This window comes from Haloferax sp. DFSO60, assembly GCF_046557615.1.
Classification (GTDB): domain Archaea; phylum Halobacteriota; class Halobacteria; order Halobacteriales; family Haloferacaceae; genus Haloferax.
Genome location: NZ_JBKIII010000002.1, coordinates 723,470 through 778,809, shown reverse-complemented (window position 1 = coordinate 778,809; position 55,340 = coordinate 723,470). Strand labels below are relative to the sequence as shown.

Here is a 55,340-nt window from a genome sequence, read left to right as displayed (position 1 = left end):
TTGGGTGCGGCGCGCATCCGAATCTCGTCGTACTCGTCGGCGTTCGGCAGGTCGGGAAGCAGTTGGTCGTCTTCTTCGTCCTCGGCTTCCATCTCGGCGAGTTCCTCGGGTGCGAGTTCGCCGATTCGCTCGCGCTTTTCGGCTGCTGAGAGTTGGTTAACCTTCGCGGCGATGGGTCCGATGAGACCCGGAATCTCGCCGCCGTGCTGTCGAAACTCGGGATTCTCGCCCATGAGCGGGCCCATAATCGCGCCCACGTCGGCGTCGCTGTCGTGTTTGACCGCGTTGAGAAGGGCGTGTTTCTCCGCCTCTCGCTCGACGCGCTCTCGAAGGTCGTCGTCCATTATCCTCCGATTCCGCGTCACGCCTAAAAACAGGCCCGGATTGCGGGAAGGGCGTTCCTCGCGCGGGCAGGGGTACGAGGCATGTTACCACGCCTAGGCAGATATTCGTTGTGGCACACGAACGTGTCCAGAGTGTCTGAGAAAACGGCGCAGCCCAAACTGTGGGCGTGCCGCGATTAGTAACCGCGGGTGATGAGGTAGTCCGCGATATCGCACAGCAGGTCGCGGGCCTCGTTGTCGGGAAGCACGTCGAGGCGTGCTTTCGCTTGTTCGGTGAGGTCTTCGGCCATCTCACGGGCGTAGTCGATGCTGCCCGCGTCGTCGAGTTCGTTGACCGCCGCTTGGACTTCTTCTTCAGTAAGTTCGTCTGCGGTCTCGGCTTCGACCAACTCCTCGACATCGACACCCTGTTGCCGGGCGTGCAGGAGGATGATGGTCTCCTTGTTCTCGACGAGGTCGGAGCCTCGTTGCTTGCCGAGTTTCTCGGAGGGAACCGTCAGGTCGAGTACGTCGTCTTGAATCTGGAATGCGCTTCCAGACTCGATGCCGTACTGGTAGAGCGCCTCGACGACGTCGTCGTCTGCGCCCATGAGGACCGCCGGAATCGCCGCGGCCGTCCCGTACAGGACGGCCGTCTTGAGTTCGACCATGTTGAGGTACTCGTCGGGGAGTACACTGCTTCGGTGTTCGAACTCGATGTCCAATGCTTGGCCCTCACAGATTTGGATGCAGGTGGTCGCGAGTCGCTGGACGGCTTCCAGCCCGTTTGCCGGGTCTGCTCCGGTCTGGGTCAGGAGTTCGAACGCCTTCGCGTACAGGGTGTCACCCGCCAAGATGGCGGTCTCGGTGTCGTACTCCTTGTGGACTGCCGGGACGCCGCGCCGAAGGTCGTCGTCGTCCATGATGTCGTCGTGGATGAGCGTGAACGACTGGATGACCTCGATGCTCGCGGCGGCCGACATCACGTCGATAGCGCCGTCTGCGAGCGTCGGGAACGCGCGGTAATCTTCCGACATCGGCTCAACGTCGGCGAGTGCTTCCGCCGTGAGCAGGGACACCGTTGGCCGCAGGCGCTTGCCGCCCGCTTTGAGCAAGTACCGTGAGGCCTCGTAGAGACGCTCCGGTTCGGCCATCGGGACGTCCGATTCGAGTGCTTCGTTGACGAGTTCGCGCCGCTCGCGAATCGCTTCGAGCACTCGCTGTTCCGTCGCGTCAGGAGTCATCAGTCCACCAGCTGGATCATGTTGCCGTTACGCGTGACGTGCACGTCTCGGCCCAGGGCGTAGCCCTGACTCTCTGCGAGGTCGACGTACGGTGCGAAGCCCTTGAGGTTCTGGTGGGCCGGGATGACGTGCTGGGGCTGGAGTGCCTGCAGCATCTCGTAGTGGCCTTCCTCACGAAGGTGGCCAGAGACGTGGATGTCGTCGAAGATGCGTGCGCCCTGCATGCGCAGGAGACGCTCGGACTGGTAACGCTGTCCTTCGTTCGTCGGCTCCGGAATGACGCGAGCCGAGAAGATGACTTTGTCACCGTCGTCAATCTCGTACGGCGTCTCGCCGCGGCCCATGCGCGTCAGCATCGCACGAGGCTCGCCCTGGTGGCCCGTGACGATAGGCAGGTAGTTCTCCTTGCCTTCCTTCATGATGCGCTTGAAGGTGCGGTCCACGGACTTGCGGTGGCCGTACATGCCGAGGTCGTCGGGGAGGTCGACGAAGCCGAGGCGTTCGGCGGTACCGGAGTACTTCTCCATCGAGCGACCGAGCAGCACTGGTTGGCGGCCGATGTCGTTTGCGAACTCCACGAGCGACGAGACACGCGAGATGTGCGAGGAGAACGTCGTTGCGACGATACCGCCGTCGTAGTCCTCGACGGAGGTCATGACGTCCTTGAGGTGGCGACGAGCGACGGATTCGGAGGGCGTTCGGCCCTTGCGTCCGGCGTTCGTACAGTCCTCGATGTAGGCGAGGACGCCGTTTCCTTCACGACCGATTTCGCGGAAACGCTTCATGTCGATTGGGTCTTCGAGGACCGGCGAGTGGTCCATACGCTTGTCGAGACCGTAGACGACTGCACCTTCCGGCGTGTGGAGGACCGGGTTGATGGCGTCGATGATGGAGTGAGTGACGTGAACGAATTCGAGTTCGACCTGTCCGGAGTCGCCGATGGACATGGTCTCACCGGCGCTCATCTTGATGAGGTCGTTGTTCACGTTGAACTTGTTCTCGCCCTCGATTTGCTGTTTGACCAGCTCGATAGTGAAGGGCGTCGCGACGACGGGTGCGTCGTAGCGGTGTGCCAGTTTGGAGATGGCACCGATGTGGTCGAGGTGACCGTGGGTAGGGACGATAGCCTGCACGTCACCTTCCAGTTCGCTCATGACACGGTCGTCCGGGATGGCGCCCATGTCGATGAGGTCGAGGCTATGCATTTTCTCGGTTTCAACGTTGTCGTGGATGAGAACCTGCGACAGGTTCAGACCCATGTCGAAGACAACAACGTCGTCACCGGCGCGAACGGCCGTCATCTGACGGCCAACTTCTTCGTAGCCGCCAATGGTTGCGATTTCGATTTCCATGGTTGGTAATCTCGATATTCCGAGCATCGAAAGCCACAATGAGTGGCGAGGGTGCTCACGGAAAGACGGGTGTCTGGGGGCCACCGGCCCCGGCGTCTTGCAGCTCGTCGGTCGAATGACCCCGCGTGCGAGACAGCCCGACACGTATGAATTCGGGACGTCCGCACTTACCCGCGGGTTTCTGGTAGTTGACCGTACTCACTGGGGTATTAAAAACTACGTGGGTTGACCCCGCCCGCGTGGACGCGAGCTTCGGCGACCCCGTGAAAACACTCATATGATTTCGATTCTGAAAGTATGTTTAGTTGAGATATGGGCGAGTCTGAGGGTATCACTGTCGAACTCGAATCGGTCCCAGCGATGTGTGCGCTCGTCCGAATCGACGACTCACCGCGACTCGAAGCCTGCAACTCGGCGTTCGAGGAGGCAATCGGTGTCGAATCAGAGTCGCTCACTGGGGAAGAGATTCGTGAGCGGGTCCACAGTGATGACGAACAGGCCGTCATCGAGAGTCTCCTTCGGGCGGCGAACGGAACCGAGACCACCTTCGTGTATCGGGCGCGACACGCAACGAATGGGTGGGCGACGTTCGAGGCCCGCGCTCGGAGCCATCCGGACGGCGTGTTCGTCCTCGCCCGCGACGTCACCGACCAATCGCGGCAGCGCGAACACCTCGATGTCCTCAATCGCGTCCTCCGGCACAACGTCAGAAACGACTTCAACGTCATCGACGGGCACCTCCAACTCATCGCCGAATCGACCGCACAAACGCGACTCGAACGCTCGGCCGATGCCGTCCGCAACGCTGTCGACCGGTGGTTACGACTGACCGAACACGCCACCCGTATCGAGCAACTGTTCAACGAAACCGCAGAGCAGCAACTTTCGATAGAGCAACTCGTTCGCGGGGTGACGACGGCGAGCGAACTCTCCTATCCGAGGGCGGTGTTCACCGTCTCGATAGACGAGGGCGTCTCGGGAACGGCATCGTCACTGCTCGAAGAGGCGGTTCACGAACTGTGTGAAAATGCGGCGAAGCACACCACCGAATCGCCCGCTGTATCGGTCACGGTTCGCCCGGGGTCACATCGACACACCGCCGAAATCACCGTCGAAGACGACGGCGATGGCCTCCCACTGCACGAAGTTTCGGTTCTCCAAACGGGAGAAGAGACGCCACTCGTTCACGGAACGGGCATCGGCCTGCAACTCGTTCGGATGATTGTCGAACACGTCGGTGGGACAGTCGATGTCGATACAAAGGCCTCCGGAGGACGTGTGAGGCTGGTCGTTCCGACAGTTCCCGCCGCATAGCGCCGAATATGGGTAAAATCAGGTCTGTTCGTGTGGTTCGGCACATTTAAGATACTAACGGGACGGTTTTCAAGCATGAGCGGTCGACCCCTCGACGTTCTTGAGGCATCTTTGAACGAACCGGTGACGGTTCACCTTAAGGACGGCGACGCATACTACGGCGTTCTCTCTGGTTACGACCAGCACATGAACGTCGTGCTCGAAGAAGCGCTTGATGACGACGCTGTGCCTGGAGACATCGAACTCCGGCAAGTCGAAGACACAACCATTATACGCGGCGATAACGTCGTCACCATCAAAGCATGACGGGTGCAGGAACCCCTAGCCAAGGAAAGAAGAACAAGACGACGCACGTCAAGTGCCGACGCTGTGGTGAGAAATCTTACCACGTGAAGAAGAAAGTCTGTTCGTCCTGTGGCTTCGGTAAGTCGAAGAAGCGCCGCAGCTACGCCTGGCAGTCGAAGTCCGGCGACAACTAAGCAAACACTGACGGTCGGTTGACCGTCACCCTGTCTTCTGTCTCGTCTCTCTCGGGCGAGCATCGACAGCAACTCTCCTGACTCCCGTTCTGATACTGCAACCGTGCGATTCGTTCGCAGTTCGCTTGGTTTTCAGAGAGCGACAGCGTTGTTCTCACGTCGATGCCACCATGCGAGCGTGCAGTCCGCCGGTCACGACACAAGAATTATCTTTATTCCTACATATTCTATGCAAATGTGTGTATATCCAAGGCAATGAATACCGGCATGTACTGCATAAGGACGGGTTTTTTACCCCCTGCGTCCCCTACCGGTGAATATGACTCACGGGCGGGACGACTCCCACCATCTCGGCGGACCAACAGAGAAGTGCGGCGTTGTCGGCGTCGCACTCGGAAGCCGAAGCGCCGCGCGACCCCTGTACTACTCGCTGTACGCCCTCCAGCACCGGGGCCAAGAGTCGGCAGGTATCGTCACCCACGACGGATTCCAACAACACAGCCACGTCCAGATGGGACTGGTCGGCGACGCCTTCAGCGCCGACGATTTAGACGGACTCAACGGCTCTGCTGGAATCGGCCACGTTCGCTACCCCACCGCAGGCGACGTGTCGAAGTCCTGCGCCCAGCCCTTCGCCGTCTCGTTCAAATCCGGGTCGCTCGGTCTCGCCCACAACGGGAACCTCGTGAACGCTGATGAAATCCGCGACGAGTTAGAGAACTACGGCCACGCATTCACCTCCACGGGCGACACCGAGGTCATCGCCCACGACCTCGCCCGCAACCTCCTCGAAGAAGACCTCGTACGCGCGGTCAAGCGAACGATGGAGCGCATCCACGGCTCGTACGCGCTCACTATCATGCACGACGAGACCGTCCTCGGCGTGCGCGACCCCGAGGGCAATCGTCCACTCTGTATCGGCAAACTCGACGATGGCTACGTTCTTGCCTCCGAGTCAGCCGCCATCGACACCCTCGACGGCGAACTCGTCCGCGACGTGAACCCCGGCGAACTCATCGTTCTCGACCCCGACGGAACCGGCTTCGACTCCTATCAACTCGTCGAGCAGGAGAATACGGCCCACTGCTTCTTCGAACACATCTACTTCGCCCGTCCCGACTCCGTGATGAACGACTCGCTCGTCTACGAGGTCCGCCGCGGACTCGGCCGCAAACTCTGGGAAGAAAACGGCGTAGACACCGATGTCGTCATGCCCGTTCCCGACTCCGGTCGTGCGTTCGCCTCCGGATACGCCGAAGCCGCCCAAGAGGACGACGCGACGGTCGAGTTTGCCGAAGGCCTGATGAAGAACCGCTACGTCGGCCGGACATTCATCATGCCCACGCAGGACGAACGCGAGCGCGCCGTCCGCCTGAAGCTCAACCCAATCAAGAGTACCGTCGAAGGGAGGTCCGTGACCATCATCGACGACAGCATCGTTCGCGGCACGACGTCGAACCAACTCGTCGAGTTGCTCCGTGAAGCGGGCGCAGAAGAAGTCCACATGCGCATCGGCGCGCCACCGATTATCGCCCCGTGTTACATGGGTATCAACATGGCCACCCGCGAGGAACTCATCGCCTCCGACAAATCGGTCGAAGAAGTCCGTGAGACCATCGCGGCCGACAGTCTGGCCTACCTCTCTATCGACGCCGTCTCGGACGTACTCGAAAAATCGCGCGCCGACCTCTGTCTTGGCTGTGTCACCGGCGAGTACCCCTACGACATCGACGGCGAAGCCACCGACCGCGACGTGAGTCGCCCGGTCGTTGGGAGCAACGCACCGACCCAGTAAGCAGCGAGCTTCGAAAAATTCGTTCCGTCCGTTTTCAGTACACGACGTAGAGCAGCCCGTAGACGACGTTGCCGAGGAGAAACGAGATGAGCCACAGCGACGCCGCAATTCGTCCGACGCGGGCGTGTTTCGTCCCGAAGACCTCCGAGATGGGTCGGGTCAACGCGAGCAACAGCACGTAGTACAGAAGCGGGATACACGCGATGGCGAGCAGCATGTGAATCGCCAGCGTCGGCAAGTAGACGAACTGGTAGACCACCTGCGGGCCGCCGAAGTCGCTCGTTCCAGCCACCGCGACTTTGTAGAGATAGAGGACGAGAAACGCCGCGAAGAGGCCGAACGACGTGAGCATCATGCGTTGGTGCTTCTCAGGCTCGCCCTGTCGAATGAATCGAATCCCGGCGACGATAGTCACGATTGCGACGGTACTGATGGCGGCGTTCACGTGCGGAATCGCATCGAGGACGGTCGTCGGTGCCTGTGGGATAACTGTCCGAGGAATCGCCCCGAGTACCGCCCCGAAGACGAGGGCGAGCGAGACGAGCGTGAGGATGGCCGTCAGACCGTGAATGTGGTTGCGGGCGCGGAACTCCATGGACGTAGAGGGGAACTGATGGGCCAAAACCGTTCGGTCGATTTTCCCGGTACGGTGCCTGCAAACGCCCGACATTGTCGAGCCGAAAGGAAAGTCATTTAAATTACCGCGGGATAACTGAGAGTGCACACAAGACACAGCGGGCGTGGGTAGCCAAGCCAGGCCAACGGCGCAGCGTTGAGGGCGCTGTCCTGTAGAGGTCCGCCGGTTCAAATCCGGTCCCACGCATCGCATGTGCGGACTCAAAGTCCGCAATGAGGCGACAACGTCGCCGAATGATGCAGGTGATTTCCTACAAGGACATCACCCACGCACAATCCTTCAGCAAACTACAACCCACGAGAGGTTACTCTCCCCGTGGGTTTGCTGTATTTTACCAGAGAGCAACGGCGCTCTGCTGAGTGACGAATCGTCGATGTGAACCGACCGAAGCGACTCGGCACGGCCAGCCTCGGCTGTCAATTAGTCGCCAGATTAATCGCCGACTGCTGTGAGTTGCTTCGTGCGAAACCAAAGAATGCCCAACCCTGCCGAATCTCTCAGTTTTCTCGTCGTACTCGAATTCGTCGTCGTGGCGTCGATAGTGTTGCTGTTGGTTCCGTTCGACGTAGCAGCGCCGTTCGTCCCCCTGTTGCTCTTCTTCCTTCTCGTCCTCCATCTGTACCGTTCGTGAGTAACCATCGCGGTCGGCGTCGCTAAAACCGCGTCCCAGAGAACTGTTCGTCCGCGCAGTGCCGCGAGTTTAAAAGGGTCGAACGTGTAACACGCCACATGGCCAAATACTCCACAAACCGAGGGGGCGGCGGCTCCGACGGTGAGAGTTGCGAACTCTGTGGTCGAGCGACGAATAAACTCCGTCGCGCGAACGTCGCCGGTGCCGACCTATTGGTCTGTCCTGACTGCGCACCACACGGTGACAACCGTAACCGCGACAAGAAGCACGCCGACACCCAGAACACGCGTGACAACTCCGAACGCAACCGTCGCAAGCGCGCTGCACAGCGAACGGCGAAGATGTACGACCAGGCGAAAGGGAACGCGAAACACTGGGAAGAAAAGGGAACGAACTACGAGAAGGACCGGCTTCCCTACCTCGTCTCTGGATACGGCGGCGTCGTCGAGTCCGCCCGGCAGGATGCCGGACTCCAATTGGGTGACCTCGCCGAAGAACTCGAAATCGAAGAGAACCAACTGCTCGCAATCGAACAGGGTCGCGCGACCAGTGCGAACATCGGTGGGTCGGTCATCCGCACGCTCGAAGACCGACTCGACGTGCGCCTCGTAGACGAGTAGCACGATTTTTCTCCTCGGGGCGTCTCGACGCCCTCATGTCAAACTCTCTCGCGCCAGCACACCCCACAATGCGAGCGTTCGACGCGACGGTCGCCCACGTCGATGGCCGCGAAGTCACCCTCGAAGAGACGTACTTCTACCCAGAGGGCGGTGGCCAACCCGCAGATAGAGGCGTCATCGGCGGCGTCGATATCGAACACGTCCGGTCGGTCGAGGGCGAGGTCGTCCACGAACTCGCGGCGGAACCCGAGTTCGCCGTCGGCGACGAGGTGACCGGCGTCATCGACGACGACTTCCGAACCTACTGTATGCGCGCGCACACCGCCAGTCACGCGCTCTACGGAGCCGCACGCCACATCTTCGACGACCTCGGTTACGGCGGATTCGACATCTCAAACGAGAAGGTTCGGGTCGATTTCGAGACGAGTACGACCGTAGACGACGACGCCCTCGCAGAACTCGGACGACTCGTCAACCGCGCCGTGTGGGACTCGCGCGAGGTTTCGTGGGAAGAGATTCCCGTCTCCGAAGCACGCGAGCGCGAAGAAGTCGCGTTCAACGTCAAGACCGAAGAGGGTGTCTTCGCCGACGAGGACGAAGTTCGAATCGTCACTATCGACGGCTGGGATTGGGGTGCCTGCGGCGGGACGCACGTCGCCAACACCATCGAAATCGGCCCCGTCGAAATCTACGGGCGGTCGAACCCCGGCGAAGGACTGACGCGCGTCGAATTTGCGGTCGGCCCGTCGGCTATCGACCACCGAGCGACGGTCGAAGCACAAGCCCGCAACGCGGCGGCGACACTCGATTCGAGTCTCGAATCACTCGGCGAAGCGGCCACAGATGCCCGTTCGACACGCACCGACCTCGAAGCCGAACTCGCATCGCTCAAATCAGACGTGCTGAAAACGCGGCTCGCTGGATTCGAGACTGTCGAACGCGATGGCCTCGCGTGGAAAATCGGGTCAGTGTCTGGGTTCGAGGCGAACGACGTTGGTGAGGCCGCGAAAGCCGTCCGCGACGACGTGGACGTTCTCGTCGCCGTCGGCGAATCGAGTGCGCCATTCATCGTCGTCGCGAGCGCGGGCGACGTTTCTGCGGGAGATGTCGTTGCGGACGTGACCGACGAGTTCGGCGGTGGGGGCGGCGGCAGTCCGACCTTCGCGCAGGGTGGTGGACTCGGTACCGACGCAGCCGAAATCGTGACGTATCTACGCCCCTGAAGTGGGGAAGTCGTCGCTCCGCTGACGTTCGGTCGGCAATTCAATCATCTTTTTCAATTATCGTTCGAACAAGTGAGCATGGAAAGCGCAGGGTTTGCTTCTGGTCTGACCGACGAGCAGCGGGCGATTCGCGACGTCGTCCACGAATTCGCAGTCGAAGAAGTTCGACCGACGGCCCACGAAGCAGACGAGACGGAAACCTTCCCCGAGGACGTGTGGGACGGCCTCGCCGAACTCGACTTGACCGGTCTGACGGTCCCCGAGGAGTACGGCGGGTTCGGTGCCGACCGAACGACCTACGCTCTGGTGAACGAAGAAATCGCCTACGGTCAACTCGCCGTCGCGACGGCGCTCTCGGTCCACTGTCTCGCAACCGAGTGCATCGCCGAGTTCGGGTCGGACGAGCAGAAAGAAGAGTGGCTTCCGAAGATGGCGAAGGGTCGCCCAGTCGGGATGTTCGCGCTCTCGGAACCCGAAGCAGGGTCGAACCCCGCCGAGATGTCCACGGTCGCCGAGAAGGATGGCGACGAGTACGTCATCAACGGCAAGAAACAGTGGATTACGAACGGCCAGCGCGGCGGCGTCTGTATCCTCTTCGCCAAGACCGACCGCGACGACCCCCGTTCTGTCACGCAGTTCCTCGTCCCCAAAGAGGCAGGCTACGAAGTCGGCAAAAAGGAAGAGAAGATGGGCCTGCGCGCATCCGACACCACGTCGCTCATCTTCGACGACGTTCGCATCCCCGCCGAGAACCGCCTGACTGAGGTCGGGAAAGGTCTCTCTGCGGCCTTCCACATCCTCACCGGCGGCCGCATCGGTATCGCGTCGCAGGCGACTGGCCTCGCACAGGCCGCCCTCGACGACGCCGTCGAATACGCCAACGAGCGCGAACAGTTCGACAAGCCCATCGCGAAGATTCAGGCCGTGCGCCACAAAATCGCCGACATGGGCACGCAAGTTCACACCGCTCGAACGTTAGTTCGTGAGGCCGCTCGCGTCGCCGACGCTGGCGAAGACCCACGAATCCCCGCGTCGATGGCAAAGTACTACGCCAGCGAGGCGGCAGTGGACGTGACGAACGAAGCAGTGCAGGTCCACGGTGGGTACGGCTACACCACCGACTTCGACGTCGAACGCTACTACCGCGACGCGAAGATTACGACCATCTACGAAGGAACGAGCGAGATTCAGAAGGAAATCATCGCCCGGTCGCTGCTCGACTGAGGACACACACGGCCTCGCTCGCTGGCAGGCCGCGCTATTCGCTTTTTATTGAACCTTCGAAGGCCGCGCCGCGCCCGAAACGACTTCACCGTACGGTTCCCTGCTTTCAGGTATGACACGCTCACAGTTCGCTGACTTCGAGGCCATCGTCTACGACCTCGATGGCACGCTCGTGGACCTCCGAGTCGATTGGAACGAGACGGCGAACGACGCCGTGGCAGTCCTCCGAGACCACGGTATCGACGCGAGTTCGATGGACCTGTGGCAAATGCTCGACGTTGCCGACGAAGAAGGCGTCCGCGACGAAATCGAAGCCGTGCTGGCGAGACACGAACGCGCTGGCGCACGCGACTCTGCACGGCTTCCACTCGCAGATTACCTTCCGGACGACGACGTGCCATCGGGCGTTTGCTCGCTCAACTGCGAAGCCTCGTGTCTCGTCGCGCTCGATGTTCACGACCTCGACGACCACGTGGATGCAGTCGTCGGCCGGGATTCTGTCCCGACTCGCAAACCCGACCCCGAACCGCTCTTGACGACACTCACGCGAATGGATGTCGCTCCCGAATCTGCCGTGTTCGTCGGCGATTCACACCGCGACAAGGTGACCGCCGACCGCGCAGGCATCGCATTCCGCTACGTCGAATGAGAGTCCCTCCGGTCACTACGGCAAGCAGGCGACACTGAATCTCCGTGGGGCGGTGTGTCGCACACCCGCAGTTCGCTCCACGGCCGTTTTCAACGCATAGCGAGCGTGGCCGCGGCTTTGGATTTAAACGTCAGCCTCGACTCGGCGAGAGGGTTAAACCAGCCGAGTTCTACGCTCTCGACATGGGATATCCGGTCTCGTACTACTGCCCTCACTGCGGTGCAGTCGTCGAACTCGAACGCGATGGCTATCTTGCTGATAAGTCGGTGACGCCGTATCCACTCGAAGGATGGGAGTACGCCGACCCGGACGAGTCGTTCGAGGACGCAGAGGGCGTCCACTTCGTCTGTGGCGAGAGCGAGGCGTCTGGTGTGACGTGGACTGACGACGTGAGCGACGCCGACGACGTTGAGAATCCGATGCTCGACTCGCCCTGTGGTCGTCAGTTCTACCTCTCCTTTGTGAAGTACGAAGACGGCCGCGAGGTCGAAGCAGTCCCCGAGAGCGATTACGTTACTATCGGTGGACAGGGTCCGGCGACGACGCGGGGGCCGTCTGGGCCACGCGGACCCGGTGGACGGTAGGCGAACTATCCCTTGATGTTGCAGACGGGGAACGTCCGAGCGACCTTGTCGCCGATGCCGAGTTCGTCGGAGACGCGGACGACTTCGTCCACGTCCTTGTAGACGCCGGGTGCCTCTTCGGCGACAGTCGCGCCGGACTGTGCTTTCACGTAGATTTTCTCTTGCTCGCGGAGTTCTTCTTGGACGGTCTCGCCCCAGTACTCCTGTTTTGCTTTGGTTCGACTCATGAGACGGCCTGCGCCGTGCGCGGTCGAACCGAAGGTGAGGTCCAGCGAGTTCTCGCCGCCGCGGAGGACGTAGCTTCCCGACCCCATGCTGCCGGGGATGATGACGGGCTGACCGACCTCGGCGTAGGCGGGCGGGAGTTCGGGTCTGCCTGCGGGGAAGGCGCGTGTGGCACCTTTCCGGTGGACGTAGAGTTCGCGCTCCTCGCGCGCGACGGCGTCTTCGCTCGCCACGGGAGTCCCGTCGGCATCGACGCCGACATCGTGAACTTCTTTCTTGGCGATGTTGTGCGCCACGTCGTAGAGGAGGTTCATCTCCATGTCTTCCCAATCGCGCTCGAAGACGTTCTCGAACACCTGCCGGGTGCGGAACATGATGAGTTGGCGGTTCACCCAGGCGAAGTTGATGGCCGCGCACATCGCACCGTAGTACTCTTCGGCGAGTTTCGACCCGGCGGGTGCGGCGGCGAGTTCGCGGTCCGGAAGCGATTCGAGCAGGTCGCTGTGTTCTTTTTCGATGCGGCGGAGGTAGTCGGTACAGGTCTGGTGACCGAGTCCGCGCGACCCACAGTGGATGAGGACGACGATTTGGTCTTCTTCGAGGCCGAACTTTTCGGCCACGTCGTCGCGGTAGATGTCGGTGACACGCTGGACTTCGAGGAAGTGGTTGCCAGAGCCGAGACTGCCGATTTGGTTGCGACCGCGGTCTTTGGCTTTCTTCGAGACGTACTCGGGCTTAGCGTCGTCGCGGAAGCCCTCGTCTTCACAGTGTGCGAGGTCGTCTTCGGTCGCCCAGCCTTCGTCCAGTGCCCACTGCATCCCGCGTTCGAGGATGTCGTTGATGGTGTCCATGTCGCCTTTGACGACACCGCCACCGCCGAGGCCGGATGGAATCGCTCGGAAGAGCGCATCTACGAGTTCTTCTTCCTTCCCCTGAAGGTCGTCGTAGGTGAGGTTCGTCTTCATCATCCGGACGCCGCAGTTGATGTCGTAGCCGACTGCGCCGGGTGAGATACAACCGTCTTCGCAGTCGGTCGCGCCGACGCCGCCGACGGGGAAGCCATAGCCTTGGTGGCCGTCGGGCATGCAGATGGCGTACTTGCTGATTCCGGGCAGGTGCGTCGCGTTCTGCAATTGTTCGAGCGTCTTGTCGCCGCCAATCTGTTCGAGTAGGGCTTCGGAGGCAAGCACTCGTGCAGGCGTTCGCATGTCGCCCTCGCGTGAAATTTCCCAGACGTTCTCACGAACCTTCCGCAGTTCGACGTCACCGAACTCGCGCGTAGTCATAGCTCAAAGTTCGAGACGGCGACTGAATAGGATTCCGTCCTGTGTCGGTCGGAGGGTTCGTAGCTCCCATCGATGGAGTCCGCCCTTACTCTACGGTGTCACGAGGCCGCGACGGGCGCACTGTGTCCTCGTCGCTGTGCAGTACCGAATCCACGGAGAACGGTCCACCGCCCGTAATCAACAGCGCAGAGACGAGCCCGAACAGCGAGATGTGTGCGAGGACGGGGTCGTCTGGAAGGCCGAACAGCGTGGTGGTAAAGAGCAGAATCGCCACCGCGGAGGCGGCGCGAGTGAACGCTCCAACGATGAGGAGGACACCGACGAGGGCTTCTGTCAGTCCCGCGCCGACGACCCACAACTCGGGTGCGACGGGGACGACTGCCGTGAGGTTGTATTTCGAAACGACGGCGAGCGCATCGCCGGGGGCCATGATTTTCTGCGTGATTCCGAGGTAGATGAACGCAATACCGAGACCGATTCGGACGATAGTCGGAACGAACGCGGTGAGGTGACTCGTTCGCTCGACGAAGGGTTCGGCAACGCGGCGATAGAACGGGTCGATTCGAGAGTAGGCGGTTCGGTCGTCTGCCGCCATCGACGCGACCAGGTGGTCAGCACTCGGTTTGCCACCGCCGAGGAGCGCGATAGCGAGGAATCCGGGGACGTACTCGAAGGCGAGCAACAGCGCGGGTTCGATGGCGAGACCGACGAGATACACGACGAGACCGACGCCCGCGACGAGGCGCGTGCCAAAGCCGAAGAGGATGAGAAAGCCGACGGTGATACCGAAGAGTCGCGTGAACGTCGGCGACCCGGTCTGGACGATAGGCGAGAAGAAGTAGCCCGCAAACCCAGCACCCACCAGCGGCAGGCCAATCGAGAGACGGAGAAGCCACGGAAGGAGGTTCTCGTACGAACGCATCGTCTCGCGGAAGGTTCGAACGTCGTTCGAGAAGGGCCTAAGTTGGAGGTAGATTGCCCCGAGGCCGACGACTGCTACTGCCCCGCCGAGAAGCACCGTGACGGCGAAGGGGTCGGTCAGTACCGATTGGATGAACTCGGCGACGGCAACCGGGTCGCTGCCGGGGGTGACGTACTTGACGTGTGCACGCACTCGTCCCGTTGCGACGAGCAGGAGTGCGACTGCGACGACGCTTGAAAGCGCAGACGCTCCGCGCGAACGAATTTCCATACCCGAATCTTCGGCTGAGTAGTCATAATGTCAACGGGTAGATTCACTCGACTTCGGGTGAGAGAAGAGACGAATCGACTGAATCGGTGTTAAACGTCGAAGACGACGTAGGCTTCCCACTCGCCGTCGCTCTCTTCGATTCGCATCTCGGAGTACGTGACCGCTTTCACGTCGCGGGCGACCACGTCGGCCAGTGGAACGCCGCGATAGGTCGCTTCGACGACCCACTCGTCGCCTTCTTGTCGCGTAGTTGCGGTGTGGTCTGTCGGGAGAACTCCGCGCACATCGCGCTCGTAGATGAGTTCGTCGAGGTAGTCGAAGAGGACAGCTTCGCGGTTTTCGGCGCGAACCGAGATGGTGAACTCGTCGCCCGTTTTCGGGATCTCTTCACACATCGCGGCGGTCAGCCCAGAAGCGACGGCGGCAAACGCGTCGCCGAGCGTGTCACCGCTGGCTTCGACCGCGACGTCGGCGGTGTGTTCGCGGAGCGCAAATTCCATACCTGACAGAGGGCGGTGAGGAACCCTCGTCCTTTCGGTCTCGGTGTCGAAACGGACGGTGGAGTTATATTCTCGCTCCGGTTACCTCCGAATGTGAGCGTCAACGTGGAGATGCGGGTTGACGGTCCCGGCGATGCCGAGTACGGGGAAGCAGCGTGGGACCTCAAAGAACGCATCCGAATCAACGAGGGGCTGTTAAAACAGCGTCGCGGATTCTTCATGGACGCCTACCGCCGTTCGACGACGTATCTCCTCTTCGAGAACGAGACGCTCGTCGCCTTCGCATCCACACGGCGCGACGGCTACATCCTCTTTTTAGCCGTCGCACCGGATGCACGCGGTCAAGGCTACGGGAAGCGACTCATCGCCGAAGTCGCAGACAAACATCCCGTCGTGACCTGTCACGCACGAACGACCAACACCAACGCAATCGACTTCTACGAACGAGTTGGATTCACTATCCGCCGCCGCATCGACAACTACTACGAAGACGGCGGTGCCTCGTACTACCTCCGACTCGGTGAGGAAGCCGGGTTGCGAGAGCGTCTCTCTGAGTTCTTACGACGGTAACACCGGTTCGAGGAGCGCAATTCCCCTCGCTTGCAGATATCCTTAATTTTTATTCGCTTCGTAGTTGTAGCTCTGCGTATGTACATCGGAGTGCTCACTGTCCCACTCGGGAACGAATCGCTCGACGACGCGCTCGACTATCTGTCGGGTATCGGCGTCGAGGGCGTCGAACTCGGCGTCGGTGGTTGGCCGGGCGAAGACCACGTCGACCGCTCGGCAGTCCTCGCGGACGAGGAGGCCCAGGCCGACTTGCTCGAAGCCGTCGAATCGCGCGACATGCAAATCAGCGCGCTGGCGACCCACAACAACCCGCTTCATCCCGACGAGGAGACCGCGGCCGAAGCGGACGAAGAACTCCGTGAGGCAATCGAACTCGCCGCCGCCCTCGACGTGAACACCGTCACCTGTTTCTCCGGACTTCCCGCTGGTGGCCCGAACGACGAGGTTCCGAACTGGATTACCGCTCCGTGGCCGACCGAACACGCCGATGCCCACGAATACCAGTGGGACGTCGCTATCGACTACTGGTCTGACCTCGCCGAGTTCGCCGACGAACACGGCGTCGATATGGCAATCGAGATGCACCCGAACATGCTCGTCTACGAGCCAACTGGGATGCTCAAACTCCGCGAAGCGACGAACGAGCGCGTCGGCGCGAACTTCGACCCATCGCACCTCTACTGGCAGGACATCTCGATTACCGACGCCATTCGCTTCCTCGGCGAAGAAGATGCAATCCACCACTTCCACGCCAAGGACACCAAAGTCTACGACGCGCACGCCCGCGTGAAGGGCGTCCTCGACACCACCTCCTACGCCGACACCGCCGACCGCTCGTGGCTCTTCCGGTCTATCGGTTACGGCCACGGTGAAGAACACTGGAAAGACGTGGTCTCCACGCTTCGGATGGTCGGCTACGAGGGCGCGCTCTCTATCGAACACGAAGACGCGCTCACTTCCTCGAACGAAGGTCTCGAAAAGGCCGTTGACGTCCTCGGTCGCGCCGTCTTCGAAACGCAACCCGGCGAAGCCTACTGGGCCTAATACCAATGTCTGACTCAGCATCCGAACCCCTCAAAGTCGGCGTCCTCGGCTACCGATTCATGGGCAAGGCGCACTCCAATGCACTGGCACGCCTGCCGATGTTCTTCCCCGAAGCGCCCGAAATCGAGCGCACCGTCATCGTCGGCCGCGACGAGGAAGCCCTCGCAGACGCCGCCGAGCGATTCGGCTTCGAATCGACGGCGACCGACTGGGAAGACATCATCGACGACGTGGACGTGTTCTACAACCTCGGCCCGAACCACCTCCACGTCGAGCCCTCTGTGGCCGCGCTCGAATCGGGCGTTCACGTCTTCTGTGAGAAACCGCTCGCACCGACGCTCGACGGCGCGAAGACGATGCGCGATGCCGCCCGCGACGCCGATGTCGTCGCCGGGTGTGCGTTCAACTACCGCTTCGTCCCAGCGATTCAGTACGCGAAGGGCCTCATCGAAGACGGCGAACTCGGCGAGATTCACCACGTCCGCGGTCGCTACCTGCAAGACTGGCTCGTTGACCCCGAAGCCCCGTGGGCCTGGCGCATGGAGAAGGAGTACGCAGGCTCGGGTGCCCTCGGCGACCTCGGCGCACACACTGTGGACCTCGCTCGGTTCCTCGTCGGCAACGTCGCGGGCGACATCGAACGTATCTCGGGTCACCTCCAGACGTTCGTGGACGAGCGCCCCGTCCCCGGCACGGACGAGTACAAACCCGTCACCGTGGACGACGCCTACACCGCGCAAGCCGAATTCGAGAACGGTGCCGTCGGTTCGTTCGAAGCCTCTCGCTTCGCCAACGGCCACAAGAACGACCACACCATCGAGATTCACGGGTCCGAAGGGAGCCTGAAGTTCTCGCTCGAACGCCTCAACGAGTTAGCGGTGAAGACGGGTGACAACCGCGGCTACGAAACCGTACTCGTCACCGACGAATCCGACCCCTACATGGAACACTGGTGGCCACCGGGTCACGTCATCGGTTGGGAACACACCTTCGTCCACGAGAACTACGAGTTCCTAAAAGCGGCCGCAGAAGGCGGCGAGTTCCACCCGTCGTTCGAAGACGCCTACGAAGTCCAAGAGATTCTCGACGCCATCGAGCGCTCCGACGACGAGGGCGTCTGGGTCGACATCGAGTAGCCGACGCTCGTTACCAAATTCTTTTTCAGCAAAAACCGAGCGGCCGCGTTAGAACTCCACGACGCCCGTGTCTGTAATCACTTGGTCGATGAGTTCGACGGGAGTCGCGTCGTAGGCCGGATTCTCCAACTCGATGCCTTCGACGGGTTCGAGCATCACTTCGCTCGGCGAGCGAATCTCGTTCTCGAAGCGGAAGCCGCCATCGACGATTTTGGCACTGGAGCCAACGACGGTGACGGGTACGCCCACCTGATTCGCGGTGGCGACGAGTGGGAACGTCCCGACGCGGTTGTAGAGCGTCCCGTCCACGATGCAGTCCATGCCGATGACGACGTGGTCGCACTCGGGGAGGAAAAAGCCGGACGCGCCGTCGACGATGAGGTGTGGTTCGACACCGTCGAGGGCCGCGAGTTCGCGGGCGAATTTCCGGCCGAGGAAGCGCGGGCGTGCCTCGGTGACGTAGGCGCGCATCGACGCACCGCCTTCGACAGCGAGTTCGACGGCTTCCTTCACCGTCGAAGAGTAGTCGTGCGTGAGGAACGCCTGGCCGTCTTCGAAGAGTTCGGCGGCGTTCGTCGCGGCTCTGCGCTTGCCCATCTCGACGTCTTCGACGACGCGCTCGATGGTGTCGAGCGTGAGGCTCCGGGCGTCTTCGAGGCCGTTTGCTTCGCCTTGGACGCTCGACAGCACTTCTTGGAGCGCGTTGTAGAGTGACGCGTGAGAGGGGCTTGCGCGCTTGAGCGCCCCAACGTTCCGTTCGAGGTCACGCTCAAACTCCTCGACAGTGGTGTAATCGCGTTCGGTTAACTCCGCGAGTGACCGCGTCGCCTTGACTGCGACGACCGAGGAGCTGTGCGTCTGCATCTCACGAATCTCCTCGATGGTCTCGTCTATCATACGCGAACGTCGCCGTATCGGCTGAAAGAGTTTCCGGCACCGAGTCAGTCACGCGTCAGACAGTTCGCGGGTGTCGATTTTCGTGGGTGTCGGTTACGCGTCGGACTGGCTCTCGGAATCGGCCACAGCCTCCTCCGGTTTCGACCCGCCGTCGCCCGCGTTCGTTCGCTTGGCGTAGAAGTAGAGGACGACAGCAGTGATGAACCAGATGACTGCGCCGACACGGATGGCAAATTCAGCCCGCGCTCCCCACGTCGTCAACCCGGCGTTCAACGAGAGCAACGCGACAATCGGCGACCCGACGAGGATGGTCGTCACGAAGGTCATCTGCATGACCCAACCGTAATCGACGCCTTCGGGGTTCGACTTCTCGACTGGTTCCACAGGTAGTGCTTCGATTCGGGTGGCTAATGCGTGCCGGTTCCGGTCGGATGTGGCCGTTGAAGCCCGCCCGTTAGCGAAAAGGAGAGTCTCTTAACCCAGTCGTGCGAACTGCCGTCATGGTCACGGTACGGGCGCTGCGAGCGAAGAAAGGCACGACGCCGATTACGATGCTCACCGCGTACGACGCACCCACAGCACGGCTTATCGACGAGGCAGAAATCGACATCATCCTCGTCGGCGACAGCATGGGAAACACCTCACTGGGCTACGAATCGACACTCCCGGTGACGATAGACGAGATGCAGAGTCGAACGTCCGCGGTTGCGCGCGCGACGACGGACGCGCTCGTCGTCGCCGACATGCCGTTTCTCTCCTTTGGGGTGGACGAAGCCGCCAGCATCGAACACTGCGGGCGCATGCTGAAAGAAGCAGACGCCGATGCGGTCAAGCTCGAAAGCGGCCCGCACACGGTCGAACTGACCGAGCGACTGGTCCAACTCGGAATCCCCGTGATGGCGCACCTCGGTCTGACGCCACAGCGTGTGAAAGAAGTCGGCTACAGCAGACAGGGAACCGACCGAGAGGAGGCCAGCAAGATTCTGGAACTTGCCAAGGCCCACGCCGAGGCGGGTGCGTTCTCGCTCGTCCTCGAACACATCCCGGCGAACCTCGCGACGCAGGTCACAGACGCCATCGACATCCCGACGATTGGCATCGGAGCAGGAGCAGAGTGCGATGGACAGGTTCTCGTCATCGACGACGTTATCGGACTGAGCGACCGCACACCACCGTTCGCGAAGCAGTTCGGCGACGTGAAATCTGAGATGGAAAAGGCAATCGAAGGCTATCGAAATGCGGTGACCGAGGGTGAGTTCCCAGCCGAAGAACACAGCCACGTCGAATCCGACTTAGACAAACTGTACTGATACTCGGGACAGTTCACCTCTCGTTTGCGTTTTGACGACTCGTTTTTCGACTCAGAGACGGTTCGCGAGAAAATCAGAAACTGCGGCGTTGAACGCGACGGGTTGTTCGAGCATCGCCAGATGCGCGGCGTCTTCGATAGTCGCCCGTTCGCAGTCCGGCATCTCCTCGGCGAAGTAGTCGTGATAACTCGGCGGTGTCAGTCGGTCGTACTCGCCGACGAGCGCGAGCGTCGGCACGTCGAGGTCGCCGATTTTCGAACGAACGTCGAACGTGTGGCACGAGTGGAAGTCCCGACTCGTGACGGCCTGTCCGGCGTCGTACATCGCCTCTTTCGAGGCTTCGATAAGGCGTTCGTCGTCACTGTGAAACAGTCGGTCGTCGCCGTGGAGGAAGGTGACGGCGCGGTCGAAATCGTTCTCTAACCAGTTCAACAGGTCGTCGAGGACGGCGAGTTTCGCGCCCGTCCCGGCGAGGACGAGTGCGTCGAGGTCGAGGTCGCGCTGTAAGGCGAGTGTCATGGCGACGGCCCCACCGAGCGAGTTGCCGACGACAACGTTCGCATCGGTCGCTTCAGCGACTGCAACCACGTCGTCCACGTATGCAGAGAGTGTTTCGTAGCCAACGTCGGCATCGACGTCGTCGCTCTCGCCGTGGCCACTCAGGTCGAGTGCGGCGACCGAGTAGTCACTCGCGAGACGGAACTGGCCACGCCACACATCGCTCGACCCGCCGCTCCCGTGTACGAACAAGATGGTCGGTGTGTCGGAGTCGTCGCGCGCCTCACGGAGGCGATATGCCGTCGTTCGCCCGTGGTGTTCGGTCGTCAGAACGTCCATTGGTGTATGGTGGACGCCACGTCCGGATAAAGCCGACTCTGTTGGGCACGGTGCTACAGATGCTCTGGGACAGCCCCAATCGGCAATTTATTGTTACTTTGAAATGTCGAATTGGCTATGGTCTCCCTCGCAAAGTTGCGTCAGTTTTGGTCTCGTGATTCGGCAGACTACACACAGACGAAGACGTTTGCGCTCGGGATTGTACACTTAGGACTCGTCGTCGTCGAGTTTGGGTTGCTATTCGCGTTGGCAAAGTCACTACGGATTATGACACTTGCAACGCTCGATGCACAACCGGAGTCAACTATCTTCGCAATACTACTCGGCATCGTTCCCGGAGTCGTCTTTGGGGCAGTCCTTCCGTTTCTGTTCCAGTATTTCGAATATTTCAGTCAGCTAAGCAGCAAACCAACAGTCAGAGTGCTGGCCCCGACGCTGACGATTGGGACGTACTTCGCCCTCTTCTTCTACCACCCAGTGACGAGCGTATTGTACGCCGCCACGTACGCTTCAACTCGGGCTCTTACCCTCACGGGAATCTACGGCGGCCATCGAATCAAAGCGACTCTCACCTAGCACTCTGCTATTCGCCTCGAATCAACATCCTCGCCAAACCAGCGTCGAATTTCCGAGGCCACTACTTTGACATTGATTGCCAACGAAATAGGATACGCCGTCGCATGGATGTGAACCGCAATTCAACCGTATTGCGACAAACACCGTGCCGTACACCGATTAACCGCAGAAAGATTTAAATATTGAGAACACTAACTTTGTGTTAGACTTACCATGAGCATGCAACAGTTCGCCGGTGGGAACGAGCGGTTTATTCGCCGGTACGAATACGATGACAGTTGGGTCATCGCAGCAGATATCGGCCTCTCAGAGGACGATGTCGATGTCGATATCGTCGGCTCGACGGCCATCATCGTGGCCGACACCGGCGAGCGCGTGACCGAGACGGAGTTCGAACTCCCAATGGGCGGTGACGCGAGCGTAGACATTCACAACGGCGTGCTCACCATCACCATTCAAAAATAAATGAAACTCATCGTCAAACCTCTCAAACAGAAGGACGCTGGCCGCGGACTCGCCGCAATCGACCGAGCGGCGGCCGCCGAACTGGGTCTCGAAGGTGGAGACTTCATCCGCATCGAAGGCCCGAACGACGGCACCGCCATCGCTCGCGTCTGGCCGGGCTACCCCGAAGACCAGAACACGGGCGTCATCCGCATCGACGGCCGTCTTCGCCAACAGGCAGGCGTCGGTATCGACGACCGCGTCGAGGTCGAGAAAGCCGACGTGAAGCCCGCACGGCAGGTCACGATTGCGCTCCCGCAGAACCTCCGCATCGGCGGCAACATCGGGACGTACATCCGCGACAAACTCTCTGGACAACCAGTCACGAAAGGCCAGAGCGTCCAGCTCCCGCTGGGATTCGGCTTCATGACGGCCTCCAGCCAGTCGGTCCCGATTAAAATCGCGGCGACCAATCCCGACGGCACCGTCGTCGTCACCGACAGCACCGAATTCCAAGTCAGCAAGAAACCTGCCGAGCAGATTCGAGAGTCTGCTCCCGGCGAGAGTACCGGCCCATCCGTGGCCTACGAAGACATCGGTGGGCTCGACAAGGAACTCGAACAGGTTCGTGAGATGATCGAACTGCCGATGCGCCACCCCGAACTGTTCAAGCGCCTCGGTATCGAGCCGCCGAAAGGCGTCCTCCTCCACGGCCCGCCGGGCACGGGGAAGACCCTGATTGCCAAGGCAGTCGCCAACGAAATCGACGCCTCGTTCCACACCATCTCGGGGCCGGAGATCATGTCGAAGTACTACGGCGAGTCCGAAGAGCAACTCCGTGAAATCTTCGAGGAGGCGACCGAGCAATCGCCCGCTATCGTCTTCATCGACGAAATCGACTCCATCGCACCCAAGCGCAGTGAGGCCGGTGGTGACGTCGAACGCCGCGTCGTCGCCCAACTGCTCTCGCTGATGGACGGCCTCGACGAACGCGGCGAAGTCGTCGTCATCGGCGCGACCAACCGCGTCGATGCAATCGACACCGCACTCCGCCGCGGTGGGCGCTTCGACCGCGAAATCGAAATCGGCGTCCCCGACCGCGACGGCCGCAAGGAAATCTTGCAGGTCCACACGCGCAACATGCCGCTGATGGACGACGTGGACCTCGACTCGTACGCGGACAACACCCACGGGTTCGTCGGTGCCGACCTCGAATCCCTCGCCAAAGAGTCGGCGATGCACGCTCTGCGTCGCATCCGCCCGGAACTCGACCTCGAAGCCGAGGAAATCGACGCCGAAGTACTCGAAAACCTTCGAGTCACCGAGGACGACTTCAAGCAGGCACTCAAGAGCATCGAGCCATCCGCCCTGCGCGAGGTGTTCGTCGAAGTCCCCGACGTGACCTGGGAAGACGTCGGCGGCCTCGAAGGCACTAAAGAACGCCTTCGTGAGACCATTCAGTGGCCGCTCGAATACCCCGAAGTGTTCAGGCAGATGGACATGGAGGCCGCCAAGGGCGTGTTGATGTACGGCCCACCGGGGACGGGGAAGACCCTCCTCGCAAAGGCCGTCGCCAACGAGGCCGAGTCGAACTTCATCTCCATCAAGGGGCCCGAACTCCTGAACAAGTTCGTCGGCGAGTCCGAAAAGGGCGTCCGCGAAGTGTTCAAGAAGGCCCGCGAGAACGCCCCGACGGTGGTGTTCTTCGACGAAATCGACTCCATCGCAACCGAGCGCGGCCGTGATTCGACTAGCTCTGGGGTTACCGAGCGCGTCGTCTCGCAACTCCTGACTGAACTCGACGGACTCGAAGCCCTCGAAGACGTGGTCGTCATCGCCACGACCAACCGCCCGGACCTCATCGACTCGGCGCTCCTCCGGCCCGGACGCCTCGACCGCCACGTCCACGTTCCCGTCCCTGACGAGGACGCACGCCGTGCCATCCTCGAAGTCCACACCCGCAGCAAACCGCTCGCTGAGGATGTTGACCTCGATTCGATCGCCGCCAAGACGGACGGATACGTCGGTGCTGACCTCGAAGCACTCTGCCGCGAGGCCTCGATGAACGCCTCCCGCGAGTTCATCAAGAGTGTGAAGAAAGAGGACATCGACGAAAGCGTCGGCAACGTTCGCGTCACGATGCAACACTTCGAAGACGCCCTCGACGAAGTTGGTGCAAGTGTGACCGACGACGTGCGCCGCCGCTACGAAGAAATCGAAGAACGCTTCCAGAAGAGCGAGGTCGAACGCGACCGCGAGTCCGAAATCGGCCGCACGTTCCAGTAACTCACAGATTCCACGCGGAATCTCGTCTGTTTCGTTCCACTCCGCTGGTTCCTTCGACTCTCTTTCCCACCTTTCCGTTCTCGTTCCTACCGTCTTCGTTCCCGCCGTTCGCTCTCGTCTCCTGTCCGTTCGCCACGCTCACCTTCGCAAATTTCTGCGACAATTCACGCATTCCGATATGTTCATATGCACCTTGTCCACTATGTAGCGGTACGCAGGATTTCGAACACGGAATTCGAAACTCGTTTGCTGTTTATTTCATCGGAAATGTGGTGTGCTACTCGTCGTTTGTCAAAAAGCTACTCGGGCCGTAGTAAGTGAGCTATTCGGAAGCGAGTGCGTCGAGCAGTTCGCCAGCGTGGCCGTCGGGAGAGACGCCTTCGTAGACGTGTTCGATAGTGCCGTCCGGGCCGACGATGTACGTGTTGCGGAAGACGCCATCGAACGTCTTGCCGAACATGTTCTTCTCGCCGTACGAGTGGTACTTTGCCGAGGCCTCGCCGTCTTCGTCTGAGAGGAGTCTGAAGGGGAGGTCGTACTTTTCTGCGAATTTGTCGAGGTCCGAAACGGGGTCGTCGCTGATTCCGAGAACGGGAACGTCGCGTTCTTCGAACTCGTCCCACGAATCGCGGAAGCCACAGGCTTCGGTGGTGCATCCCGGCGTGTCCGCTCGGGGGTAGAAGTAGACGACGACGTAGTGGCCGCGGTAGTCCGAGAGGGAGACCGACTCTCCGTGCTGGTCGAGAAGTTCGAAGTCGGGGGCAGTATCGCCAACAGCGAGCATACGCTGTTCGTTGGAAGGCCCCTACAAAGGCTCTTTCTTACTCTAATTCTTCTGCCGCGCCGCGTTCGACGAGTGGCCCGGCGTTCGCACTGGGGAGCGTCACGACGTCCTCCTGTGCTAAGTCGTACTCGCGCTCGTCGATGCCGAAGATGGTTCCCACGTCGGCGGTGATTCGAACCGTCGTCCGCTCCGAGTCGAGGTCGACGAGCGGGTCGTCGTCACCCGCTTCTGCTGTCTCACTGGATGCTGCCGGTTCGTCCCCGATAACCACCGTCGCTTCGTCGTTCGGGCGGTCGGCTTCGGGAGTCGAGGACGTCTCGGGGGACGCGGATGCGGGGTCGGTCGTGGATGCAGTGTCGGTAGTAGATGCGGCGTCGGTGTCGTCCGACCCAGTTCCCATCGCATCCGCGAGGATGTCGCCTGCCGCGTCGGATGCTTCTGTACTCTCTCCTGACTCTGGGTCTGGGGCGTCTGGCGGGATTGGCGGCACATCGTCGGGTTTTGCCGCGGGAGAAGGTTCGGTCTCGGTCGTCGTTGGTTCGGGGCGCTGAGAAGTCGGTGATGTCGTAGATGCTGAACTGGTCGATGCCGGTGTGTCGCTCGCCGCAACGTCTTCGAGTGTCGAGAGGACAGTCGTGCGGTTCTCTTCGATTCGGGTGACGAGGTCATCGAACAGTCGTTTCTCTTCGTGGGTTAGCCCGTCCGTATCGGTCGGCATGCCTGCGGCCGCGAAACTCGCGGCTTTGACGACTTTGCCGACGCGGCGCTCGTAAATCGAGGTGACAATCTCTTCTGTGGTCTCGATTTCGTCGGTGATGCGCCGAATCTCGTTGGAGTAGTGTGTCCCGAGTTCGTCGGCGCGCTGGTCTCGCCGGGCTTTCTGCTCGGCGATGAGTTCCGCGACGTCTTCGTAGAACGACTCGCGAAGTTGCTGCAAGCTATCTTTCTGCCGCTCCGTCCGCAGCACACTCCTGAGTTCGTCTGCATTCATTCTTTCACCTTCTCGGCGCGACCTCGGGCCATGAGGAAAATCCCGACGCTTTCGCTTATTGACTGAACACCCGAGTCGAGTGTAAATGTATCGCCATCGAAAGTAACTGGGCCGGGGTCGGTGACTCGAATGGTAATCTCGCGCCCACGGAATCGGTCGGGGACGGCATCGACCAACGGGTCGAACTCCTCGAACTCCTCACGGGTGAGTGGTTGGACGACGAGTCCCGACCCGCCGTGGAGACTCTTGGGGAGTCGAATGAGACGTTTCGTGTCCGTCGTGACGGGTTCGTCGATGGGCGCGGTTTCGGATTCGACGACTTCGTGCGCGAGGGCGTCTACGAGGGTTCGAACACCCGGACCCCCAGCCTCGACGTTCCCCGTTCGAATCGCATCGGGGTTGTTTCGGAACGCGCCCAGGATCGTTTTCGCGCGGCCTTCGCCGACACCATCGAGTTCTTGCAAGCGATTCAGTGCGGCTTCTTCTTCGAGTTCCATGAGACCGTCCACGAATTCGAGGAGTCTGTCGTGAGTTCGGCGGCCCCACCCGCCTTCGGTTCGGAGAACGCGCTGGGTGATTCCTCGGTCGCCCGCACGTGTCTCGATGAGACCGTCGAAGTCGAGGTCGATAGCGCGAATGTAATCGACGATCTCACGGCGTGCTTCGCTATCGAGGCTCCGAATCCCCTCGTCGCGGACGTGAACGTGATATCCACGTCCACCGGAGAAGACGACCTGCATGTCCTGAAACTCGAAGTCGTCGTCGAGAAGCGACAGGAGATTTTCGGTGGCGTCTTTCCCCGCTGCGAGCATCTCGGCGTACGAAGTTTCCTCGGGGTCCACGCCCGGGAGGTGGTCGGCGTCGATGTCGAAGACGAGGTCGGCTTCTCGCCAGTCTTTGTCGTCCATCGAGGATGCGCCAGGGTCGGCAAAGCGGGCCGACGAGAAGTAGACGTGCCGGGGCGCGGTGCGCGCGAGGTAGTCTTCGAGTTCCCCGAGGTCCAAGAGCGACTGGTGGCGGTGCATTCGAGTTCCGCCTGCCGACCACGGAATGACACCCCACTCGCGCTCGCTTGGGGCAGGCGGCAGGGGAACCGTGGCGCTTCGGTAGTAATCGCCGAAACGACCTTCGAGGTACTCACGTGTGCGCCCGTCCATACACTGCGCGTTCCGAAGGCGGGGGTAAAGCGGTTGCGTCTCTCTCCGAGAACGAGAGGTGTTGACAGCCAATCACCGAGTGCCGCCAACACCTGTCTCGACCGGATAGAAACCCCCCTTCCAGCGGCAAAGAGACAATTCAGCAACGAGTAAATTTTTACGAAAGTGCTATTTTCACCCTCAAAAGTGGAGGTAGTGGCGTTGTTTTGGCTTTTGGTCAGAAAATCTTGACAAGCAGTTTACTACCACAGCGGTAGTAGCCGTCACCAAAAGTATAAATAATCATTAAATGTAGATTACAAACTGTAATGGTTGATGCTGATTCAAGCAAGGGCAAGCGCACTGGCGTCTCTCGACGCAACTTCGTGAAGGCCGCTGGCGCATCGGGCGTCGCAGTCGGTCTCGCTGGATGTATTAGTACCGGCGGCGGTGACGGCGACGGTGGCAACGGTGGCGGCGACGGCGACACCGACACGCCGATTAACACCGAAGCACCCACCGAGGATATCACTATCCAGTGGGCCGCTGACACGCGTATCGCGGACGCAGAGGAGGAGGTCCTCCAAGCACTCAGCGATGCCGGTCTTCCGGACAACATCACGGTCGACATTATCGCTGGTTCGCAGGTGACCGACAACCGTCAGGCACAGTACCAGCAGTGGCTTTCCGGTGGTCGGGAAGAACCGACGCTCCTGATGATGGACAGCGGATGGACGATTCCGTTCATCGCACGGAACCAACTGCAGAACCTCTCGCAGTCGCTTCCGTCAGAGATGACCGACGCCATCAACAACGAATACTTCGAGGCATCTGTCGCAACCGCGACAGGCTCGGATGGCGACCTCTACGGTCAGCCGCTTTTCCCCGACTTCCCGACGATGCAGTACCGCAAGGACCTGCTCCGGAACGCGGGTTACACGGACGACGACTTCGAGACGTGGGCAACCGAGTCCATGTCGTGGGAAGAGTTCTCGGCAATCACGAAAGAAGCACTCGACGCGAACGACGTCCAGTACGGTTACACCTTCCAGGCAAACGTCTACGAAGGTCTCTCGTGCTGTGACTTCAACGAGTTCATGACGTCGTACGGTGGCGCCTACTTCGGTGGCCGCGAGAACCTCTTCGGTCCCGTCGGCGACCGCCCGATTACGGTCGAAGAAGAACCCGTCATCAACTCCATCCGGATGGTCCGCACGCTCATCCACGGTGAGGACGACGAGTACGCACTCGACGGCATCACGGGTAACATCGCACCCGAGGCCGTCCTCCAGTGGACCGAAGAGCCGTCCCGTCAGCCGTTCACGACGGGCAACGCAGTCATGCACCGCAACTGGCCGTACTCCATCGTCATCAACGGTGCAGAGCCGTCGGCAGAGAACGACCAGACCGGCTTCGGCGAAGACCTCGGTGTCATGCCGATTCCGTACGGTGTCACGCCTGACGAGGCAGAGTACGAGGGCACCGGTGGCCCCGTCGCCGCACTCGGTGGCTGGCACCTGACGATGAACCCGAACTCGTCGGACGAACAGAAGCAGGCCGGTGTGCAGGTCATGAAGGCGATGCAGGACGAGCAGTTCCAGCTCGACATGTTCCGCATCATCGGTTGGATTCCACCACGTCCGACGCTGCTCGACTCCGACGAAGCAGCAGAAGTCGACATCATCGGTCGCTACCTCCCTGCACTGAAGGTGGCTGGCGAGAACGCAATCCCGCGTCCCGTCACCGTCGTCTGGCCGCAGGAGTCCGGTCGCGTCTCGCAGGAAGTCAACGCCGCGTACGCACAAGAGAAGTCGCCTGAACAGGCGATGGCAGACCTCGCGTCGCAACTCGAACAGATCGAGCAGAACGCGTAAAACAACGTCTTGAGTAAGACGTAACCCTACTCACACGTTATCATTTGACATGGCTACAGAACAACAATCAGGGGAGGGACTTTCTGATACCCAGCGAAGCGGCCCGTATACGTCCGCTGTGAACTGGATGGAAAACCTGTCCGAGACGCAGTTCGCGTACCTGCTTCTCACACCCGCACTCATCCTTTTGGGGGTAATCGCGGTCTACCCATTGGTCTCGACGTTCAGCATGTCGCTGTTCGCCGACCGACTGACGGGGACTGCACGACTGGGTGAGTTCGTCGGGTTACAGAACTACATCGACCTGTTCACCGGCGCGCGCAACTACGCGCTTCCATCGAGGTTCCTTCCGACATTCACGTCTGAGTTCCCGTTCGTCACGAACGTGTACTCAAGCGCACTCATGGTGACGCTCATCTTCACCGTGTTCAGTGTGCTCTTCGAAACGCTCATCGGCTTCGGTCAAGCACTCATCTTGGACCAGGATTTCCGTGGTCGCAGATGGGTCCGTGTCGCCATCATCATCCCGTGGGCCGTGCCCATCGTCATCCAGGGGATGATTTTCTTCCTGATGTTCCAGCCGAACATCGGGTTCCTGGTCGGCAACGCACAAGACCCGGCGCTGTTGAACCAACTCGGCCTCATCGGAACGACGCCGCTGCGTGACACCGCAGATTCGTTGTTCCTCATCATCGTCGCCGACGTCTGGAAGACGAGCGCGTTCATGGCACTGCTCATCCTCGCTGGGATGCAGAGCATCGACCGCTCGCTCTACGACGTCGCGAAAGTTGCTGGTGCCTCGCGCTGGCAGCAGTTCAAACTCATCACGTTCCCGCTCATCCTGCCAACGGTGCTGGTTGCGATGCTCTTCCGCACCATCGACGCGATGCGCGTGTACGGCATCATCGAGACGATGGCTGGCTGTCAGACGGTTCCGTCGCTGTCGTGTCTCGTCGTGACGACGTTCAACACGCCACTGTACGGGACGTCTGCGACGGTCGCATTCGTCACCGCCGCCATCATCGGCGTCGTGGTGTCCATCTACATCGTGAACTTCGCAAGTGAGGGTGTCTAAGATGTCAAGCGAAAATCCAACAACCGGAATGGGTCGCGACGACGCAGAACTAAAGCGTGGACCACTCGGACGCTGGGTTACCTCGGCAATCGGCAATCCAGACAAGGTCTACAGCGCGATGTTCTACGTCGCGACTGTGTTCTTCCTCGTCACGACGCTGTTCCCGTTCTACTGGTTGCTCGTCTTGGCGCTCACACCGAACAACCTCATCGCGAACATGGGGCTGGTTCCGAAAGGATTCAACCCAATCGTGTTCGTCGAGATGTTCCAGCGGGTGCCGTTCCACTGGTACATGTTCAATAGCTTCGTGCTGGGGATTACGACGACGATTATCGTCTTGCTCCTCGCGAGCCTCGCGGGATACGTCTTCGGACGTCTCCGCTTCCCCGGGAAGGGCCTGCTGATGCTCGGCATCCTGGCTATCTCGTACTTCCCGCCAGCGGCGTTCCTCATCCCGCTCTTCGAGCTGTTCACGGGGAACACGGCAATCGGGTTGGGACCGGTGACAATCTCGTCACCGGACCTGTTCAACACACCAGCACCGATGGTGTTCCCGTTTAGCGCGCTGTTCTTGCCCCTGTCGGTCTTCATCCTGACGACCTTCTACGGGCAGATTCCGGACGGGCTGGAAGACGCAGCGCGTGTCGAGGGGACGACACGACTCGGCGCACTGTTCCGCGTCATCGTGCCGCTGTCGGCCCCTGGTGTGGCGACTGCGGGTGTGCTGACGTTCATCGCGGTGTACAACGAGTTCTTCTTCTCGTTCCTGATGAACAACGGTGAAGCCGCTTCGTGGGCACCAATCGTCGCTGGTATCCTGAAATATCAGGGCCAGTTCGACACACCGTACAACCTGATGGCCGCCGCTTCCATCGTGGGAGTCTTACCCGTGGCCATCCTTGTCATTATCGCGCAGGAACGCATCGTCAGTGGACTGACTGCAGGAGCACTGAAGGAGTAACCATGGGAGACGTTAAACTCGAACACGTAAGCAAGCACTACGACGAAGTAACGGCAGTCGACGACATGAACCTCGACATCAAGGACGGCGAATTCATCTGTCTCGTCGGTCCATCGGGGTGTGGAAAATCGACGACTATGGAGATGATTGCCGGGCTGACCATCCCCTCCGAGGGGCAGGTCTTCATCGGCGACCGAGAGGTTACGAACCTCCCACCGAAGGACCGCGGAGTCGCGATGGTCTTCCAGAACATCGCACTGTTCCCGCACATGGACGTGTACGACAACATCTCGTTCGGCCTTCGACTCCGTAACTACGAGAAGGAAGAAATCGACCGGCGCGTCAACCGCGCCGCAGACGTCGTTCAACTCGAAGGCATGCTCGAACGCATGCCCGACGAGATGTCCGGTGGGCAGCGCCAGCGCGTCGCAATCGCACGCGCAATCGTCCGCAACCCCGGCGTCTTCCTGATGGACGAGCCGCTCGCCAACCTCGACGCGAAGCTTCGCGTCCACATGCGAACGGAACTCCAGCGCCTCCACAAGGAACTGGACACGACCATCATCTACGTGACTCACGACCAGGCAGAGGCGATGACGATGTCCGACCGCATCGCAGTCATCGACTCCGGTCAACTCCAACAGATTGCGCCGCCACTGACGTGTTACAACGAACCGGCGAACCTGTTCGTCGCAGGCTTCATCGGGTCGCCCTCGATGAACTTCCTCGATGGCGAAATCACCGAGACTGGCTTCGAATCGACGAACATCAGTGTCGAGTTCGACCCAACAGACCTCGGCGTCGAAGTCGGGGCGCAGGTCACAATGGGTGTCCGTCCTGAGGACGTTTACCTCTCCCAGGAGAAGCACCTTGTGACCAGCCCTGGTGAAGAAATCGACGCCATGACCGACGTTCTCGAGCCGATGGGTGACGAAATCTTCGTCTACCTCAAACTCAGCGAAGAAGTCGAAACGAGCCTCGACGACGACACGTCGGGCGCGACGAACGACCAACTGCTGATGAGTGTCGCACCCGACACGGAAATCGAAGAAGACCAAGACGTCTCGGTCGTCCTCGACCGGTCGAAACTGCACTTCTTCGACAGCGAAAGTGGACAGGCACTCAGCCACGGTATCGAAAACGCCGTGCAAGCGAGCGGCGCGGCCGGAACCGAAGCAGAGAGCGACGACTAATCCAACCGCGCGCCGACTCGCTGTCGGCCTCGCACAACGTTTATCCGCGATACACCGCATCCTCTAGCTATGGTTAACGAACTCGGCTGGCTCTATCTCGGTATGGGGACGGTGCTTTTCTTCTTCTGGGCCTACGGATTCGTCTCGTTCTTCCTCGACGTGAAAAACAAGTTCATACCAAAAGGCCAACAGTACCTCCGTGGACGCAAAAAGCTCAAAGAAGAAGAGCGCCGCGAAGAAGAACGCAAAGAGCGCGAAGAACAACTCTACTGACCGACCGACTGCACACGCCGTCGAACATCTTTAGTCGATGAAATATCCACCCTTCGAGATGGTTCGGTCATCGAACTGAATCTCACCTTTCGCCGCGCGCGCTGTCGATTCTATCTTGTTCTTGGCAAATCAGCCACGATAACGAGAAACTTAACACATGTTGTAGTTAATCATTGATTCATGAGTACCGCGTCATCTGTCCGTGTTGGTATCATCGGACTCGGAAACATCGGCCACCACCACGCCGACCGCCTCGTCGACCTCGGTGCAGAACTCGTCGGCGGCCTCGACATTCAAGCAGAGGCACGCCACCGCTTTACCGAGAAGTACGACGTGAACACCTACGAAGACAAGAACGAACTCTTCGATGAGGTTGACGCCGTTATCATCACGACGCCAAACCGCTTCCACGAAGAGTACGCCGTCGATGCGCTCGAAGCAGGGCTCGACGTACTGCTCGAAAAACCGCTCGCGCACTCGCTCGAATCCGCACAGAACATCGCCACGGTCGCAGAGAAGGCCGATGGATTCTGTATGGTCGGGTTCAACAACCGCTTTGCCAACCCCGTCGAAGTGTTCAAACACCACTACGAGGCAGGTCGCTTCGGTGACATCAAGCACATCGAAGCCAACTACGTCCGTCGCCGTGGCATCCCCGGCCGCGGGTCGTGGTTCACCTCGAAAGAAATCGCAGGCGGCGGGTCGCTCATCGACATCGGCGTCCACGCAATCGACCTCGCACTCTACTTCCTCGATTTCCCCGAAGTCGTCGAAGTCTCGGGCGTCACGCGCTCGCAGTTCGGTGACAAAGAGGACTACACCTTCGTCGAGATGTGGGGCGACGACATCGGGCCGGAAGGCTTCAACGTCGATGACTCCGCCAGCGCCTTCATCCGCTGTGCCAACGGCACGACTATCTCGCTCGAAGTCGCGTGGGCGACGAACCGCCCGACCAACGACGAGTTCTTCCTCCGTGGCACGAAAGGCGGTGCCCGATTCGACCGCGCCAGCCACGAACTCAACTTCTACGAGGGCGACGTCGGTGGCAGCAACCACCTCACGACTGCCGACATCGACACGCAGGTCAACGACACGCACAAGTCTGAACAGAAACTCTTCGTCGAGGCCGTCGCAGCGGGCGAGGCCCCCGGACGCAATACGGTCGCAGAGGCTATCTCCGTCCAACAGGTTATCGACGCGATCTACCGCTCGTCCGAAGAAGGCCGTGCGGTGAAAGTCAACTCCGTCGAAACGCCGCCAGCAAAGTAACTCGAATACTGGGTCAACCCCAACAGCGAAAGGTTCCCACACCTATTGTCCCGTAACATGTCCATCGTCGATTCTCTCAAACGACCTGAGTACACCGGCCAAAATCGGTGTCTCCCGTGTACCGTCGTCAACAGTGCCATCATCGCCGTCGTCGCGTTCGCGCTCGGAATTCTCTGGATTCCGGTCGGCCTCGTAGTCCTCGTCGTGGGCGCGGTTGCCGTGTATCTCCGTGGCTACGTCGTCCCCGGAACCCCCGAGTTCGCGCCGCGACTCGTCGAGGCCGCGGGTCTCGCCGATGTCTTCGGCTACGACGACGAAGACGAACTGCGCGAATCTGAGTCGCTCACCGCCGACATCAACCCCGAAGTGATGCTCTCGACGCTCCTCGATTCGGGCGTCCTCATCGAGAAAGAAGACGGCCTGTACGTGGCAGACGACTTCCGAGACGGCTGGGAAGAGACGATGGCCACGCTCCGCAAAGGGAGCGACGACGAACTCGCAAATACCGTCTCGACGGCGGTTCCATTCGAAGCAGACGTCTCACCCCAGTTCGACGGCATCGGTATCGACGGTCCTGACATGTCGGTGTGGATGTCGCGCGCACAGGCAATCGCCGACGTTGCGACCATCTTCGCGCTCTCCGAGGAAGGAATCCCTGCGAGCGTTCGACTCGCCGCGACCGAACCGATGCGGATGTTCATCGAAATCTGCCCAGAGTGCGGCGGCGCAGTCGAAGAGACGACGGTTCGAAACTGCTGTGGTGGCACCGCAGGCCTCTACGACAATCCAGAACATCCAGTGCTGGCGTGCGCTGAGTGCGATGCCGTCGTCTACGAACTGGACGAATAGAAAGAGACGAATCGCCGGTTAGGCGAACTGGTCGCGGTCCGGCACTTCGTCGCGGCCGAGCAAGATTTCTTGGCCTTCGATGTCTTCGAGCGCAGCCACGAGACCACCGACTTCGACGACGCCTTCGTCGGTCTCGATGTGGAGCGATGCGACCTCTTCGGTGTCTTCGAACGCCGTCTCGATGACCCGGCCTTCGACGATGATTGGGTCGCCGGTTTCGACGTCGCGCCCGGAGACAGAAGCGTAGAAGTCGCCCTCAATCTCACGGATGTCCTTTACGGCGCGACGGATAGAGGCGTAGCGACGCGGGAACGGGCGGCGCTTGCCGTCTGCGACGATGGTCTCGGCGGTGGACCACAGAACGGTCCCGAAGAAACCACTGACGAGGAAGCCGAGCGCGGAGCGGTTGAAGATGACGCCGTAGCGGTCGCGGTCGTCGCGGAGGGCGTCCTGCGTGGCGTACATCGAGTACTCACCGTCTGCGACGGCCAGAACGGGCGAGGTGATACCACGGCGGGCGCGGGCGATAGTCGCCACGTCGAGGTAGTTGAACTCCGACGGGTCAGGCGCGCGGGAGGCGGGCGTGATGAGTAGGTCGATACTTACGCCGTCGTCGATTTGGGCCGCGAGGTCGTCGCGGAAGCGGCGAAGCAGGTCGGGCGTCAGCGAGAGGACGAGTTCGTACTCCGCGGACTCGATAATCTCCTCGATGTACCGAAGGATAGTCGAACGCGACTTGACGAGCGAGACTGCCTCGGTGTCGCGTGCGGGTGCCGTATAGCGCGCTTCGAGTTCGGAGATGAGTTCGTCGAGCGACGTTTTGACGTTCGAGAAGGCGTCGTCGGGGTCGATAGCGACGATTTTCATCGGACGCGATTCGCGGAGTTCAACCAGACCGCGGTCCGACAGACTTCGAACCGTGTCGTAGACACGGGGTTGTGGAATGCTCGTTCGGTCGGCGATTTCGCTCGCCGTCAACTGTCCGTGTTCGAGTACAGCCAGGTACGCATCGATTTCGTACTCTCCGAGGTTAAAGCGCTCACCGACACGCTCCATCGTTAGCCGGAGTTCGTCAGCCATGTTCGTGAGGAATACGGCCTCCCCTAAGTCATTTACTGAAAACCGAGTAGCACACCATTCCGTAATGTCGTGGTATTGTATCGTTGAGTGTCACCACGGCTGGAGTTGCGACACTTTCGTACAGTGCAACTTTCGTGGACTTTCACAGTGGCAACCCTTTTTTAAACGCTCTCCGTTGCGAGTGGTATGCGTCGAGTCGATGATGTGGTCCGCTCGCTCGCCCACACGGAGTTTTCCGTGAGCGAGGCGGCCAGTTCGTTCTTCCTCCAACCTGAGACGCCGCAACTTTCGCTCCCCGAGTGGACTTCCAGTCCGGGCGTCGAGCTCCTTCTGGCGCTGTTCGTCCTTCTCGCCAGCGTCGTCGTCTCGAAGTACGCCGTTCGGTTGCTCGGGCGACCTGTCGCTCGTCGCTTCCGGCGCCAGAGCGTCGCCCAGACCGTTCTCCGATTCGTCAGACTCACTGTCGTGATGGGAGGGGCCGCAGTCGCAGCCAATATTCTCGACCTCCAAGTGGGCCAAATCGTCCTCTCGGTGACGGTGTTCTCTGCCGTCCTCGGTATCATCCTCGCACCCATCGTCGGGAGCATCATCAACGGTGTGTTCGTCCTCGCCGACCAGCCCTACGAAATCGGCGACATGATAGAACTCGACAACGGTCGGAAAGGGTTCGTCGAGGAGATTACGCTCCGCTATACGAAGATGTTCACCCTCGATAACACCTTCTTGGTCATGCCGAACGCGAGCATCCGCGAGCGCGACGTTATCAACTACTCCGCCGAAGACGAGCGCACTCGCCTGACGTTGGACGTACTCGTCACCTACGAGTCCGACGTTCCGGCCGCACGCGACCTCATCGAGCGGGCGGCCCGCGACAGCGACCAAGTCATCGAAGGCGGCCCGGACATCCGCATCGGGAGCGCGCGCTACCCGGCCAAACCGACCGCGTACATTGATTCGTTCGCCGACAACGGGGTTCTCATTCGGCTTCGGTTCTGGGGCGAAAAGCCCTACAAAATCGGCACCCTCAAATCGAACGTCCAGACCCGACTGTTGGAACTGCTCGAAACGACCGACTCGGATGTGGAATTTGCCTACCCGCACACCCACGTCATGTTCGACGAGACGAGCGGGGAACTCCACGTTGGGGGGACCAACGGCGAGACTTCGTCGAAGATGGTGCCACCGCCGGGGCTCACGAACACCGTCGATTCGAGTCACGAGAAGGCTCCAGAAGACGGGGAGAGTTCGAACGAACAGTCGAATTAACTGTCCGGTCGGACCGTAATCACAGTACAGTCGAGTTTTTCGCGGAGATACGAGTCGATATCTGGGTCGTCGAGGAATCGGCGGAGCATCCGTCGCCAACTACTCGCCTGTTTAGAGCCGATGACGACGATATCGGCGCTCTCTGCGGCGACTTCTTCGAGAATAGTCTCTTCGACGAGGAACCCTCGGTGAACGACGTAGCGTGCCCTGAACAGCGGACCGAACTCGCGTTCGACCGCCCGCTTGAGTTCCGTCCGGGTCACACTGTGGTTCGACTGATAGAGGTCAACGTGGAGGATTGTCAACTCCGCATCGCGTTCCCTCGCGATGCGAACCGCCTCTTCCAGTGTCGCCCGCGAGTGCTTCGTCAGCGGGTATCGAACTGGAACCACGATACGTGTCATAGTTGATGCTGACTCGTTGGGTGTCCCTGTACTTTTCCCTCTCGGACGGCTTCGCCGCGGGGTCGGTTAATCGTCCGCCCGCGCCGCCGGGCGTCGGACGATTCGCCCCTCTATCTCGGCGTCGAAGCCGACCTCGCGGGCGTAGCGCGCCAACGCCTCGTGCTGGATTTCGAACTCACCCGCACGGTGCTGTTGGGTGAGCGCCGGGAACTCCTGTGTGCTGTGCAGGAGATAGTCGCTCGTCGCAATCGTGTAGAGTCGCTCCGGGTCGATTGCTTTTCCGCCGACAGTCGCCTCGATGACTTCGTTCGTCTCGTCGTCCCAGACGACGCGCGCGCCGCTGAGGTGGGCGTGCCACCAGTCCGGTTCCCCGAATCCCATCTGCTCGCCCCGTGCGGTTCCGAAGATTGTCAACAACTCTTCGCCCGTCACTTCGGCGAGAACGAGGTGTTCTTCGAAGGGGACGAGACTCACGAGGTCGGCGTGAGTGATGTCGGGTCCAACCGGCGGTCCCGACCGAATCCCACCGCTGTTCTGTAAGCCGATATCGGCCCCAGTTGCCCACCGATAGGCGTCGGCGATGGCGTTGCCAACGCGGCACTCGCCAGCGGCGACCGTCTCTTCTGCGCGGTCCATTGGCTCGTCGATACGACAGAGTACGTCGTCCAGTCCGGCGCTATCGACGCGCCCCAAGAGCGATTGGACCAGTTCCTCGTCGGGGTCGTAGTCGGCGGTCTCGTGGCGAGTTGGGGTGATACGGTACCCACTCTCGCCATCGGCGTCGATGCTGACTTCCCATACCACGTGGCCGTTCGCACCGGGTCGAAGGATGGTGACGCCATCGACGCGTTCGTTTCGCTCGGCGTGGACGTGGCCACCCACGATGAGGTCTACGTCGCATCGGCGGGCGAGTTCGTCGTCGCCGCTCCCGAGGTGCGAGATGGCGACGACGAACTCCGCGCCCGCGTCGCGGACCTCCAAAATCGCCTCCCTCGCGGCCTCGTACGGGTCGTGAAAGTCCAACTCGACCGCTTCGGGGTTTATCGAACCGGTCGCTGGGTCGGTGATGCCGACGAATCCGAGAGTGAGTCCGTCGAGTTCTTCGAGTGCCCACGGAATCGAACCCTCTTCTGCGGCGAATCGTGTTCCGCGTTCGTCGTAGATATTCGCCGAGACCCACGTCGGGCGACTCTTGGCGACGAGTTCGCGGGCTCGAACCGGCCCGTAGTCGAACTCGTGGTTACCGAAGGTGTCGTAGTCTGCATCGACGGCCTCGTAGAAGTCGAGGACTTGCCCGCCGCGTTCGACCAGTGAGAGAACGCCGGGGGCGCTGTTGTCGCCCGCACCGACGACGAGTGCGTCGCTGTCGTCCAGTGCGGTGACGCATCCGGCGAGGCGACCTGCACGCTCCGGGTCGTCGAAGACGTTCTCGATGTCTGCGTAGTGGAGGAGACGGGGCATTCGCTTCTCGAAACTGGCGAGGGCTGTGAGTAAGAAAGCGTCGGGATGCCGCCACCGTAGCGACATCGAGCGCGACACAGACGGTTATGCTTCTGCTTCGAGTTCGAACGCGACTTCGACTTCTGCTTGATACTCGCGCGTTTCGACCGAGGCGAGTTCGACACCGAGTTCTTTTACTTCGACCCAGTGGACGCCCGCCAACGTCTCTTGTGCGCGGTTAATCGCGTTGTCTACCGCGGCGTCGAAACTCTCGCTACTCCGACCGATGAGCGTGATTTTTTTGTACACCATCTCGACACACCATTCGTCGTACTATCACAAATAATAGTCCCTGAGTTGAGAGGTGTGGCAGGTATGCGGTGTGGAAGAATCTCCCGGTCAGCGTGAATTTCGAACGCGCCCGTCGAACCGAGTTCTGAGCGCCCCAACAACGTCGGAGAGGTGGGCGGTCCCCCACACTGCGACGAGAACTCCACCGATGGCGTCGAAGACGAGGTCCAAGAGCGTGTCGTCGAGTCCGTACTGCGTCAGCACCGACCCAGTTCCGGTGAGCGCGGCGATGCCGCTGATGGCGAACTCGATGACCTCCCAGAAGACGCCGAACGCGAGGACGAACAGGAGGATGAAGACGAACATGAACCGCCGCGGAAAGTAGACGGCATCGGTGTGTTCGTCGAAGGCGCGAACCGTCGCGTAGCCAGCGGCGGCGACGACTGACGACGAGAGTGCGTGGGTGAGGTGGTCCCACCACCAGACGCTCGCGTAGAAACTCGTTTCAGACCCCGGCAAGCCGACGGTTCCGACCGCGTGAAGGAACGCAGCAGTCGAAATCCAGAGCGTCAACCCCGCGTCCATCGGAATCCGGTAGTCGCGCTCGAGGAACGCGGGCAGGTAGGTCACGCCGAGTCCGACCGAGGCGTTGATGACGATACCGAGGTTTCGGCGGTCGAGTCCGATGAAGATGAGTCCCAAGAGAATCACCTGCATCGCCCGCGAGAGTTGTTGCTGGCGGTGTTGGTCGATGTGGAGTTCGTCACGAAGCCTCACTGTGTCTCACCCGTCTCGACAATCTCGTCGGGGAGGCGGACCTGTGAATCCGCATACCGGCGGAAGTAGTACTCGAAGAGGAGTCCAGCGATCAACCCGGAGACCGTTGCAGCAACGAAGTCCCACATGAGCGCCGTCTCGACGACTTCCTCGGGACGACCATTGAGCAGGAGACTCGTCCCGAGATAGATGTCCGAAAACCATTGGACGACGGCCCAGACGCCCGCGGCGGCCATCGTCGCAATCACGACGAAGAAGACGGCGAACGACTCGTTCATCCGAACCGGAGTGAACACGTCGAGCTCGACTGCCACGATGAGTGCGACGGCGGCCACGGCGAGATACGTCGAGAGTCGGCCAGTGAACGTAATTCCACCAATCGTCTGTCCACTCACGAGGACGCGAGTAACGAGTGGGAACGACGCCAGCGCGATGACTTCCCACGGAAGCATCGCCTGTGGTTCGCGGAACGAAACGGCGGGAACGAGTGCGAGGGCTGCGACGACGGCGGCGAAGCCACCCCACACGAGGTCACCGCCGGTCACGATGGTCCAGACGGCGACCCCTCCGAGAAAGAGGATAAACAGCCAGGAAAGTACCGCATTGAGTCTACGGCTTCTTACGAGACGGCGGAGGCCCGCCTGAACGTCGCCAGACATGCCTCTCCGTATGTAAGCAACTGGGAAAACGTTTCGGCGTTGCCGCCGACTTACGCGCGCGCTTGGTGGACGACGTGATAGTCAGATCCGTCGTCCGACACCCCGATAATGGCCCACTCATACGGGAGGTCAATCCCGGAGAGTCGATCGCGAAGTGCCTGCATTTGGTCGTCCCACGTGACGAAGCACCGTAGCCGGTGACCTGCGTTGTTTCCCCCATCCGCAAGTACCGGTCGGCACTCTGTTGCGTCACTGGACCGAAGTGCAGTTACCTGGACGGTCCGCCATTTACGCTCGGCCAACATCTCAGAGCCGTTTCCCGAAACGGCGTATCCGAGTTGGCCGAATATCGACCGAGCCTCCTGAACTGGAGGCATCGAAGCCTGGGCCATGCAAATCGATGTAACACGGCTGTCAGCATAAAGATTGTCACGCTATACCATACCAGTCAATTATTGTTGTCAAATGGCCTAATTTATTCGTGTGCGGCGTCCCACTCCTCGGGCTTACGGACGTTGCCACACCCGTTGCACTCGATGCGGCCCATGGTGTCCATCGCCGTGTCGAACGACCCGCAGTTGCTGCACTTGTAGCCCCAGCGGTTCTCGGCGTCTTCGCTCGCGTAGACGACGTAGAACGGCCCTTTGGACCCAATGCGGGGTTCGTCGGTCGCGACGAAGACAGTTTTTCCACTTGAGACAGTCGCAGTCGTCAGTTCTGACATGCCCCTTGATTCGACAGCAGGGGGCTTAAGAAATCTGTCCCTACGTGCGGAAGGACTCACCGCATCCGCATTGGCTCGTCGCCTTCGGGTTTTCGACGTGGAAGCCTGCGCCTTGCAGGCCGCCTTCGAAGTCGAGTGTCGAACCACCGATGTAGTTCATACTCGCGGGGTCAACGAAGACGCGCAGGCCGTGCATCTCCACGACGGAGTCGTCGTCTTCCGGTTCGTTGTCGAAGCGCATTCCGTAGGATAACCCTGCACAGCCGCCTTGCTGGACGAACAATCGAAGCCCAGCGATGTCGGTGTCCATCGACTCGCTCTCCAAGAGAGAGACCGCTTGCTCGGCAGCCTCGGGCGTGACCGTGACCGGCGACGCGCCAGTCGCGGGCTCAGTACTCATGTCCCATCCTAAACTGTGCGGAGGGTTAACTGTGGCGCTGGTTGGAGGAAAATGACGCTAAAATACCGCTATTTCGTGTCGCCTACTCGTCGAATCGCTCGCGGACGCTCTGGGCGTGCGCGTCGAGTCCTTCGGCTTCGGCGAGCGTCGTAATCGTCGGTTCGAGGTCTGTCAGTGCGTCTTCGTCCAGTCGTTGAACCGTCGTGGAGCGGACGAAGTGGTCAACGGAGAGGCCACCGTGTCGCTTCGCACCGCCATCGGTCGGCAGGATGTGGTTCGTCCCGGACGCGTAGTCGCCCGCCGCGACGGGCGTGTATGGACCGAGGAAGACGCTGCCTGCGGAGTCGATTCGGTCGAGCAGTGCTTCGTCGTCGCTCGCCTGAATCGACAGGTGTTCTGCGGCGTACTCTTCGGCGAAGAGGACGGCCTCGGACATCGAGCGCGCGAGCAGGACGCCCGACGCGTCGTTTTCCAGTGCGGCTTCGATGGTCTCGGTTCGCTCGCGCTCGCCCGCCTGTCGTTCGACTTCTTCGACGATGGAATGTGCGAGGTCGGCGTCGTCCGTGATGGCGACGACAGAGCCGTTCGGGTCGTGTTCGGCCTGTGCCACGAGGTCGGCGGCGACGAATCGCGGTTCGGCGGTGTCGTCGGCGACGACGAGAACCTCGGAGGGACCGGCGAGGAAGTCGATATCCACGTCGCCGCGGACTTCGGCCTTCGCGGCGGTGACCCACTTGTTGCCCGGCCCGACGACTTTCTGGACGGCGTTGACCGTCTCCGTCCCGTAGGCGAGCGCAGAGATAGCCTGCGCTCCGCCGACCGAATACACTGCGTCAGCGCCTGCGACGTGGAGTGCGGCGAGCGTGACGGGATTCATCGGGTCCGCAGGGGGCGTGGCGACGGCGACGTGTTCGACACCAGCGACCTTCGCTGGAATGACTGCCATCAGGACGCTCGACGGGTAGGCGGCCGTGCCACCGGGTGCGTAGACGCCGACGCGGTCGAGTGGGCGGTATCGTCGTCCTAACTCACGCCCCGAAAAGTCGTCGCGCCAGTCTTCGGGTACTTGTCGTTCGTGGAACTCACGGATGTTCGCGGCGGCCGTCTCGATGGCCGCTCGAATGTCGTCGTCGATTTCGTCGTAGGCACGCTCTGTGGCATCAGACACGTCGATGTTGCCGACTTCGACGCCGTCGAAATCGCGGGAGTACTCCCGAATCGCCACGTCGCCTTCGCGTCGAACGCGTTCGACGATATCTCGCACGTCGGACCGTACCTCGCCGATACCGGCGTCGCGCTCGAAGAAGGCGCGGCGAGCGTCGGGGCCGAGGTCCGCCAATTCACGGACTTCCATGTTCATATCCGGTCTTTGGAGTCGGTGCGAAAAGTCGTTGCGGATGCGTCTCTTCCGGTCGAAGGCGGACAGAGAATCTGTCGAAGGGAGGTCTACCTGGGACTCCGGTTTCCCGATTCCTTCGTTGTTAGGTGACGTCTCGACGCTCCTTGTACGTGAGCGTCTGGTTATCCGTCTCGATGGTCGTCTGGACCGTAATCCAGCCATCGGCTTGCTGGACGGCAAAGGCTTCTGAGTAGCTGAGTTCGACCCGTTTCGTCGTCGTGTAGGCTTCACCGGCCGACAGCGAACCAACGTCTTCGCTGCCTCTCCAGACGACATCGTCCGAATCGGTGCTGTTGCCGACGAAGATGCGACTGTAAACGGTGACACCGGTCGCCTTGCTCTCTTTCCGGTTCGTTATCGTACTCGTCACGTCGCGGCAGGTCTGCCCGCACTCTTCGATTTGCTTGATGGTGAAGCGATAGGGCTCACCGGAGTCGGTGTTCGACCCACCGCTCGTACTTCCATCGCCACTACTGCTGTCTGAACCACTACTGCTTCCGCCGGAGTCTCCGCTCGTTGCCGTCTGGGTCGGGAAGTCTCCGGACGACTGGCTGCCAGCGTCGGCACCATCGGCGAACGGACCGACACCAGCGACGAACCCCAGGCAGACACCGGCGACGACGAGGACGAATACTGCGGCTGAAACGAGGAATAGGCGTCTCATTGTTCGAAATATGTGTGATTGGCTACGGTGTGTTCGTGTCCAGATGGCTTAGTTGTCCGCCGACGTGGAAGATGAGTGAGACGACTCGGCCACGTCACTCACGGCCTCGCCAAGCGAGCCTTCGAGTGCGCCGTCGAGGAAGTCACTCACCGTGTCGTGAATCGACGACACGAAGTCGGGTACCGGGTCGGGCAACTCGCTCGGTGGCCCCCGTTGGGTCGCAGCGTCGCTGTTCGTTTCACTGGCGGTCGCTCCGGGCGCGGCGGCGGCGACACCCGCAGTCGTCAGGAGGACGGCGAGGACGACGCCGACGATTGTGTGTAGCTTCATCGTGATTCAGTCAGCCCTCACAGTGCCACCACCTTGAATGGGGAAAATCGTTCGGCCGAGTTGCACCGGATTTCTCTACCGTTCAGCCGAATTAACGCGAATTAACGGCGGTCAACCGTTGATATCACGTCGAACTGGCCGCTCTCGACAGAAGTGAAAAAGAATGGTCGCAGACGCGACTTACTCCGCGAACTGTTCGCGCATCGCTTCGAACCCAGCTTCCACGTCCACGTCGGCACCCTGTGCTTCGAGTGCTTCGCCGAGCGCACTCATGAGGAACGCGACGTTCTTCTCCTGAGCCGAGTGGCCCATACAGCCGATACGGAAGATGTCGCCCGAGAGCGCGCCGAGGCCGCCCGCGATTTCGAGGTCGTAGTGGTCGAGGACGTAGCTGATTGCGTCGCCCGCATCGACGCCGTCGGGGACGAGTACGGCGTTGAGGCTCGGCAACCAGTAGTCGTCTTCGGGGTTCAAGCCGAGACCCATCGCTTCGACACCGGATTTGAGGCCGCTGGCGACGTGCAGGTGGCGGTCCCAGCGATTTTCGATGCCTTCCTCGGCGACGAGACGAAGCGCCTCTCGAATCGAATAGACGTTCGTAATCGGCGCGGTGTGGTGGTAGGCGCGCTCTTCGCCCCAGTAGCCTTCGAGCAACGAGAGGTCGAGATACCACGAGCGCGGGTCTTCCTCGCGGGAGAGTACCTTGTCCATCGCGCGGTCGTTGAGGGTGAGCGGGCTCGCACCCGGCGGGCAGGAGAGACACTTCTGCGGGCCGGAGTAGGCCACGTCGATGCCCCACTCGTCAACCTTCAGTTCGACTCCCCCGAGCGAGGTCACACAGTCGGCGACGACGTAGGCGTCGTGACTGTGGGCGATTTCGGTCAGGTCGGGGACGTTCGGTTGTTTGACGCCAGTCGAGGTTTCGGCGTGGACAAAGCCGAACACGTCGGGTTGGTGTTCGTCAAAGGCATCCTGTACGTCTACGGGGTCGAGCGGTTCGCCCCACGGCGCATCGACGTACACGACCTCTCCGCCAGCGCGTTCTGCCATCGACGCCATGCGCCCGCCGAAGTAGCCGTTCGTCGGAACGAGCATCGTGTCGCCGGGTTCGACGAGGTTGGCAATCGCAGCCTCCATCGACGCCGACCCGGTTCCAGAGACGGGAATCGTCCACTGATTGTCCGTCCGGAACGTGTAGCGAAGTAACTCCTGGACATCGTTCATGATGTCGATAAAGGAGGGGTCGAGGTGGCCGACAAGCGGCGTGGACATCGCCCGCAACACGCGCGGGTGAACGTCGCTCGGGCCGGGACCCATCAGCGTTCGGGTCGGTGGTACGAGTTCGCCGACTGATGGAGCATCTACCATGGTTGGTGATGACGTGCCGCGCCATGAGCTAAAAACATAGGGAAAGCGAACAGTGTGCCGCAACCCCTATCTGTCAGTACCAAACGAAATCTCTGACGAGTTCGTCGAGCGTCGGGAAACCGATGGCCGGTGGACGAGTGACCTCCGTCGTCCCGTAGTCGTGGATACGCGTCTCAGTGGCCGTCGGTTTCGTCCGGTAGCAACTTTGCTCGCTGATGTGGGTGATGTGGCCTGTTTTGACGGAGACAAACACGCGAAGGGAACATGGGCCGGTCGCCTCGAATTCGGCAGGGTCTACGCCGACGATACCTGCATAGCCGGTCTCGTTTTCTGCGCCAACCACGACTGTCGAGTCGTTTCGAGAGAGAACGCGCCACCCGTCTCGGCTCTCGTAGTCCTCGAACACGTTCTGGACTGCAATATTGAACGCCGGTTCGGGCCGGTACGATGGTCGCATCTCGGCCCATTCCGGGTCGGACAGTGCGGCCTTTTGGTCCGGGCGGGCACTTGCCGAAACCGTCGTCTCCGTCGAGCGAGCGAGGGCGTCGTGAACGTAGAACGCCCCGATGAGCCACTCACGAACACCATCTTCAGGTTCGGAGTTGGGTGTGACCAGCGTCACCAAAACCGTTCGACTCTGCGGGTCGTGGTGGGAGACGAGCGTCGCGGGTGGAACCTCCCTTTCAGGTTCGACAGCGGTGGTTCGAATCGTCGCCGTGTGACTCTGTCGTCTGAGATTCGTCGTGCCACGGTCGAGTATCTCGGTCGGTGTCGCGTTCGCCGGAATCGGTGTTTCAGCGGTCTCGGGGGTCGAGAAATCGATATCGCTCGCGTGAACATCGAGCATTCGGACGGCCGTCACACCGCCAACAACGACCGATACGACGACGAGCGAGAGCAAAAATAATCGGCCAACCGACACGTCCATACGCGGAGACGCGCAGGCCGTCGGATAAATGTTTGCTATCCGACGAGTGCTTCGGCGACTTTCTCGATTGGGTGCGGTGGTCGCTGACCACTGTGGTCGCCGAGTTGCGTCCGACACGACGCGCCGGGTGCAACGACGGTGTCGCCGGGACTCGCATCCACCTGGTCGAAGAGGATTCGCCCGATTGCTTTCGAGAGGTCGTAGTGTTCTTCTTCGTAACCGAAACTCCCGGCCATGCCGCAGCACCCTGAGTCCAGTGGGTCCACGTCGTAGCCGACGCGCCGGAGGACGCCCACTGCGTGGTGGTCTCTGTTCAGCGCCTTCTGGTTACAGTGACCGTGATACGTGAGCGACCCGAGCGTGCCGCCATCGACCATCGCCGGTTGGGCTCCCGTTTCGCCTTCCGCTCGTTCGCCGACTCGAAGCGGGAGCAACTCGTCGATTCGATGCACGTCGAGGAACTCCATCACCTCGTAGACCGAGGCACCGACTGTGGCAACGTCGGGTCCACTGAGGAGGTCGCCGTACTCGTCTTGGAACATCACCGCGTCGGCGGGTTCGAGACAGACGACAGACCAGCCATCACCGACCCGCGGGGCGAGCGCCGAAACGTTGTGTTCGGCACGTTCGCGTGCCACGTCGAGCATCCCCATCGAGTAGGCCGCTCGTCCGCTCGGTTTCACGTCGGTTGCGAGTCTGACGTGGACGCCCGCGGCTTCGAGGACTCGGACTGCGGCTTTTCCAATCTCCGGTGTGACGTAGTTCGTGTAGGTGTCGGGGAACAACAGGACGCGGTGTGTGGCCTCGTGTTCCGACACCAGTGCCGTTCGGTCGTTCATCCAGCGCGTGAGCGTGTGGCGAGTGAATCGCGGCAGTTCACGCTCGGGAGCGAGTCCAGCGACTCGTTCCATCACGTTCCGCGCACCGGGGACTTCAGAAGCCCAATTCGAGATGGGTGCGAGCGCACTCCCCAGTCGGGCCGCCGTGTCGATGTTGGCGAAGAGCCGGTCACGAACAGTGAGCCCCTCGCGCTCGTGGTACTGGTGTTTGACTTCGGCTTTGAGTTTGGCGAGGTCAACCCCAGTGGGGCAGTCGTTCTTACACCCTTTACAGCCGACACAGAGGTCCAGAATTTCGGTCTGGAATCGCTCGGAGTAGAGCTCGTCTTCCGGCAGGTCGCCGCTGATTGCTGCCCGGAGCATGTTCGCCCGTCCGCGGGTCGTCTCCGCCTCGTCACGGGAGGCCCGGTAGGTCGGACACATCGTCCCGGACCCGATTTGGCGACACGTTCCACAGCCGTTGCACAACTCGACGAGGTGTGCGAATCCGCCATCGTCCTCGAAATCGAGCGTCGTCGTGGGTTCGATAGAGCTGTAGGCTTCCCCGTAGCGGAGGTTCTTGCGCATGTCGGCGGGGTCGTCGTCGCGGAAGACGACCTTCCCCGGATTGAGTCGCCAGTCGGGGTCGAACGCGGATTTGACTTCTTTGAACGCCGCCCAGAGGTCGGGGCCATACATCTTCGGGTTCCACTCGGTTCGGGCGAGGCCGTCGCCGTGTTCGCCCGAGAACGACCCGTGATGTTCCAACACGAGGTCGGTAATCGCGTCCGTAATCGAGCGCATCGTCTCGATGCCCTGACCCTGTTTGAGGTTGAGAATCGGTCGGATGTGGAGGGTTCCGGACCCGGCGTGGGCGAAGTAGGCCGCCGACGTACCGTGGTCTGCGAGTACGTCTTCGAACGCCTGGACGTACGTGGCGAGTTCCTCCGGTGGGACGCTCGCGTCTTCGATGAACGGATACGGTTTGGGGTCGCCTTCGAGCGACATCAACAGCGGAATCGCGGCTTTTCGCAACTTCCAGATGTCGGCTTGGTCGGCGTCTTCGTAGGCTTCGATGGCGGCGAATGCTTTGCCTCGCTCCGACTCGCCGCCGTCCCGAAGGAAATGCTCGGAGGCTGCACTGATTGCCTTCTCGAAGTCGTCGTGGAGTTCCGAGTCGAACTCGAGCATCAACGTCGCCTCGGCCCCGTCGGGGATTTGCTCGACGTACTGGGCGTACTCGCTCGATTCGCGGGCCATTCTGAACACTTCGTCGTCCATGAGTTCGACCGCGCTCGCACCGAAGTCGAGCGCGTCGGGGACCGCGACCATCGCGTCGATGAGGTCATCGAAGGCGAACAGGACGAGCGCCGTCTCTTCGGGGACGGTCACGAGCGACAGTGTGGCTTCGACGACGACGCCTAACGTCCCTTCCGACCCGACGAGTAGTTTGGAGAGGTTGATAACCCGCTCGCCGTCTCGCTCGAAGATGACTTTGTGGAGGTTGTACCCCGACACCGAACGCTTGAGTTTGGGATACCGGCGCTCGATTTCCTCGGCGTTGTCTTCGACGAGTGCCCGGACAGTTTCGTAGAGGTGGGCCTCTCTGTCGTCTTTTTCCACGATTGCGTCCCACTCGTCGCTGTCGAGGACGACGTCGCGGGTGTGAATCACCGACCCGTCGGCGAGGACGACCTGTAACTCCTCGGTGTAGGCGTCGGTGATACCGTATCTGACCGAGTGTGCCCCAGTCGAGTTGTTTCCGATGCCGCCGCCGATAGTCGCCCGGTTTGCCGAGGCCGGGTCGGGAGCGAACTTCAGGCCCTCGGTTGCGAGATACCCATCGAGGTGGTCCTGTACGACACCGGGTTGGACCGTCACGCGACGACCCTCGGTGTCGAACGCGAGGATGTCGTTCATGTACTTCGAGAAGTCGATGACGACACAGCCAGGACCGACGGCCTGTCCCGCGAGCGACGACCCGGCACCTCGTGGAAGCACCGGCACGTCGTGCTTCGCCGCGAGTTTCACCGTCTCCTGTACGTCGGCGATATCTCGCGGAATCACCACACCAGCGGGCCGCGCGCGATAAATCGACCCGTCGGTCGCGTACAACACCTGCGCGTACTCGTCGAACCGTACCTCACCGGTGACCGCCGCGCGCAACTCGCGGGCGAGGTCTGTATACGCCTCAACGTCCGTAACCTCGTAGTCACGGCTCTGTTGAAACGTCTGGAAATCACTCCAGTCACGTTCACCAATCATCATAATTATAAATAGTGTACATCGGGAAAAATGTGCGTGTGAGTCTCCCACCGAGAGAGTCACCGTTCTTGGAGGGACGTTCTCACTCAGGCCGCCGACTCTTCTGTGCCGCCTTCACCCCCGAGTTGGGTTTCGACGAGGACGGCGAAATCGGTGGCAAACGTCTCGACTTCGTCCCAGTCGGTGAACTCGTGGTCTTGGGAAGTATCCGTGATTCCGAGGTTACCGCGGGCGATGCGCTTCATCATGTATCGGGTGATGAATCCGTATTCAGAGTAGCGGAGTGCGCCACCGAAGACACCGATTTGGTCCGGTTCCCACCCAGTTTTCTCGATGAACTCGTGGATGTAGGTCACACTCTCGGTCTTCCCGTCTTCGTCGTCAGGGTCGGCCGCCGAAAGTGAGACCTGGAAGAATCCATTCGGTCGTTCGGCGAGTTCGTCGCGGTGGTCGCGAGCGAATCGAATCATCTTCTTCGCGTGCCGACCCATGTGAATCGAATCCCCGAGGAGAACCGCATCGTAGTCGGCGATGGAGTCCGCGTTCGTCCACTGTGTCACCGACATTGGGTGGGCCTCGTGGCCTCGCTGTTCGAGTGCCGACGCAATCGTTTCGGCGACTTTCGCGGTCTGTCCTTCTTTACTCTTGTATGCGACGAGGAATGACGCCATGTTCTCTCACCAGAATACCACTTCGCGCGCTTGGGGCATAACCACGATAGGAGGCTCTCAGACTCCAAGAACGACTAAATTGCCAACTTGTTCGAGGTGATTGCATGCGGTGGAACTAATGCGCCACCGTGAAAAATCACCACCGAATATAACTCATGAATATCTCAGTAGACACCTACCTCGTCACCCAGTCGGACCTCTCGGGTGGCCGAACGTCAGTCGAAGTCGTCGAGGCGGCACTGCGCGGCGGAATCGACGTGATTCAACTCCGCGAGAAGCACGCCAGCGCGCGAACCCGCTACGAACTCGGCCAAGCCATCCGCGAACTCACCGCCAACGAAGACGTACTGTTCGTCGTCAACGACCGCGTCGATATCGCCGTCGCCGTCGATGCCGACGGCGTTCACCTCGGCGACGACGACGTGCCAATCGACGTTGCGCGCGAGCAACTCGCAGATGACGCGCTCATCGGACGCTCGGTCTCGACGGTCGAAGGCGCGAAAGAGGCCGAGTCCGCTGGCGCGGACTATCTCGGCGTCGGCGCGGTGTTCGAGACGAGTTCGAAGGACACGAAAGCCGAGCAGTCGGAAATCGGCCTGAAGCGCGTCGAAGACATCGCCGACACTGTCTCCATTCCAATCGTCGGTATCGGCGGAATCACGCCCGACAACGCGACTGATGTCGTTGCCGCGGGTGCCGACGGCGTAGCAGTCATCTCGGCTATCACCGCCGCGCCCAACCCGGCAGACGCGACCCGACAACTTGCGACAGCAGTCTCGAAAGGGAGGGTCGTCCAATGAGCGACATCGACCTCGAAGGCGGCCTCGCGGCAGTCAGTGAGACGAAACCCCTCGTCAACTCGATTACCAACGAAGTCACCGTCAACGACGTGGCGAACATCACGCTCTACTGGGGCGCACTGCCGGTCATGTCCGACGACGAGCGCGAAGTCGCTGACATGGTCTCTATCGCCAGCGGGTGTCTGCTCAACATGGGAACTGTGAGTGAGACGGGCGAGGCGACGATGCTCACCGCAGGGAAGGCCGCAAACGAACACGGCGTTCCACTCGTCGTGGACCCAGTTGGCGTCGGCGCGACGCCGACTCGCTCGCGCGTCGCCGACCGACTCGTCACCGAACTCGACGTGGACATCCTCAACGGCAACTACGGTGAAATTTCCGCGATTGCAGGCGAAGATGCAGAGGTCAAAGGCGTCGAATCGGTCGGTGAGTACGCCGATATCGCTTCGACGGCGATTGCCTGCGCCCGAAAGACTGGTGCTGTCGTCGTCGCATCCGGCGAGACGGATATCGTCGCGACCGACTCCGTGGCCTACGAGGTCCACACCGGTCACGAGATGATGGGAACCGTCGTCGGAACTGGGTGTATGCAGGGCGTCACGCTCGCAACCTTCGCCGCCGCGATGGACGACCCGCTCGAAGCGGCACTCGTCGGGACCGCGGCGTACGGCATGGCTGGCGAACTTGCGGCGGAGGGTGTGTTTGGTGACTACAACGGCCCGGCGAGTTACAAAATCGCGTTCCTCGACGCGGTTGCAGGGCTCGCTGGCGGGTCGCTCCCCGCAGGCGTCGATGCCTCCATTCCGACGCTCACCGAGCGACTCGCTAAAATCGAGGTACACTAATGTCGCTCGCGCCCGACCCGCAACGCCCGCCCTACGCGCTCACCATCGCTTCCAGCGACTCCGGCGGCGGCGCGGGTATTCAGGCCGACATCAAGACGATGACGCGACTCGGCGTCTACGCGGGGTCAGTCATCGTCTCGGCGACGGCGCAGAACACGCAGGGCGTCAGCGACGTCCACGTCTTTCCCACCGAGTCGATTCGTGCCCAGTGCGATGCGGTGTTCGAGGACTTCGATATCGGCGCGGTCAAACTCGGCATGTTGGCGACTGCGGAGGCCGTCGAGGCGGTTTCCGAGGTACTCGCCGAGTACGACGGTCCCATCGTCGTGGACCCCGTGATGGTCGCCACGTCGGGCGACGAACTACTCGAATCCGATGCAATCGACGCCTACGACGACATCTTCGCACAGGCGACGCTCGTTACACCCAACGCAGACGAGACCGAGGTCTTGACCGGAATCGTTCCAGATTCGCCCGCCGCGGGGCAGGAGGCCGCGGAGTGGTTCTTCGAGCGCGGTGCCGACGCGGTGCTGCTCAAAGGCGGCCACGTCGCAACCGACGACGAGACGGTCGTCGATACGCTCGTCACCCGCGAGACGACGACGGAGTTCGTCCACTCTCGAATCGACTCAGAAATCACTCACGGGTCGGGATGCACGCTCTCCAGTGCGATTGCCGCCGGACTCGCTCGCGGCGAGACGCTCTTGGATGCGGTCGAAGACGGCATCGACTTCACGCATACGGCGCTCGCTTCCCCTGCCGACGTTGGCCGCGGGCCGGGGAGTATCAACCATCTTGCCGGACTCGGTGGCTGGTCTCACGATTGACGCGTCTCCACCTCGGTGAGTCGTGTCGATACACACCACCCGCTGTTTTTTCGCGCTACCTGTTGTATGGATCTCATGACCGCACACCAACCAGTCAACCGGCTCAAAGCGACGTTCGAAAACGACGGCGTTGCACTGGGCGTCCTCGACAACACCTACTCGCCGACGCTCGTCGAGTTCTACGGCGACCTCGGGCTGGATTTCGTCTGGCTCGACCTCGAACACGGTGGACCAAGTCCGTGGGACGGCCCGACGATGGAGAACCTCCTCCGCGCTGCCGAGCGAACGGAGACCGAGTTGCTGGTTCGACTCCCGACGGTGGACCCGCCGACGGTTCGCAAGGTGTTGGACCTCGGCGTCCGAAACGTGTTCCTCCCGCGGGTCGAAACGGCCGCGGAAGTCGAAGCAGCGGTGCAATCCGCGCGATACGAGTACGACGACGCGCCCGGTGAACGCGGACTCGCCTCACCGCGAGCACGACGCTGGGGACTGGTCGACGACTACGTCGCGGCCGAAGACGACTCGGTTCTCGTCGGCGCGACTATCGAGAACACCGCTTCGTTGGTCGAACTCGAAGACATCCTCTCGATTCCCGAACTCGGATTCGTCTTTATCGGCCCGTTCGACCTCTCTGTGTCGCTTGGCCACCCCGGCGAGTTGGACCACCCGGAAGTCGAAGACGCAGTCGAGGAGATTCGGTCTGCGGCCGTCGAAGCGGCCGTCCCCGTCGGCGGTCTCGGATTCGGAATGGAAGACGTGAACCAGAAAGCCAGAGATGGGTACCAGATGCTCAATCTCGGGAGTACGACAGGCGCGCTCAAAGGCGTCGTCAACGGGTGGTTCGGCGAGTACGAGGGTGAGCGATAGGCCATCGTCGGTTCGGACCACTCGCCGAAATTGTCAAACACGCATCCGCCGATACGAGAGTGTGACCGAATACGACGCGATGCTGTTCGACAGCGACGGCGTACTCGTGGAGCCACCGACCTACGACCCGATGGCAGAAGCGACTCGTGAGACGTTCCGCTCGATGGGTGTCGAGGACGCGGAGGGTGCGCACATCGACGCAGTGGTCGACGACGAGGCCCTCACCGCTGACCGCCTCGCAGACATCTGTGCGGTCTACGACATCGACCCCGTGGAGTTCTGGGAGACCCGCGAGCGCTACGACGAACAGTCGCAAATCGAGTCGTTTCACGCGGGCACTCGCAGTCGGTAGCGACGACGTCTCGACCATCGCCGACGTTCGACTGCCGTGCGGCGTCGTGAGCAACAATCACCACACGATTATCGAGTTCAAACTCGACTTCTTCGAGATGGCATCGCTGTTCGAGACCTACTTTGGCCGTCCGCGGACGGTCGAGAGTCTACAGTTGATGAAACCGAATCCGTACTACATCGAACGAGCGTTGGCCGACCTCGATGTAGATTCGGCGCTCTACATCGGCGACAAAGAGACCGACGTTGTCGCCGCTCACCGCGCTGGATTAGATTCGGTACTCATCCACCGCGACTCACTGCCGCACGTCGAGGTGTCGGTGACGCCGACGTACGAAATTGAGACGCTCGCAGAGTTGCCCACACTCGTCCGGTGAGCAAACGCTGTGTCACCGGCGTGAGGGTCACTCAGCCGGGAGGACGTTCTGATTCAGGTTGAATAGGTTCTCAGGGTCGTATTTTGCCTTTATTTCGGCTAATCGGTCGTAGTTGCTCCCGAACATCGTCTGTGAGGGGTCTTCGCCGAATCCCGGGAAGTTTCCATATGCGCCCGACGTTCCCGCCATTCCTCGGAGTTCTGCGATTCCATCACGCACCCACGCGACGTTTTCGTCGTCCATCGCCGGGTCCTCCCAGTTGGCTTCGAAGGTAATCATGTACCGACTCTTTCGGTGCCAGAAGGCGGTCTCGTCAGGTGCAACGTCGCTGATTGCGCCGCCGAGATGCCAGATATCGACCGTCGAGAGCGACGAGGGACTATCGTAGCCGTAGCGTTCGATGAGGTCGATAATGTCGTCCGAGAGACCCTCCACGTAGGTCGCTTTCCAGTAGTAGCGCAGGCCGTCGGGGTAATCCTCGTCCAGCATGGTCTGGAGCGTCGTGTAGTCCATCGGCCCGCTCAAGTCGGCGATTGGCGTCGTCGCGTCGCGAAGTGCGCTAAACTCCTCGCTTGCGCTGGTTCGGTCCCCGTCGTAGCACCCGAGGAAGGCAACTGCGGGTTCGCCCCACGCCGATTCTGGAAACTCCTCCATCTCGGGGACGACGATAGTGAACGCGAGGACACTGCTCTCTCGCGCCGCCGATTTCGTGTAGTCGTGGAAGGCGTGCAGTGCGGTCGTCGCCTCGTCACCGGGGTGCAAGACGAAGAGCGCGTTCACCTCCGGGCCAACTTCGTGGAGTTGGTACTCGAATGAGGTGACGACGCCGAAGTTGCCGCCGCCGCCGCGGACCGCCCAGAAGAGGTCCGAATGTTCGTCTGGACTCGCAGTCCGGACCGTCCCGTCGGCGGTGACGATTTCGACCGACGCGAGGTTGTCGAGTGAGAGACCGTACTCCCGTCGAAGGTGACCGATGCCGCCATTGAGGGTGAGTCCGGCGATACCC

Annotated in this window: 61 protein-coding genes and 1 tRNA gene (2 of these 62 running past the window's edge); 32 read left to right on the top strand and 30 right to left on the bottom strand. The window is 60.9% G+C overall.

Annotated elements, in window-relative coordinates; genetic code table 11:
• The 3 genes from ACK509_RS13525 to ACK509_RS13515 all read right to left on the bottom strand — a co-directional run.
• A protein-coding gene (locus ACK509_RS13525; protein ID WP_410767063.1) for a glutamate--tRNA ligase crosses the window boundary here: on the bottom strand, positions 1–344 show its 5' end (the start). The gene continues 1,369 nt to the left of window position 1, outside the view; the window shows 344 of its 1,713 coding nt (coding positions 1–344); the start codon lies at positions 342–344; its stop codon lies off the left edge, out of view.
• A gap of 176 nt (positions 345–520) precedes the next feature.
• The gene (idsA3, locus tag ACK509_RS13520; RefSeq protein WP_410767062.1) at positions 521–1,567 is read right to left on the bottom strand and encodes a geranylfarnesyl diphosphate synthase; all 1,047 of its coding nucleotides are present in this window, start codon (positions 1,565–1,567) and stop codon (positions 521–523) included.
• Complete coding sequence (locus ACK509_RS13515) at positions 1,567–2,919, bottom strand: RNase J family beta-CASP ribonuclease (protein WP_410767061.1); 1,353 nt, start codon at positions 2,917–2,919, stop codon at positions 1,567–1,569. Before ACK509_RS13515 ends, idsA3 begins: the two co-directional genes overlap by 1 nt.
• A gap of 312 nt (positions 2,920–3,231) precedes the next feature.
• Between ACK509_RS13515 and ACK509_RS13510 the strand changes: the two genes are divergently transcribed.
• The 4 genes from ACK509_RS13510 to purF all read left to right on the top strand — a co-directional run bounded on the left by ACK509_RS13510 (position 3,232) and on the right by purF (position 6,507).
• Positions 3,232–4,233, top strand: a complete 1,002-nt coding sequence (locus ACK509_RS13510; protein ID WP_410767060.1) for an ATP-binding protein — start codon at positions 3,232–3,234, stop codon at positions 4,231–4,233.
• Positions 4,234–4,308: 75 nt separating this feature from the next.
• Positions 4,309–4,539: an LSM domain-containing protein gene (locus ACK509_RS13505; RefSeq protein ID WP_410767059.1), complete on the top strand. Its 231-nt coding sequence runs from the start codon at positions 4,309–4,311 to the stop codon at positions 4,537–4,539.
• Positions 4,536–4,712 (top strand): 50S ribosomal protein L37e, encoded by a 177-nt coding sequence (locus tag ACK509_RS13500; protein WP_004042936.1) that lies wholly within the window; start codon positions 4,536–4,538, stop codon positions 4,710–4,712. Before ACK509_RS13505 ends, ACK509_RS13500 begins: the two co-directional genes overlap by 4 nt.
• A gap of 319 nt (positions 4,713–5,031) precedes the next feature.
• On the top strand, positions 5,032–6,507 hold the full coding sequence (gene purF, locus ACK509_RS13495; protein ID WP_410767058.1) for an amidophosphoribosyltransferase: 1,476 nt from the start codon (positions 5,032–5,034) through the stop codon (positions 6,505–6,507).
• Positions 6,508–6,541: 34 nt separating this feature from the next.
• Here purF and ACK509_RS13490 read toward each other — a convergent pair whose 3' ends face one another.
• Positions 6,542–7,102 (bottom strand): DUF420 domain-containing protein, encoded by a 561-nt coding sequence (locus tag ACK509_RS13490; RefSeq protein ID WP_410767057.1) that lies wholly within the window; start codon positions 7,100–7,102, stop codon positions 6,542–6,544.
• 143 nt (positions 7,103–7,245) lie between these two features.
• Between ACK509_RS13490 and ACK509_RS13485 the strand changes: the two genes are divergently transcribed.
• The 7 genes from ACK509_RS13485 to ACK509_RS13455 all read left to right on the top strand — a co-directional run bounded on the left by ACK509_RS13485 (position 7,246) and on the right by ACK509_RS13455 (position 12,075).
• Positions 7,246–7,330, top strand: a tRNA-Leu gene (locus tag ACK509_RS13485).
• Between the two features lie 289 nt (positions 7,331–7,619).
• Positions 7,620–7,775 (top strand): hypothetical protein, encoded by a 156-nt coding sequence (locus ACK509_RS13480; RefSeq protein ID WP_410767056.1) that lies wholly within the window; start codon positions 7,620–7,622, stop codon positions 7,773–7,775.
• 98 nt (positions 7,776–7,873) lie between these two features.
• The gene (locus ACK509_RS13475; protein ID WP_410767055.1) at positions 7,874–8,395 is read left to right on the top strand and encodes a helix-turn-helix domain-containing protein; all 522 of its coding nucleotides are present in this window, start codon (positions 7,874–7,876) and stop codon (positions 8,393–8,395) included.
• Between the two features lie 35 nt (positions 8,396–8,430).
• Positions 8,431–9,618, top strand: coding sequence for an alanyl-tRNA editing protein (locus tag ACK509_RS13470; protein WP_410767054.1), 1,188 nt, complete (start codon positions 8,431–8,433; stop codon positions 9,616–9,618).
• A 78-nt stretch (positions 9,619–9,696) separates the two neighbouring features.
• Positions 9,697–10,842: an acyl-CoA dehydrogenase family protein gene (locus ACK509_RS13465; protein WP_410767053.1), complete on the top strand. Its 1,146-nt coding sequence runs from the start codon at positions 9,697–9,699 to the stop codon at positions 10,840–10,842.
• Positions 10,843–10,954: 112 nt separating this feature from the next.
• The gene (locus ACK509_RS13460; protein WP_410767052.1) at positions 10,955–11,491 is read left to right on the top strand and encodes an HAD family hydrolase; all 537 of its coding nucleotides are present in this window, start codon (positions 10,955–10,957) and stop codon (positions 11,489–11,491) included.
• A gap of 182 nt (positions 11,492–11,673) precedes the next feature.
• Positions 11,674–12,075, top strand: a complete 402-nt coding sequence (locus tag ACK509_RS13455; RefSeq protein ID WP_410767051.1) for a hypothetical protein — start codon at positions 11,674–11,676, stop codon at positions 12,073–12,075.
• Between the two features lie 5 nt (positions 12,076–12,080).
• On the opposite strand, the gene ACK509_RS13450 is transcribed toward ACK509_RS13455, so the two are convergent.
• The 3 genes from ACK509_RS13450 to ACK509_RS13440 form a co-directional block, all read right to left on the bottom strand.
• Positions 12,081–13,586, bottom strand: coding sequence for an RtcB family protein (locus tag ACK509_RS13450; RefSeq protein WP_410767050.1), 1,506 nt, complete (start codon positions 13,584–13,586; stop codon positions 12,081–12,083).
• Between the two features lie 85 nt (positions 13,587–13,671).
• Complete coding sequence (locus ACK509_RS13445; RefSeq protein ID WP_410767049.1) at positions 13,672–14,778, bottom strand: DoxX family protein; 1,107 nt, start codon at positions 14,776–14,778, stop codon at positions 13,672–13,674.
• Between the two features lie 89 nt (positions 14,779–14,867).
• On the bottom strand, positions 14,868–15,278 hold the full coding sequence (locus tag ACK509_RS13440) for an archease (RefSeq protein WP_410767048.1): 411 nt from the start codon (positions 15,276–15,278) through the stop codon (positions 14,868–14,870).
• Positions 15,279–15,371: 93 nt separating this feature from the next.
• Here ACK509_RS13440 and ACK509_RS13435 point away from each other — a divergent pair, with 93 nt between their 5' ends.
• From ACK509_RS13435 to ACK509_RS13425, 3 genes are all read left to right on the top strand, one after another.
• Positions 15,372–15,848: a GNAT family N-acetyltransferase gene (locus tag ACK509_RS13435; RefSeq protein ID WP_410767047.1), complete on the top strand. Its 477-nt coding sequence runs from the start codon at positions 15,372–15,374 to the stop codon at positions 15,846–15,848.
• Between the two features lie 78 nt (positions 15,849–15,926).
• Positions 15,927–16,892: a sugar phosphate isomerase/epimerase family protein gene (locus ACK509_RS13430; RefSeq protein ID WP_410767046.1), complete on the top strand. Its 966-nt coding sequence runs from the start codon at positions 15,927–15,929 to the stop codon at positions 16,890–16,892.
• 5 nt (positions 16,893–16,897) lie between these two features.
• Entirely contained in the window at positions 16,898–18,028 is a 1,131-nt protein-coding gene (locus ACK509_RS13425; RefSeq protein WP_410767045.1) for a Gfo/Idh/MocA family protein, read from the top strand.
• A 48-nt stretch (positions 18,029–18,076) separates the two neighbouring features.
• Here the strand turns inward: ACK509_RS13425 and ACK509_RS13420 are convergent, their stop codons facing one another.
• Both ACK509_RS13420 and ACK509_RS13415 read right to left on the bottom strand, forming a co-directional pair.
• Entirely contained in the window at positions 18,077–18,925 is an 849-nt protein-coding gene (locus ACK509_RS13420; RefSeq protein WP_410767044.1) for a translation initiation factor eIF-2B, read from the bottom strand.
• A gap of 93 nt (positions 18,926–19,018) precedes the next feature.
• A complete protein-coding gene (locus ACK509_RS13415; RefSeq protein WP_410767267.1) occupies positions 19,019–19,258 on the bottom strand; it encodes a DUF5822 domain-containing protein in 240 nt (79 codons plus the stop codon).
• A gap of 167 nt (positions 19,259–19,425) precedes the next feature.
• Between ACK509_RS13415 and panB the strand changes: the two genes are divergently transcribed.
• Positions 19,426–20,235 (top strand): 3-methyl-2-oxobutanoate hydroxymethyltransferase, encoded by an 810-nt coding sequence (gene panB / locus ACK509_RS13410; protein ID WP_410767043.1) that lies wholly within the window; start codon positions 19,426–19,428, stop codon positions 20,233–20,235.
• A gap of 51 nt (positions 20,236–20,286) precedes the next feature.
• Here panB and ACK509_RS13405 read toward each other — a convergent pair whose 3' ends face one another.
• On the bottom strand, positions 20,287–21,072 hold the full coding sequence (locus ACK509_RS13405; protein WP_410767042.1) for an alpha/beta fold hydrolase: 786 nt from the start codon (positions 21,070–21,072) through the stop codon (positions 20,287–20,289).
• 117 nt (positions 21,073–21,189) lie between these two features.
• On the opposite strand from ACK509_RS13405, the gene ACK509_RS13400 reads away from it, so the two are divergent.
• From ACK509_RS13400 to ACK509_RS13390, 3 genes are all read left to right on the top strand, one after another.
• Positions 21,190–21,648: a hypothetical protein gene (locus ACK509_RS13400; protein ID WP_410767041.1), complete on the top strand. Its 459-nt coding sequence runs from the start codon at positions 21,190–21,192 to the stop codon at positions 21,646–21,648.
• Between the two features lie 213 nt (positions 21,649–21,861).
• The gene (locus tag ACK509_RS13395) at positions 21,862–22,113 is read left to right on the top strand and encodes an Hsp20/alpha crystallin family protein (protein WP_410767040.1); all 252 of its coding nucleotides are present in this window, start codon (positions 21,862–21,864) and stop codon (positions 22,111–22,113) included.
• A complete protein-coding gene (locus ACK509_RS13390; protein ID WP_410767039.1) occupies positions 22,114–24,378 on the top strand; it encodes a CDC48 family AAA ATPase in 2,265 nt (754 codons plus the stop codon).
• Between the two features lie 322 nt (positions 24,379–24,700).
• Here ACK509_RS13390 and bcp read toward each other — a convergent pair whose 3' ends face one another.
• From bcp to priS, 3 genes are read right to left on the bottom strand one after another with little or no spacing between them, the layout of a single operon-like run.
• Positions 24,701–25,162, bottom strand: a complete 462-nt coding sequence (gene bcp, locus ACK509_RS13385) for a thioredoxin-dependent thiol peroxidase (protein WP_410767038.1) — start codon at positions 25,160–25,162, stop codon at positions 24,701–24,703.
• Positions 25,163–25,199: 37 nt separating this feature from the next.
• A complete protein-coding gene (locus ACK509_RS13380; RefSeq protein WP_410767037.1) occupies positions 25,200–26,153 on the bottom strand; it encodes a DNA replication protein in 954 nt (317 codons plus the stop codon).
• The gene (gene priS / locus ACK509_RS13375) at positions 26,150–27,310 is read right to left on the bottom strand and encodes a DNA primase small subunit PriS (RefSeq protein WP_410767036.1); all 1,161 of its coding nucleotides are present in this window, start codon (positions 27,308–27,310) and stop codon (positions 26,150–26,152) included. The genes ACK509_RS13380 and priS overlap by 4 nt, the downstream gene beginning before the upstream one ends.
• Before the next feature lie 308 nt (positions 27,311–27,618).
• Here priS and ACK509_RS13370 point away from each other — a divergent pair, with 308 nt between their 5' ends.
• From ACK509_RS13370 to ACK509_RS13340, 7 genes are all read left to right on the top strand, one after another.
• The gene (locus ACK509_RS13370) at positions 27,619–29,163 is read left to right on the top strand and encodes a substrate-binding domain-containing protein (RefSeq protein ID WP_410767035.1); all 1,545 of its coding nucleotides are present in this window, start codon (positions 27,619–27,621) and stop codon (positions 29,161–29,163) included.
• Between the two features lie 127 nt (positions 29,164–29,290).
• Positions 29,291–30,238 (top strand): carbohydrate ABC transporter permease, encoded by a 948-nt coding sequence (locus ACK509_RS13365; RefSeq protein WP_410767266.1) that lies wholly within the window; start codon positions 29,291–29,293, stop codon positions 30,236–30,238.
• A gap of 1 nt (position 30,239) precedes the next feature.
• Positions 30,240–31,199, top strand: coding sequence for a carbohydrate ABC transporter permease (locus tag ACK509_RS13360; RefSeq protein ID WP_410767034.1), 960 nt, complete (start codon positions 30,240–30,242; stop codon positions 31,197–31,199).
• A 2-nt stretch (positions 31,200–31,201) separates the two neighbouring features.
• On the top strand, positions 31,202–32,392 hold the full coding sequence (locus ACK509_RS13355) for an ABC transporter ATP-binding protein (protein WP_410767033.1): 1,191 nt from the start codon (positions 31,202–31,204) through the stop codon (positions 32,390–32,392).
• Positions 32,393–32,461: 69 nt separating this feature from the next.
• On the top strand, positions 32,462–32,665 hold the full coding sequence (locus ACK509_RS13350) for a hypothetical protein (RefSeq protein WP_410767032.1): 204 nt from the start codon (positions 32,462–32,464) through the stop codon (positions 32,663–32,665).
• A 180-nt stretch (positions 32,666–32,845) separates the two neighbouring features.
• A complete protein-coding gene (locus tag ACK509_RS13345; protein WP_410767031.1) occupies positions 32,846–33,934 on the top strand; it encodes a Gfo/Idh/MocA family protein in 1,089 nt (362 codons plus the stop codon).
• 57 nt (positions 33,935–33,991) lie between these two features.
• Positions 33,992–34,783, top strand: coding sequence for a hypothetical protein (locus ACK509_RS13340; RefSeq protein ID WP_410767030.1), 792 nt, complete (start codon positions 33,992–33,994; stop codon positions 34,781–34,783).
• Positions 34,784–34,801: 18 nt separating this feature from the next.
• Here ACK509_RS13340 and trmB read toward each other — a convergent pair whose 3' ends face one another.
• Positions 34,802–35,863 (bottom strand): HTH-type sugar sensing transcriptional regulator TrmB, encoded by a 1,062-nt coding sequence (gene trmB, locus ACK509_RS13335; RefSeq protein WP_410767029.1) that lies wholly within the window; start codon positions 35,861–35,863, stop codon positions 34,802–34,804.
• 186 nt (positions 35,864–36,049) lie between these two features.
• Here trmB and ACK509_RS13330 point away from each other — a divergent pair, with 186 nt between their 5' ends.
• Positions 36,050–37,129 (top strand): mechanosensitive ion channel family protein, encoded by a 1,080-nt coding sequence (locus tag ACK509_RS13330; protein ID WP_410767028.1) that lies wholly within the window; start codon positions 36,050–36,052, stop codon positions 37,127–37,129.
• Here ACK509_RS13330 and ACK509_RS13325 read toward each other — a convergent pair.
• The 15 genes from ACK509_RS13325 to ACK509_RS13255 all read right to left on the bottom strand — a co-directional run bounded on the left by ACK509_RS13325 (position 37,126) and on the right by ACK509_RS13255 (position 50,267).
• A complete protein-coding gene (locus ACK509_RS13325) occupies positions 37,126–37,533 on the bottom strand; it encodes a universal stress protein (RefSeq protein ID WP_410767027.1) in 408 nt (135 codons plus the stop codon). The genes ACK509_RS13330 and ACK509_RS13325 overlap by 4 nt on opposite strands.
• 66 nt (positions 37,534–37,599) lie before the next feature.
• Positions 37,600–38,994, bottom strand: coding sequence for a bifunctional metallophosphatase/5'-nucleotidase (locus ACK509_RS13320; RefSeq protein WP_410767026.1), 1,395 nt, complete (start codon positions 38,992–38,994; stop codon positions 37,600–37,602).
• 84 nt (positions 38,995–39,078) lie between these two features.
• Entirely contained in the window at positions 39,079–39,285 is a 207-nt protein-coding gene (locus ACK509_RS13315) for a dodecin (protein WP_410767025.1), read from the bottom strand.
• 87 nt (positions 39,286–39,372) lie between these two features.
• Positions 39,373–40,041, bottom strand: coding sequence for a hypothetical protein (locus ACK509_RS13310; protein ID WP_410767024.1), 669 nt, complete (start codon positions 40,039–40,041; stop codon positions 39,373–39,375).
• On the bottom strand, positions 40,038–40,700 hold the full coding sequence (locus tag ACK509_RS13305; RefSeq protein WP_410767023.1) for a hypothetical protein: 663 nt from the start codon (positions 40,698–40,700) through the stop codon (positions 40,038–40,040). The genes ACK509_RS13310 and ACK509_RS13305 overlap by 4 nt, the downstream gene beginning before the upstream one ends.
• 50 nt (positions 40,701–40,750) lie before the next feature.
• Positions 40,751–41,092, bottom strand: a complete 342-nt coding sequence (locus ACK509_RS13300) for a hypothetical protein (RefSeq protein ID WP_410767022.1) — start codon at positions 41,090–41,092, stop codon at positions 40,751–40,753.
• An 83-nt stretch (positions 41,093–41,175) separates the two neighbouring features.
• A complete protein-coding gene (locus ACK509_RS13295; RefSeq protein WP_410767021.1) occupies positions 41,176–41,424 on the bottom strand; it encodes a DUF5816 domain-containing protein in 249 nt (82 codons plus the stop codon).
• A 40-nt stretch (positions 41,425–41,464) separates the two neighbouring features.
• The gene (locus ACK509_RS13290) at positions 41,465–41,824 is read right to left on the bottom strand and encodes a HesB/IscA family protein (protein WP_410767020.1); all 360 of its coding nucleotides are present in this window, start codon (positions 41,822–41,824) and stop codon (positions 41,465–41,467) included.
• Positions 41,825–41,906: 82 nt separating this feature from the next.
• On the bottom strand, positions 41,907–43,178 hold the full coding sequence (gene hisD / locus ACK509_RS13285) for a histidinol dehydrogenase (protein WP_410767265.1): 1,272 nt from the start codon (positions 43,176–43,178) through the stop codon (positions 41,907–41,909).
• A gap of 127 nt (positions 43,179–43,305) precedes the next feature.
• Positions 43,306–43,887, bottom strand: a complete 582-nt coding sequence (locus ACK509_RS13280; protein ID WP_410767019.1) for a hypothetical protein — start codon at positions 43,885–43,887, stop codon at positions 43,306–43,308.
• Between the two features lie 48 nt (positions 43,888–43,935).
• On the bottom strand, positions 43,936–44,217 hold the full coding sequence (locus tag ACK509_RS13275; protein ID WP_410767018.1) for a hypothetical protein: 282 nt from the start codon (positions 44,215–44,217) through the stop codon (positions 43,936–43,938).
• Between the two features lie 180 nt (positions 44,218–44,397).
• Positions 44,398–45,534: a pyridoxal-phosphate-dependent aminotransferase family protein gene (locus ACK509_RS13270; protein WP_410767264.1), complete on the bottom strand. Its 1,137-nt coding sequence runs from the start codon at positions 45,532–45,534 to the stop codon at positions 44,398–44,400.
• A 124-nt stretch (positions 45,535–45,658) separates the two neighbouring features.
• A complete protein-coding gene (locus tag ACK509_RS13265) occupies positions 45,659–46,513 on the bottom strand; it encodes a hypothetical protein (protein WP_410767017.1) in 855 nt (284 codons plus the stop codon).
• Between the two features lie 35 nt (positions 46,514–46,548).
• Positions 46,549–49,596: an FAD-binding and (Fe-S)-binding domain-containing protein gene (locus ACK509_RS13260; RefSeq protein WP_410767016.1), complete on the bottom strand. Its 3,048-nt coding sequence runs from the start codon at positions 49,594–49,596 to the stop codon at positions 46,549–46,551.
• An 86-nt stretch (positions 49,597–49,682) separates the two neighbouring features.
• The gene (locus ACK509_RS13255; RefSeq protein WP_410767015.1) at positions 49,683–50,267 is read right to left on the bottom strand and encodes a flavodoxin domain-containing protein; all 585 of its coding nucleotides are present in this window, start codon (positions 50,265–50,267) and stop codon (positions 49,683–49,685) included.
• Between the two features lie 155 nt (positions 50,268–50,422).
• Here ACK509_RS13255 and thiE point away from each other — a divergent pair, with 155 nt between their 5' ends.
• The 6 genes from thiE (at position 50,423) to ACK509_RS13225 (ending at position 54,334) form a co-directional block, all read left to right on the top strand.
• Positions 50,423–51,067 (top strand): thiamine phosphate synthase, encoded by a 645-nt coding sequence (gene thiE / locus ACK509_RS13250; RefSeq protein WP_410767014.1) that lies wholly within the window; start codon positions 50,423–50,425, stop codon positions 51,065–51,067.
• A complete protein-coding gene (gene thiM, locus ACK509_RS13245; RefSeq protein WP_410767013.1) occupies positions 51,064–51,912 on the top strand; it encodes a hydroxyethylthiazole kinase in 849 nt (282 codons plus the stop codon). The genes thiE and thiM overlap by 4 nt, the downstream gene beginning before the upstream one ends.
• On the top strand, positions 51,912–52,739 hold the full coding sequence (gene thiD, locus ACK509_RS13240) for a bifunctional hydroxymethylpyrimidine kinase/phosphomethylpyrimidine kinase (RefSeq protein WP_410767012.1): 828 nt from the start codon (positions 51,912–51,914) through the stop codon (positions 52,737–52,739). Before thiM ends, thiD begins: the two co-directional genes overlap by 1 nt.
• Positions 52,740–52,814: 75 nt before the next feature.
• The gene (locus ACK509_RS13235) at positions 52,815–53,606 is read left to right on the top strand and encodes an HpcH/HpaI aldolase family protein (protein WP_410767011.1); all 792 of its coding nucleotides are present in this window, start codon (positions 52,815–52,817) and stop codon (positions 53,604–53,606) included.
• Between the two features lie 61 nt (positions 53,607–53,667).
• Positions 53,668–53,958 (top strand): hypothetical protein, encoded by a 291-nt coding sequence (locus ACK509_RS13230; protein ID WP_410767010.1) that lies wholly within the window; start codon positions 53,668–53,670, stop codon positions 53,956–53,958.
• 46 nt (positions 53,959–54,004) lie between these two features.
• Complete coding sequence (locus tag ACK509_RS13225; RefSeq protein WP_410767009.1) at positions 54,005–54,334, top strand: HAD family hydrolase; 330 nt, start codon at positions 54,005–54,007, stop codon at positions 54,332–54,334.
• A gap of 27 nt (positions 54,335–54,361) precedes the next feature.
• On the opposite strand, the gene ACK509_RS13220 is transcribed toward ACK509_RS13225, so the two are convergent.
• Positions 54,362–55,340 carry the 3' portion of an FAD-binding oxidoreductase gene (locus ACK509_RS13220; RefSeq protein WP_410767008.1) on the bottom strand. Its footprint extends 446 nt past the window's final position, so only the last 979 of its 1,425 coding nucleotides appear in the window; the start codon falls outside the window, past its right edge; the stop codon is at positions 54,362–54,364.

Bases quoted from the DNA above. Each gene is read 5' to 3' on its own strand.
- idsA3 (WP_410767062.1), bottom strand. From the start codon at position 1,567: ATGACTCCTGACGCGACGGAACAGCGAGTGCTCGAAGCGATTCGCGAG.
- ACK509_RS13515 (WP_410767061.1), bottom strand. From the start codon at position 2,919: ATGGAAATCGAAATCGCAACCATTGGCGGCTACGAAGAAGTTGGCCGT.
- ACK509_RS13510 (WP_410767060.1), top strand. From the start codon at position 3,232: ATGGGCGAGTCTGAGGGTATCACTGTCGAACTCGAATCGGTCCCAGCG.
- ACK509_RS13505 (WP_410767059.1), top strand. From the start codon at position 4,309: ATGAGCGGTCGACCCCTCGACGTTCTTGAGGCATCTTTGAACGAACCG.
- ACK509_RS13500 (WP_004042936.1), top strand. From the start codon at position 4,536: ATGACGGGTGCAGGAACCCCTAGCCAAGGAAAGAAGAACAAGACGACG.
- purF (WP_410767058.1), top strand. From the start codon at position 5,032: ATGACTCACGGGCGGGACGACTCCCACCATCTCGGCGGACCAACAGAG.
- ACK509_RS13490 (WP_410767057.1), bottom strand. From the start codon at position 7,102: ATGGAGTTCCGCGCCCGCAACCACATTCACGGTCTGACGGCCATCCTC.
- ACK509_RS13480 (WP_410767056.1), top strand. From the start codon at position 7,620: ATGCCCAACCCTGCCGAATCTCTCAGTTTTCTCGTCGTACTCGAATTC.
- ACK509_RS13475 (WP_410767055.1), top strand. From the start codon at position 7,874: ATGGCCAAATACTCCACAAACCGAGGGGGCGGCGGCTCCGACGGTGAG.
- ACK509_RS13470 (WP_410767054.1), top strand. From the start codon at position 8,431: ATGTCAAACTCTCTCGCGCCAGCACACCCCACAATGCGAGCGTTCGAC.
- ACK509_RS13465 (WP_410767053.1), top strand. From the start codon at position 9,697: ATGGAAAGCGCAGGGTTTGCTTCTGGTCTGACCGACGAGCAGCGGGCG.
- ACK509_RS13460 (WP_410767052.1), top strand. From the start codon at position 10,955: ATGACACGCTCACAGTTCGCTGACTTCGAGGCCATCGTCTACGACCTC.
- ACK509_RS13455 (WP_410767051.1), top strand. From the start codon at position 11,674: ATGGGATATCCGGTCTCGTACTACTGCCCTCACTGCGGTGCAGTCGTC.
- ACK509_RS13450 (WP_410767050.1), bottom strand. From the start codon at position 13,586: ATGACTACGCGCGAGTTCGGTGACGTCGAACTGCGGAAGGTTCGTGAG.
- ACK509_RS13445 (WP_410767049.1), bottom strand. From the start codon at position 14,778: ATGGAAATTCGTTCGCGCGGAGCGTCTGCGCTTTCAAGCGTCGTCGCA.
- ACK509_RS13440 (WP_410767048.1), bottom strand. From the start codon at position 15,278: ATGGAATTTGCGCTCCGCGAACACACCGCCGACGTCGCGGTCGAAGCC.
- ACK509_RS13430 (WP_410767046.1), top strand. From the start codon at position 15,927: ATGTACATCGGAGTGCTCACTGTCCCACTCGGGAACGAATCGCTCGAC.
- ACK509_RS13425 (WP_410767045.1), top strand. From the start codon at position 16,898: ATGTCTGACTCAGCATCCGAACCCCTCAAAGTCGGCGTCCTCGGCTAC.
- ACK509_RS13420 (WP_410767044.1), bottom strand. From the start codon at position 18,925: ATGATAGACGAGACCATCGAGGAGATTCGTGAGATGCAGACGCACAGC.
- ACK509_RS13415 (WP_410767267.1), bottom strand. From the start codon at position 19,258: ATGCAGATGACCTTCGTGACGACCATCCTCGTCGGGTCGCCGATTGTC.
- panB (WP_410767043.1), top strand. From the start codon at position 19,426: ATGGTCACGGTACGGGCGCTGCGAGCGAAGAAAGGCACGACGCCGATT.
- ACK509_RS13405 (WP_410767042.1), bottom strand. From the start codon at position 21,072: ATGGACGTTCTGACGACCGAACACCACGGGCGAACGACGGCATATCGC.
- ACK509_RS13400 (WP_410767041.1), top strand. From the start codon at position 21,190: ATGGTCTCCCTCGCAAAGTTGCGTCAGTTTTGGTCTCGTGATTCGGCA.
- ACK509_RS13395 (WP_410767040.1), top strand. From the start codon at position 21,862: ATGAGCATGCAACAGTTCGCCGGTGGGAACGAGCGGTTTATTCGCCGG.
- ACK509_RS13390 (WP_410767039.1), top strand. From the start codon at position 22,114: ATGAAACTCATCGTCAAACCTCTCAAACAGAAGGACGCTGGCCGCGGA.
- bcp (WP_410767038.1), bottom strand. From the start codon at position 25,162: ATGCTCGCTGTTGGCGATACTGCCCCCGACTTCGAACTTCTCGACCAG.
- ACK509_RS13380 (WP_410767037.1), bottom strand. From the start codon at position 26,153: ATGAATGCAGACGAACTCAGGAGTGTGCTGCGGACGGAGCGGCAGAAA.
- priS (WP_410767036.1), bottom strand. From the start codon at position 27,310: ATGGACGGGCGCACACGTGAGTACCTCGAAGGTCGTTTCGGCGATTAC.
- ACK509_RS13370 (WP_410767035.1), top strand. From the start codon at position 27,619: ATGGTTGATGCTGATTCAAGCAAGGGCAAGCGCACTGGCGTCTCTCGA.
- ACK509_RS13365 (WP_410767266.1), top strand. From the start codon at position 29,291: ATGGAAAACCTGTCCGAGACGCAGTTCGCGTACCTGCTTCTCACACCC.
- ACK509_RS13360 (WP_410767034.1), top strand. From the start codon at position 30,240: ATGTCAAGCGAAAATCCAACAACCGGAATGGGTCGCGACGACGCAGAA.
- ACK509_RS13355 (WP_410767033.1), top strand. From the start codon at position 31,202: ATGGGAGACGTTAAACTCGAACACGTAAGCAAGCACTACGACGAAGTA.
- ACK509_RS13350 (WP_410767032.1), top strand. From the start codon at position 32,462: ATGGTTAACGAACTCGGCTGGCTCTATCTCGGTATGGGGACGGTGCTT.
- ACK509_RS13345 (WP_410767031.1), top strand. From the start codon at position 32,846: ATGAGTACCGCGTCATCTGTCCGTGTTGGTATCATCGGACTCGGAAAC.
- ACK509_RS13340 (WP_410767030.1), top strand. From the start codon at position 33,992: ATGTCCATCGTCGATTCTCTCAAACGACCTGAGTACACCGGCCAAAAT.
- trmB (WP_410767029.1), bottom strand. From the start codon at position 35,863: ATGGCTGACGAACTCCGGCTAACGATGGAGCGTGTCGGTGAGCGCTTT.
- ACK509_RS13330 (WP_410767028.1), top strand. From the start codon at position 36,050: ATGCGTCGAGTCGATGATGTGGTCCGCTCGCTCGCCCACACGGAGTTT.
- ACK509_RS13325 (WP_410767027.1), bottom strand. From the start codon at position 37,533: ATGACACGTATCGTGGTTCCAGTTCGATACCCGCTGACGAAGCACTCG.
- ACK509_RS13320 (WP_410767026.1), bottom strand. From the start codon at position 38,994: ATGCCCCGTCTCCTCCACTACGCAGACATCGAGAACGTCTTCGACGAC.
- ACK509_RS13315 (WP_410767025.1), bottom strand. From the start codon at position 39,285: ATGGTGTACAAAAAAATCACGCTCATCGGTCGGAGTAGCGAGAGTTTC.
- ACK509_RS13305 (WP_410767023.1), bottom strand. From the start codon at position 40,700: ATGTCTGGCGACGTTCAGGCGGGCCTCCGCCGTCTCGTAAGAAGCCGT.
- ACK509_RS13300 (WP_410767022.1), bottom strand. From the start codon at position 41,092: ATGGCCCAGGCTTCGATGCCTCCAGTTCAGGAGGCTCGGTCGATATTC.
- ACK509_RS13295 (WP_410767021.1), bottom strand. From the start codon at position 41,424: ATGTCAGAACTGACGACTGCGACTGTCTCAAGTGGAAAAACTGTCTTC.
- ACK509_RS13290 (WP_410767020.1), bottom strand. From the start codon at position 41,824: ATGAGTACTGAGCCCGCGACTGGCGCGTCGCCGGTCACGGTCACGCCC.
- hisD (WP_410767265.1), bottom strand. From the start codon at position 43,178: ATGGAAGTCCGTGAATTGGCGGACCTCGGCCCCGACGCTCGCCGCGCC.
- ACK509_RS13280 (WP_410767019.1), bottom strand. From the start codon at position 43,887: ATGAGACGCCTATTCCTCGTTTCAGCCGCAGTATTCGTCCTCGTCGTC.
- ACK509_RS13275 (WP_410767018.1), bottom strand. From the start codon at position 44,217: ATGAAGCTACACACAATCGTCGGCGTCGTCCTCGCCGTCCTCCTGACG.
- ACK509_RS13270 (WP_410767264.1), bottom strand. From the start codon at position 45,534: ATGGGTCCCGGCCCGAGCGACGTTCACCCGCGCGTGTTGCGGGCGATG.
- ACK509_RS13265 (WP_410767017.1), bottom strand. From the start codon at position 46,513: ATGGACGTGTCGGTTGGCCGATTATTTTTGCTCTCGCTCGTCGTCGTA.
- ACK509_RS13260 (WP_410767016.1), bottom strand. From the start codon at position 49,596: ATGATTGGTGAACGTGACTGGAGTGATTTCCAGACGTTTCAACAGAGC.
- ACK509_RS13255 (WP_410767015.1), bottom strand. From the start codon at position 50,267: ATGGCGTCATTCCTCGTCGCATACAAGAGTAAAGAAGGACAGACCGCG.
- thiE (WP_410767014.1), top strand. From the start codon at position 50,423: ATGAATATCTCAGTAGACACCTACCTCGTCACCCAGTCGGACCTCTCG.
- thiM (WP_410767013.1), top strand. From the start codon at position 51,064: ATGAGCGACATCGACCTCGAAGGCGGCCTCGCGGCAGTCAGTGAGACG.
- thiD (WP_410767012.1), top strand. From the start codon at position 51,912: ATGTCGCTCGCGCCCGACCCGCAACGCCCGCCCTACGCGCTCACCATC.
- ACK509_RS13235 (WP_410767011.1), top strand. From the start codon at position 52,815: ATGACCGCACACCAACCAGTCAACCGGCTCAAAGCGACGTTCGAAAAC.